Here is a 57,183-nt window from a genome sequence, read left to right as displayed (position 1 = left end):
ATTTCGTTCTCGGACAATAAGTGCTCTTATTTAGACAATAAGTCATCGGTTTAGACAATAACATCTTACTTTTGGACAAATAAGTGTACAAAATACTAAATTTATTGTCCGACACAGGCCATTTATTGTCCGATGGAATAGATTTATTGTCGGAAATCCACTGTTTATTGTCCAAATGCCATGAAAATAGCACCACACTAGAGAAGTTTGATCCTATTTTTTGCTTCTATTTTTTTATTTTTTTACAGGCGAAAATGGATTCTTGAAAATAAGAACTTTCTTAACTGAAAGGGCACTACTTTGCCTATATTGGCAAGAGGAGTTTAATCCCGAAAGCAAACAAAATAAAACCTCCTAGAGCCTCACTGTATGTTCCGAGCCACTCTTGCATTTTTCTCCCGACAAGCAGGCCTGACCATGTTAAAATCATGCTCATCAAACCAAACATCATAATGGTGACAAATGTCCGCGCACCAAAAATGCCGAGACTTAAACCGACGGAAAAACTATCAAGACTGGCACTCATCGCGAAAACAAATAATCCTACGCCAACCGGTTGAACAAAAGGCTGCCCTCCTGATTGAAAAGAGGAGCGAATCATCTGGATCCCGAGCAGAAGCAGCAAGAAGCCGCCGATCATTGCAGCTATTCCGCCAAAATGTTCCGAGATTTGCCTTCCTAACGTTAATCCGACAAGCGGCATCGCCATATGGAAAATACCAATCGTTATTCCTATTTTTAAAATTTGACGAAGGCGGAGTTCTAGCATCCCCATCCCCAGTCCTATGGAAAAGGCATCCATTCCAAGAGCAAATGACATAAAAAAAAGTGTTAACCATTCCCCGATTGTACTGATATTCATGCGGTCCCCCCTCCTCCATTACTTCAATCTATGCATGTCCAGAGGGGAATAGAATGAGGATATGTCTAAACGAGGTTTTCGAACATTCGCAACTTTACGTTAATTTAAAAAATAGAAGGTAATTCATGACTTTTGACGTATTTTTATTATAACAAGATACGGGTCAAAAGGAGGACGCTTAGAATGAAGAACACCGAAACAACTTATGTGACCAGCAACGGTCCTCAAACGTGCCTAATGGAAGCGACGACAAAACAAGCTAGTCTGTTTTTTAAGTTGAAAAAAATAGGCAGAACGTTTATTTGTACCGAAGCAGATGGAGAATTATTTAAACAATTTGGCTGTGGCCCTGAACATATGAAAGGAAAGAAACTGGAAGAAATAGTACCAGAACATTTGCTTGAGTTTAAAATCGAAAGTTATAACAAAGTTTGGAACGGCGAAAGTTTATCTTATGAAGGAAACTATGCAGGCATTCCATATTTAACAGCCATTAGCCCCATACGGCAGGACGGGAAGGTAATTGAAATTATCGGGTTTTGCCTGGACATAACGGAAAAAAAGCAGAAAGAGAAAGAACTTATTGCGACAAAAGAATATTTGGAAGCGCTTTTTACGAATTCAGCTGACGCCATTACCATTACAAATTTTGAAGACAACTCCGTCCGTGTCAATCCCGCGTTTGAAAAAATCTATGGATGGAAACAGGAAGATTTGTCGAATCGCAAAAGCCCGATCATGCCCATTGTTCCCGAGTGGGACCTGGAAGACGCCCTTCGGTTAACAACCCTTGTTGCTCAAGGAGTCCAAATTAAAAATTATGAAGCCGTGCGAATCCATAAAAATGGTACACCCATCAATTCAAGCTTAACTTTATCCCCGATTTTTAATGAGGAAGGCCAGATTACCGCTTTCTCCGTCATTTCGCGGGACATTACCAAAAGTAAACAGAGAGAAGAAGCATTAAAAGAAAGTGAAGAAAAATACCGGATTATCGCTGAAAATACAACAGATTTAATTTGTGTCATCGATGTCTACGGCAAAATTAACTACGCCTCTCCATCGATCAAAACGATTCTAGGGTATGAGGCAAACGAGCAAATTGGAAAACAATCCTTCGACTTTTTCCATCCTGATGATATCGACCAATTGACATCATTACTTGGAAATCTAATGCATACAAAAAAACCCGTTAAATTAGAAGTGAGATGCAAGCATGCAGACGGCAAATGGGTATTTCTTGAAGCGAGCGTTACCCCCGTTGTCGGAGAGGATTGTCGAATTAACAGCATTGTAGTCGTCGCACGCGATATCACGGATCGCAAAAAGACGGAAGAAATGTTAAGAAAGTCGGATAAATTATCCGTTTTAGGCCAGCTTGCAGCCGGAGTCGCACACGAAATTCGAAATCCATTAACTTCAATCAAAGGATTCCTGCAGCTACTTCAGTCGACGGCAACTGAAAACAGGGACTATTTTGAAATCATGTTATCAGAAATTGATCGGATTAACGGCATTGTCAGTGAATTTATGCTGCTTTCAAAGCCCCAGGTCTTGAATTTTACGTTAACCAATATAAGTACACTAATTGAGCATGTCATTTCATTAATAAAAACTCAGGCCATTTTAATGAATGTGCAAATCTATTATCATTACCAGAGTGATTTGCCATCCATTCTTTGTGTCGAAGACCAGATGAAGCAAGTATTTATCAACCTTTTGAAAAATGCCATTGAAGCGATGCCTGACGGCGGAAACGTATATATTAACGTGAAACAAGCCGATAACGAATTGGTCATCTCGTTTAAGGATGAAGGTTGCGGCATTCCTCCGAACCGGCTAAAAACACTCGGAGAACCATTTTACACAACGAAAGAAAAAGGAACCGGCTTAGGACTGATGATTTGTTTTAAGATCATCGAAAACCATGGAGGGAAAATCCACATTTCTAGTGAAATTGGAAAAGGAAGCATCTTTTCCATACATCTTCCGATTAAAGGGCAGAGTTCCTGAGGTTATGTTCAACGACGAAGAACCACCTCCAACATTCAAGCGGAGGTGGTTCGACTTTCATTCAATTACTGGTTTTAAAGTATGGCGGTTTAGCGCCTTTCTTTCGGGTCAACAATCGAACGACCGTCTGGAGAAGAGAGGCCGTCCGGCGTCTTCCCGGTGATACCCATTCGTTCCCGTATCTCTCTTAGTTCGGCCACCCGGCTCGTAGATAGCTGTCTTTCGGCCCCTAGCTGTTTGACATAAAACGAAATCGTTGCTGTAAACTCCAGGCTTTCCATAAGAAAATAAGCAGACATCAAATCTTTCGCCCATGTGAGAGCGCCGTGGCTCTCCAGCAATAATCCGTTATGATCCTTGACATACTTTGCCACTGAGTCAGGAATCTCTTCCGTACCCGGTGTTCCGTATTCGGCAATTGGAATCGTCCCAAGAGTAACGACTGCCTCTGGCAATATTGCTTTATCGAGCGGTATGCCGGCAATCGCAAATGCAGTAGCATGCGGCGGATGCGCGTGAACGACAGCCTGAACGTCCGGCCGTTCCTTATAGACGCGAAGGTGCATTTTCAACTCGGAAGACGGTCTCAACTGGCCATCGATCACTTCTCCATCCAGATTGACCGTTACCATCATCTCAGGTGTCATCATCCCTTTACTGACGCCGGTCGGAGTCGTGATCACTCGATCTTCGGCCACTTTAACGGAAATATTCCCATCATTCGCCGCAACGAAGCCTTTGTCATAAATGAGCTTCCCGACACGGCAAATTTCTTCTTTTACATCATGATGATTCATTCCATCCAACCCATTTCTAAGCAAGCGTAAAAAGCTTTTTCAAATTCTCTTTGTAGTCTGGTTTTACTATCCCTTTTTCCGTAATAAAAGCGGTAATGTATTCATTCGGCGTGACATCGAACGCTGGATTCATCACCTTCACGCCATACGGTGCGGTTCGCCGGCCGAATCCTTCCGTTACTTCTTCAGCAAGCCGCTCTTCAATTTCGATCTCGTCTCCGCACGCCGTTCCTGGATCGATCGTTGATAGAGGAGCAGCAACGTAAAACGGAATGTTGTGCTCTCTTGCAAGAACAGCCACCCCGTACGTTCCAATTTTATTGGCCGTATCCCCATTTGCCGCGACGCGGTCACAGCCAACAATCACCGCATCAATGAATCCTTTTTTCATCACATATGCGGCCATATTATCCGTAATCAGCGTTACATCAATGCCGGCTTGCTGCAGCTCCCATGCAGTAAGTCTCGCCCCTTGCAATAGCGGGCGCGTTTCATCCGCATATACCTTCAGCTTCATGCCTGCCTCATGCGCCAAATAGATCGGCGACAGAGCGGTGCCGTAACGTGCCGTAGCAATGCCGCCCGCGTTGCAATGGGTTAAAATGCCCATTCCTTCTTTCAAAAGTGGGAGCCCGTGTTCGCCAATCGCGCGGCATACTTCCTCGTCCTCTTCATGAATACGGATGGCTTCCGTTAATATCAGCTCTTTCAATTGTGCCGGCGATTCGTTTCGATTGTTTTGCACGAGTTTGTCCAGGCGGTTTAACACCCAGAAAAGATTGACCGCCGTTGGCCGGGAGGAAGCAAGATATTCCTTTTTCTCCTGAAACTTGTTGTAAAATGCTGCGAAGCTTTCTTCCGGTGCCTCTTTCACCCCGAGATAAAGCCCATATCCGGCTGCCACACCAATGGCAGGCGCGCCGCGAACCTTTAGCTTTTTGATCGCGTCCCAAACTTCTTCAATTGTACCGACTTCAAGGAATCTCGTCTCAAGCGGCAATACCGTCTGATCGAGCAAATATAAATGATCATCCTTCCACTCAATGGAGCGAATTTCTTTTACTTTTGTCATCCTTCGATGTCTCCTTTACCTTTCGCGAACACTTAAGCTTTCACCGCTGTTTGATTCGCAACGAATTCTACTAAATTACGAATGCTACCGATCTCTTTTCGTTTCATAATCAATTTCTCGCCCAATTGAAGAGAGGCCCTTTCCGCCAGCGCGCGCCGTGTGGGATCTTGAATGCTTTCCTGGTCAGCCACATGGGCCAGCCCGATGGTCCGGCGGATTAATTCAAGCCCCGCTACCCCGATCGTATCCTCGAAAACTTCTTTCATATAACGATCCTGGTAATCTTTTAATAGCCGCTCATTAAAGAACCCGTCCTCTTTCTCATGATACCAGTAGTTTCGAAACTCATGTTCAAACGTTTCCCATATATCAACAACCGACTGAGCGAGATAGTCGCGCGTTGCCTTTTTCTCTTCTTCCGTTCGGTCAAGGCCTTCCTGGGCATTGTAGTTTAAGAGGAAATTAGCGATCAATGCCCCGACATCATATCCCATCGGCCCGTAATAGGCAAACTCCGGATCGATTACTTTCGTCTTTTCTTTCGTGACGAAGATGCTCCCCGTATGAAGATCACCGTGCAGAAGCGCTTCTGCTTTCGTCATAAAAATCTTCTTCAGTTCGGCCACTTCAAGCTTTAATTCGTTGTTCCCCCATAACGCCTTTACATCCTCTTCCAGTTCAGGATTATAAGCATTCGTTTCAGCGTTATAAAACGGGTCTGTATACACGAGGTCTTCCGTAATTTTGCAAAGCTCTGGATTGGTAAACTTTTGCACATTTTTCTTCTTTTCAAACGGATCCATCGCAAGGTCTGACGTGTAAAAGAGGGTTTTGGCGAGAAAATGCCCGATTTGTTTTGGAAATTCCGGATATTGTTCATGCTGAATGAGCCCTTTACGCATAATCGTGTAATCCGATAAGTCTTCCATCACAATTAAGGCTAACTCTTGATTAAAATGGTAAACTTTCGGAACGAGGTCCGGACAAAGATCATATTCCGCCCTTAACGCTTCACATTCGATTCGGCTCCGGTCGATTGTCAGCGGCTATGACTCCCCGACGACTTTCGCATACGGAAGAGCCTGTTTACAAATGACACTTTTACCGCTTACCGCATCTTTCACATGGAAAACGTAGTTTAAGTTCCCATCGCCGATTTCTTTGCTCGTTAACTGTGCATCTTTGTCAAAGAAATCGACATTCTCTTGTAAATAGAAAATGACATCTTGCTCCGTTAATGTACGATAGCCCATTGTATCTCCTCCCACCTAATCGAAACGATTGCAGCATTTCTATCTTTGATCTTAGAATAGGGTGAAAGTTGTGTCAATGAGCAATATTCAGCCAGGCCGCTCCCTATAATACGCCGGAGAAAGGCCGGGCAAACGACTCTTTCGTTCATTCGATCAGCCCTCTTTTATAACATTCGACCGCCCGGATGCGATGGCACTCTTTCATTATACGGTGTGGCGAAGAAAGAGGCTTGCCGCCATCAGCAAACCTCTTTCTCGTCTTTTTTTATGTTTAATTTTCCATGCAATGTGGTACTGTTAGACAATATACCACGTTTTGAATACAGCAAAGGCTAGTGCTCACAAACGATACTCATCGCACTTTGACATCTTCTCTATCAAAAAGGAGGAGAACGATATGGTTAATCTAGTTAGAGCGTTCAAGCTTCGTTCCGCTCTAAATAAGTTTATGAAATACCGGGATATCCGGATCTTCGGCATTCCCGGGCTGCAACAACAAATCAAAGGGGCGATCAAGCAGAACTTAATTAGCACATTTCATTATCGCCTCATTGTCTGGCAGCCGATCATGAAAAATTTATGTCTTGAAATGGAACAGTTGTACACTCCCGCTTCCTGTACGCTATTACTCTTTCACAAACAATCCGGGAAGTTTTACTTTGGCGCCTCCCCGTCCATCCCAACTTCCTGTGCCATTCAATTGAATGGCCTTTCGGTGCCATCCATTTTAACCTCTTTGCGCAAGCAGGAACATCTGGCATCTGCCACAAGTAACTCGATACAGAAAAAGTTAACAGGCCATCCAGAATGCCAGCCTTGCCATTCATTATGGTCCGTGCCATTTTATCATATCCAAACCAATGATTTAGTCGGGCTATTCGTCTTTCATTGGCCTGAGCAAGTCAAATTAACACCGAAAGAAAAACAAACATTAAACAATCGGATTCGACTGTTAAACATGGAACTTTACGATATGGAAAAATCGGTTTCATGAACGGCCTTTTCACTTGAGGGAGCTGTTTCTATTTTTTAAAACCAATATTTTTTAAAGCTTCCTTTAATGAACTTTTGATCGAGATGCCGTGGAAGTCAAGTCCTAATTGAACTGCCGTCTGGGCAATTTCCGGCCGGATTCCGGAGAGGGTGACTTGTACTCCTAGAAGTTTTAACGTATCGATAATTTGAAAAATTTGATGGGCAACCATCGTATCAACGATAGCCACTCCGGATAAATCGATAAATAGATGGGATAGACGGAGATGTAGCGCCTGATCCATCGTCGATTCTAAAATCCATTTTGCCCGCCCTGTATCAATTTCCCCGATAATCGGCAATACGCCAATCTCTTCTGCAATCGGGATAATCGGGGAACTTAGTTCATTAATCATTGCTTGTTGGGCATTCAGGCGGGTTCTCATAATCTCTTGATATTCCTGGATGAATTTCTCCGTAATTTTATCGAACGTTGTGTGGAAAACGTGAGACCATTCTAACGCTTCTCTCATTGATATCGTTAAAGACGTTTGCTCTATAAAAGTCAGGATTTGTCTCCAAAAAATATTGCGAAACAGCTGAAAGTTTTGAATGACATCGAGAATCGGAGTGTCGGTTCTTGCCCGATCAGCTGCAATTTCAAACGCCCAGTCCGTAGCATTTTTCAATGTATCTTCTTTCGTTTGTGTAAACGCTTCTGCTAACGTATGAATTAACCGAATGTTTTGTTCGATGAGCCTTTCCGTCACTTCTTCCGCTGCACTCAATGAATAAATGGAATTGATATTCAGCTCTCTTGAATGTAGCCACTCGTTCGACATTTCCTCTGACTTTTCAAGTAAATAATCATAAAGTGCTTGATTGTTCCACACATTTATTCCCCCTATAATTTTGGAAGACTCTTACCTTTCATTATAGTAAAAAATAGTAAAAGAATAAACTTTTAAAAAGGCTTGCCGGATAAGGCAAACCTTTTTCGTGCTATCGATTGATGAATGGATAATCGCCTACAAGGACGGTGAGATGTGCCGGGAGAACGGAGATGCGTGAAGGAGTGCAGAAATTTCTTTCCCCATCACAATCAATCTCCTGCACAGGTGAAGCTTCGATTTCCAGCTTTTCTGCATGAAAATAAACGAGGCCGTCGTTTTCTCCATCCGGAAATTGGTTATGCACTTTCGATTGAAACCATGTCCAGACATGTTGCAAAGAAGCCTCTTTGACAATCAAGACGTCGAGCAACCCATCCTGGATATCGCTTTCGGGAAAGAAGGCCCGAAAGCCTCCTAAGAACGCTCCATTTCCAATGAGCAGCATGACAGCATCATCATCGTAAGAAACCGAATCGCTTTTTACCTTTAAATGAAAAGACTTGCTTTGAAACACGGTTTTCCCTGCACTTATGTAATAAGAGAGCTTTCCTAATCGCTGTTTATTGTCCGTCTCAATATTGGCTGAAACTTCCGAGATAAGCCCAATTCCCCAGAAATTTAAGAAATACTGTTTATCGCATTTCCCGACATCGACTTGCTCTGTTTTCTTCTTGAGAATTTGTTCCACGGCGATTAATGGATCTTGATTCATCCCAATCGTTCTGGAAAAGTCGTTGCACGTTCCACCGGGAATAATCGCAAATGCCGGCCTTTTTTTAAGCGGACATAGCGCATTTACTATTTCATAAATCGTTCCGTCTCCTCCAGCCCCAATCAGAAGATCAACTTCTTCCGCCAGTAACGAAACGATTTTCGCCCCATCCCCTTTTTCCTTCGTTTCATGAATAGCTACCTGATCAAAACCTTCAAGCAGCCGTTCTTTTATGACATCGATGGAGTTAGCCAACTTGCGGTTTCCAGCTGTTGGATTAAGGATAATCGCCGCTTTCTTCATTCTAGTTCTCCTCTCCTATTGATCGACCTTATTCCTCATGTTTTGGTCTAATAGTTACCCGCGCCTCGTTGGTGACGATCTTTGCATCCGAATACATATTGGAACGGAGCCGAATGAATTGATAAAGATGTGTAACAATCACTTTTAAGATGGCATACCCTGGAACCGCCAAAATAATGCCGATGATGCCAAAAAGGTTCCCTGCCGTTAAGATCACGAAAATAACGGTAATCGGATGAATATGCAACGTTTTCCCCATAATTTGCGGAGAAATTAGTTTTCCTTCAAGCAATTGGACGATGACCCATACAATTGCTAATTTTAAAAGCATAAAAGGCGAGCTAATAAACGCAATAATAATGGCCGGCGAAATGGCGATAATCGGTCCTAAATACGGGACAACGTTTGTCACCATCGCGATAATCGCCAGGAGCAGGGCATAGTCTAACCCGATAATTAAATAGCCGATAAAAAGCAAAATGCCAATACATAAAGCGACAAATACTTGTCCACGAATGTAAGAACTTAACGCATGGTTCATATCGCTTAAAATTTGTTTCGCTTCCGGACGCGTTTGGTTCGGCAAAAACTTCACAATGTATGCCGGCAATTTCTTCCCATCCTTCAATAAATAAAAGAGGATAAATGGCAATACGGCTATGGATAATACAATTTCAGTGACAGTGCCAACAAATGAGAGCACGCCTTGCGAAAAACCGGCCACAAATTTACTCAAGTAGCCTGACACATTTTTTGATATTTTTTCGATATCTGTGTTGATAGATTGCATGCCTTTTTCAACGTATTTATTATGAGAGACTTTTCTTACCGTCTCCTGAATATCATGGCTGAATTGAGGAATATTATCGATCAAACTTTGAATTTGGGCCGTTAATGGCGGTATCACGGATGAGATAATGACCGCTATGACGCCAATTATGACGATGTACAAGATCAAAATCGAGATCATTCTTTTAACCCCGATTTTCTCTAAAAAATCGATTAACGGATTAAATAAATAAAAGCAAATACCGGCTAAAATAATCGGCAAAAAAATCGTCTTTACAAAAATCGCAAACGGGATTAACACAAATCCAATTTTCGATAAGGCAAAGATCGTTATGCTTACGATGCATACAATGATCGTATAAACTACAAATTTGCTGTTTAAAATCTTTTCTTTAAAAACTGTTCCTTTAGGATTCTTATGTTCCAAAGTCCCCACTCCTTGTCGTAAAAATCAAGTTCGTGCCCCTCTGATTCGTTTATTTTCGCCATTGATTTTATCAACTCTTATCTTACACTGAAATACACATTTATTTATAAAATTTCCTCACGATCAATGACACTTTATTTTTTAAGACCCTCCATTATCATACCCATGAATAAGGATATTTCTCAACGTCTGGCCTCATAATGATGAACAAAAACGACCTGTCGTTTACGCAAACGGCAGGTCACAATTCGTTATGGTTTTTTAATTATAAATTGATCTTCAAGCAACGTCCAATTTTGCGGAAACGGCTCTCCAAGAACCCAATACGCCGTGCCAAGCAAATGGTATTGCTTTACAAGATTGAACTTCGCCTGGGCGCTCTGTTCATTTTCAAACCAGACTACATGTTTTTTACTATTCTTGTCCGTATAATAAAAGTAAGGAGCCTGTGATGTGTTGTCAAACTGTACTTTGGCGCGTTCCTTTATCGCCATGTCCATCGCTTCTTGTGGGGCGATTCTTTTAGCAAAAGGCCCTCCCTTTTTGTAAGGCAAGGTCCAATCATAGCCATAAAGCGGGGCTCCTATGATTATTTTCTCACGCGGGATAACGGATACCGCATAATCAATCACCTTGCGTACTTGCGGAATAGGCGCCACCGCCATCGGAGGGCCGCCTGACCAGCCCCATTCATATGTCATAAGGACAACGAAATCAGCCAGTTCCCCATGCCTTTTATAGTCGTGGGCACCGTGCCACGGCCCTGTTTGTTCAGCGCTTGTTTTCGGAGCCAATGCGGTTGAGACCTTGAACCCCGCTTTATGAACCTCAGGTATGATCGTTTCAAGAAAACCGTTGTACAACTGGCGGTCTTTTGGCCGGATATGTTCAAAGTCGATGTTTAACGCCTTGTACCCTTTTGCCTTCATCGTTTTAATCACATTTTGAATCAATTGGTTGGAAGCTTTTTTGTCAGTAAAAATGGCATGGGCGATAGCCGGGGAAAAGTTTCCCTCAGAAAAGTTGGTGACGACCATCATCGGGGTTGCACCGGACTTCCGTGTAGCAGAAAGCGCCATCTTATCGTTAAGCGGGATAAAACTTCCGTCTGGCTTTACCCGATAGCTGAAAAACGCTACATACGAAAGATGTTTTCCTACGCTAGCGACATCCGAAACGGCTTTTTTAGCATCTGTCGGTTCCAAAAATCCAATGGTATCGATCGGGCTTTTCCCGTGCCTCGTTTCTAATGGTGTTATTTCTTTCGGTTTTTTTAAATTGGTTTGGATTTGCTGGACGCGGGGATGAGGATTTATTTTTTCTTTTGTGTTGGAAGAAGCCCCACGCTTCTGCTCATTTCCTCCGCACCCAACAAGAGCTAAAGTAAGGGCAAGAATGACTGGCACTAGCTTTTGCATGTAAACACTCCTTATGTTTCTTCCTATTTTCCCAACTTCTCTTGCGAATTATTCGGAAGCTCTGGAGCGGAACGCCATTTGAGCAGTCTTTGTTCGACGGCCTTTTGGAGAGAAACATTTACATTAACCATCTGGGCAATTTACGAAACTTCGGCCATAACATTCTTCTTAAAGAATCGAATAGGAATTTTCCAAAAGAACTTTTATAATACTAGTAAAAACATCCATTCCAAGGAGGACATTCTTTTGGCTAGTGTTAAAGTAGGAGATCTCATTGAAGTTATCGCAGGGGAAGAACATATCGGAAAAACGGGAAAAGTTGTAACAATCGCCAACGGACAAGTTGAAGCGATTGAAATTGGAACCGGCGAGCCGTTTACTGTTGAAGAAATTAACTGTAGCCCTGCAGATTCTGAAGATTAAGTTTAATGAAAAAAGGCTAAAAACCTCTAAGGTTTCTAGCCTTTTTTACTTACGTTAACCGCTTGATGGCCTTTTTTAATGGCGGCAAATCAACTTTTCTTTCCTGGAAGAATTTTTTCAAGACATGTTTGCTGTAGCCCGCCGCCTGCCCGTACGTAATTTTCCCGGGAAGAGGCGGTTCATCTTCAATAACGACATCAACGATAACCGGCTTTTCGGCCAGCGCCGCCTTTTTTAACGCCGGCACCAATTCCTCATAACGTTCAACCCGGTAGCCTTCCCCTCCGCAAACTTCAGCAAACTTTGCAAAATGAAAAGGGGCTAGATCGACTTCATATTCTAAGTGGCCGGCAACCTGCTGCTCATATTTAATCATTCCAAGCCTTTCGTTATTTAAAATGACAACAATCATCGGCAGTTTATAGCGAACAGCCGTTACGAAATCGTGCATGACCATCGAAAATCCCCCATCGCCGCAAACGGCAACCGCCTGCCGCTCAGGATAGGCTAGTTTCGCGGCAATAGCCCCCGGCAATCCACAGCCCATTGTTGCCAGCCAGCTTGATATGATCATTTTTTGTTCCGTTATGCGGAAATGACGGGCCATCCAAACCGTCACATTGCCAACATCAACAGAGAGGACGGCATCTTTTTCGACAATTGATTGCAAGTGGTGAATCACCTGTTGAGGCTTGATCGGAGTCGATTGTTCTACTTCATCTTTATGAATATGCTCCCGCCAATTTTCCATCGCTTCCTGGCAGGCTTCCAAAAAGACACGATCTTCCTTTCTCGCCAAATGTTCATTCAACCATTGAAGCGTCGCCTTCGAATCCCCGACTAAACCGACGTCGACCGGGTATCGTTTCGCAATTTGTGTCGGATCACAATCAATTTGAATGCCTGGCGCATCTTCCGGCAAATAATCGCGATATGGAAAGGAAGTGCCAATCATAATAAGCAAGTCGGTTTCTTCCATCGCCTCATATGCAGGTTTTGTTCCAATTTGCCCTAAATTACCGAGGTTATAAGGATGATCGCACGGAATCACTCCTTTTCCCGGGAGGCTGACAACGATTGGCGCTGCAATTTTTTCCGCAAATTGTTCTAATTCTTCACGAGCATGTCCAGCACCTTTGCCCGCTAAAATGACTGGTCTTTCCGCCTTGTTAATAAGCGTTATCGCCTGTTCTAAATCATCCTGTTTAGGAAAGAGGTCCGATTTTGCCCGAATCGCCGATTTACGTGTCCATTTTCCTTTTACCCTTTTCGTTGGAATGTCATCAGGAATGGTTAAGACGGCGACACCTTTCTCCGCGTAAGCTGTCCGGATCGCTTGATTTACCAGGTCTGGCAATTGTTCCTCATTCGTAATTTGCTTGTTATAGACGGCCACATCATCGAACATTTTCTCAAGATTCAGTTCCTGGAAATCATCCGTTCCTAGATGTTCAGAGTTAACCTGACCGCTTAATACAAGTACCGGCGCCCCGTCCGCTTTTGCATCATATAACCCGTTTAATAGGTGAACCGCACCTGGCCCCGCAATCGACAAGCAGACTCCGATCTTTCCAGTTAACTTCGCATAAGAGGCCGCAGCCAGCGCGCCCACTTCCTCATGGCGGACTTGAATAAACTTAATTTTATCTTCCACTTTGCGCAATTCTTCGATCACATGATTAATGGAATCCCCTGGAACACCGTAAATATGGTCAACCTCCCATTCCAATAGCAAATCGATTAACACTTCACCTGCCCGTTTGTTAAACATTCAATCCCTCCTCATCATTTATGTACCGTGGTATCCCCATTCCCGTTCTACACGCCCATCCAAACATCAACTTTTTTAAAATAATTGTTTACATCATTTTTCAAAACTCTCACTTTCTAAGCAAAAGCCTACACAATACGTCAACCTGTCTTTAGAAATCATGACGGTTGCCGTTGAATTTTCAACGATTTTGTAAAAAAGTTTTTAACACAAAAATGTTTGTTTCAAAAGCAATGCGGCAATGTAAACAAGTAATAAGACGTCGAACATAAAAGGAAGGGAGGACGGTTCAAAATGATGTATAAAGCGAAAGACTGGCTCCGCTTGACTCCCCGTGAACGATATCTCCTATTAGTAGCGGTTGCCGCACTCCAAAAAAAGCAGCGTATTCGCTAATCTCCTTATGAAAATGGTGCTGAGCAATCGGCCGATCTTACGTTTATCAGTCAATTCTTCCGCGTTATCGATCATTCTGGAATTCGTATCAATCAATTGTGCGGTGTTATCGCTCAATTTTTCGTTTATCGGTCAATTCTTCCGCGTTATCGGTCATTCTGGAATTCTTATCGATCAATTGTGCGGTGTTATCGCTCAATTTTTCGTTTATCGGTCAATTTTTGCGCGTTGTCGGTCATTCTGGGATTCTTATCGATCAATTGTGCGGTGTTATCGCTCAATTTTTCGTTTATCAGTCAATGTCTGCGTGTTGTCAATCATTCTGGGATTCTTATCAATCAATTGTGCGGTGTTATCGCTCAATTTTACGTTTTTTCAACTGAGCAGCGCATGCTAAAAAAATCCCCTTTTATAGGGGATTTTTTTAATTCTCTGTTATTACTTTTCCGCCGGCTGACTTCTCGAGCCGGTTCATGATCGCTACTCCGACTCCTTTTTTAGGAAACGCTTCTCCGTAGATGATGTCGACATCTGTTTCATTAAACGCTCTTAGCGCGTCATACAAAGAATGGGCAACACTTTTTAAATCAGAACGATACCCGCATGGGATAACGACATCGGCGTGATAAACATCTTTTCGTTCCCCGGTTGTTAGTATTCCAACCTTTTTACCGCAGGCTTTATCTTTATCCACAAGTTTTTGCAAAAATTCCGGATCACTATCCACAAGAATAAAAGGCGCATTTGGAGCATAATGGGTATACTTCATACCAGGTGACTTCGGGGCTTCTTTATGATCATGAAGAGCAGGGTCAAACTGAACGTTACCAACGACCGCTTCAAGCTCCTCCTTCGTCACCCCCCCTGGCCGAAGAATAGTTATCACGTCAGTCGTACAATCGACAACCGTTGATTCCACGCCTACGCCTGTCGAACCGCCATCTATAATTCCGGGAATGCGCCCTTTTAAATCGCTATACACATGCCCGGCGGTTGTCGGCGACGGTTTTCCGGACAAATTCGCACTCGGGGCGGCAATGGGCAGCCCGCTCTTTTGGATCAACGCCAGAGCGATGGGATGGCTCGGCATTCGTACACCTACTGACAAAAGACCGGCAGTAACCTTACTTGCAACATGTTCCCCTTTTGGCAGGATGAGCGTTAATGGCCCCGGCCAGAAAGCTTCCATCAGCTTTTTCGCCTGTTCGGGTACATGTGAAACAAGGCCATTTAACTGCGTTTCATCGGCAATATGGACAATTAACGGGTTATCGCCCGGCCTTCCCTTTGCGGCAAAAATTCGCTCAACAGCCTCATTTGACAAAGCATTGCCGCCCAATCCGTATACCGTCTCCGTCGGAAAGGCGACAACTTCATTCTTTTTTATCCACAAAGAGGCTTCTTCAATTTGTGGACAATCCATTATTTTTCCGTCGATTTTATCCACAGTCCAGATTTTCGTATCATGTATTTCCATTCATAAAATTCCCTTCCAACCTTGCAAGAGCTAAACCGTATACATATCAACAGTTTTATCCACATCGTAGTGTATAATGTGGATAACATTCAAAATTTCCGTATTTTGTCTGATGCAAGTAACCGATTTAAAATTGGTAGCTCAAAAGCACGACCTCTTCCTTCGCAAGGTTTTGATAGTGCAGCGTATTTTCGATATGTTCGGGAGTTTGCTCTGTTGGCACTTGCTCGAACGACAACGCTTCAAATAAATAAGGCGCCCTCGTTAATAAATAAAGCGTGTGTACTTCTTTTTCTTTAGAGTATAGCAAAATTTCCCGGATTAAGCGTAGAAATAAAGTCTCATTCGAATATTCCTGCTTTAAAACGAAAGAACGAAGCAGGCCATCGTTTTTTACTTTTTCGAGGCCTACCGTTCCTATCATCTCTCTATGTTCATTTTCGACAATAAGATAATTTTCAATCCATCCTTTTATACCGCTTGATGGAAGACCGGCTTGATCGACGAATTGCAATAGTTTTTCCGTATCATTCACAGTTGCCGTTCTTAGCGTCACCGTCATGTTCTCTCACCTCATCCAATGCGTTTCTATTAGTCTATGAAAGGTGTAAGAGAAAATATGCATGAAGTTAAGAGAAAAGACTGCCGATCGCGTGAAACAAATCAGAAAGCCATTCTACAAGGAAAAACTTTACATGAACTTCTTCCTTTTCTGGCTGTGCGTTTACTTGTTGCGCTGCATTCGATTTCGTTTTGCCGTCCGCTTTTACCGCATCTCCATTTTCAAAATCAAGGAAGCATAATGGAGGGAATAATACACACCACCAATTAGCGCCTTTTCCTTTCCCTAACGTAATTAAAACCGCATCGTATTTCCCGGCTGGATATACGTAATCCCCATACATTTTCGTTGGAAACGGCACTTTGCCAAATTGAACAGTGAATGTTTCATCGGCGCCAAGCTCATGAAGTTTTGCCCGGACGATTTTTTTAATTTCAGGTAGATGACTGCGGATAACAACATGTGCCTGTTTAAACGACGTTAAATCAGCAACCCACGTATTGATTTGTTGATTGACCTCATCCCGGACTTTTTGTTTAATAGCCTGGTCTTTGTCTGAATCACTGTTTGCTAAAATGCGCAGGCGAATCGCTTCATTTGGAATTTTCACAGAGCTGTTCATCGTTGCGGACGCTGTCTTTGACTGTGTTTCGTACATTATAACCATCGCTAAAAGCGAGAATAGTAAAACCATCATTACATGCTTTTTCTTCATTTTCTTTTCCCCTCTCCTTATCCACAGTTGCGGGTGCCCCTGTGCATCCGTTTTCCCTTCTATCCACATTGTGGACAAAGATACGGGGGTTCATACTATGAAACTGCAAATCTTTTATTTATGGTACATTAGTTAAAAATAAGCATAAATAATCATTCAATTGATCATTTTTAATCGAATGTGATTATTTATGATTGATTTTGCGCATTTTATCATTTACTATACATATAAAGGAGAGAAAGTTTATGTTAACACCGGAAAGGCATCGTTTCATTCTTTCACTATTGCAGGAACAAAAGGTCGCTACCGTTCAAGAGTTGTCTGCGGCGACCGAAACGTCCGAATCAACCATACGCCGTGATTTAGTCCAGCTTGAACAAGAAGGAAAGCTGACGCGATTTCACGGGGGAGCCCAGTGGCGTGAACCATCCGTCAAGTCGGAGGAAACGACCATCGCACAAAGGCTAAGCCAGCATGAAGCCGAAAAGCGGGCAATTGCGAGATTCGCCGCTTCCCTTGTAAAAAGCGGGGATTGCCTCTTCCTGGATGCAGGAACTACAACATTTTATATGATCGATGATCTTCCGCCAGGCGCCATTGTTGTCACAAACGGCTTGACCCATATTGAGCGATTGCTTGAGCGCAACATTAAAACGTATTTAATTGGTGGTTCAGTCAAAGGAATGACAAAAGCGTTAATCGGAAAGGGAGCCGTCGAATCATTAAAAAACTATCGGTTTGACAAATGCTTTCTTGGAATCAATGGCGTTCATCTTGAACACGGTTTGTCGACACCCGATCCTGAAGAAGCATTTGTGAAGCAGACGGCTGCGAACGCTTCCACGGAGGTGTTTGTATTGGCCGACCACTCAAAGCTCGGGAAGACGACATTTAGCTTTGTTTGTGAGATGGAAGACGTCACTTTAATTACGAACGATGTCAACGATCAACAGCAGCTTGATCCTTATAAGAAAAAAACAAAAGTAGAAGTGGTGACACCATGATATATACCGTTACATTAAATCCGTCATTGGATTATTTTGTAGAGCTTGACCAATTTGAAAAAGGAATGCTGAACCGTGCGGCCCGCCAGCAATATTTGCCCGGGGGCAAAGGGATTAACGTTTCGCGTGTTTTAAGGCAGCTCGGGATCGAAAGCAAAGCATTGGGGTTCGCCGGCGGATTTACAGGCGATTTTATCCGTCAGGCGCTTGAATCCGAACAAATTGAAGCAGATTTCACCCGGACGGAAGCTCCAACGAGAATTAACGTTAAAATTCACCATGGAAGCGAGACGGAGATTAATGGCAAGGCCCCGGACATAACCGAAGAGCAAGTCGATCATTTTTATACGAAATTGGAAACGCTTCAAGCGGGAGACATTCTTGTTTTATCTGGAAGCGTTCCGTCAAGCGTTCCGGTTACCGTTTATCAGACGCTTGCCGAAATCGCCCAGGGAAAAGGAGCCCGTGTCATCATTGATACGAGCGGTAGCGCATTGAAAGAGTCTTTGAAAAGCAAGCCATTTCTCATCAAGCCGAATCAACACGAACTGGAGGAATTGACCGGAGCATCGGTTCAAACTTTGCAAGATGCCTGTCTCCATGCAAGATCCATTATTGGAAAAGGAATTGAAGTGGTCATCGTCTCGATGGGAGGCCAGGGAGCCGCTTTACTCACGAAAGAGCAGTCCTGGATTGCCGAGCCTCCAACGGGCCAGGTCGTCAATTCCGTTGGGGCTGGCGATTCGCTAGTTGCCGGTTTTATTGCAAAATTTACGGAAACAGGCGACTTGATCAGCGCCTTTCAATACGGGATCGCCTGTGGCAGTGCGACAGCTTTCCATGTCGATCTTTGCACAAAAGAAATGGCGGACGAACTTGTAAAACTCGTGAACGTCCATTTATTTAAAGAATAAATTGGTGGTGAAATTAATGAAAATCACAGACTTATTATCGGTTTCATCCGTTGTGCTTGACCTTACAGCACAAACAAAAGAAGAAGTCATTCATGAGCTCTCTCAAGTATTAGAAGAAGCAGGGAAGCTCAATGATCTTAAAGGATATCGCGATGCCTTATTTAAACGGGAAGAAGAGTCGACTACCGGGATTGGAGAAGGAATCGCCATCCCCCATGCAAAAACGAGTGCGGTTAAAACACCTGCCATCGCTTTTGGACGCTCAAAAGCCGGCGTAGACTATCAATCCCTTGACGGCCAGCCCGCCCACCTTGTATTCATGATTGCTGCAAGTGAAGGCGCCAACAATGAACACCTTGAGACGCTCTCAAAACTATCAACCTATTTAATGAAAGCAGATTTCCGCGAAAAACTGATGAGCGCAAAGACAAAAGAAGACATTATCGAGTTATTCAAAGGCGAAGAAGAAACCGAACAAGAACTTTCTGAACCCGGACTTGCCGCGAAAGGAAAGATTGTCGCTGTCACCGGCTGCCCGACTGGCATCGCTCATACGTACATGGCCGCTGATTCTTTAAAAGAAAAAGCGAAAGAGATGGGCTATGACATTAAAGTACAAACAAATGGGTCAACCGGCGTGAAAAATGCCCTTACAGAAGAAGATATTAAAGAGGCGATCGGTGTTATTATTGCTGCCGATACAAAAGTTGATCTTTCGCCGTTTGTAGGCAAACATGTTGTCCAGGTGCCTGTAGCAGCAGGGATTCGCCGACCCGAACAATTGATTAATGAGGCCGTCTCGGGCGAGGCACCGATCTATAAAGGCGATGGAAAATCTGCTGCATCAGAAGAAACGCAACACGCCAAAGGAAAGCAGCCGGCTTTTTACCGCCACCTGATGAACGGCGTATCGTTCATGCTTCCATTTGTCGTCGGCGGCGGGATATTAATTGCCATTTCCTTTATCTTTGGCATTCATTCTGCCGACCCTAATTCGCCGCAATATAACGCTTTTGCGGCTGCGTTAAATGATATCGGCGGCAAGCATGCCATGGCGCTCATGGTTCCTATTCTGGCGGGTTATATCGCTTACAGTATTGCTGAACGCCCAGGCCTTGCTCCCGGTGTCGTCGGCGGATTTATGGCTGCGACAAGCGGAGCCGGTTTTCTTGGGGGATTGATCGCAGGTTTTCTAGCGGGTTACAGCGTTGTTCTTTTAAAACGGGTATTCGGATCGCTGCCACAATCCCTGGAAGGTTTAAAGCCTGTTTTGCTCTATCCTGTTTTCGGCATGTTGATTACGGGAATGATCATGACCATTATCGATAAGCCAATCGGCAACATCATGAAGGCGCTGACACATTGGCTCGATAGCCTTGGTACATCCAATCTCGTATTACTCGGTATTATTTTAGGCGGAATGATGGCCATCGACATGGGCGGTCCGATCAATAAAGCCGCTTATACATTTGGCCTGGCGATGATCGATGCCGGGAATTTCTTCCCTCAAGCCGCAACGATGGCTGGCGGTATGGTTCCGCCACTCGGCATGGCGATCGCGACCACACTATTTGCGCGCAAGTTTACAACGACCGAACGAAACGCAGGGAAAACCGCCTATGTGCTCGGAGCATCCTTCATTACCGAAGGCGTCATTCCATTTGCGGCTGCTGACCCGGTTCGCGTTATTATTTCAAGCGTAATCGGTTCCGCTATCGCAGGCGGGCTCGCCATGTTTTTCCATATTGGCCTGCGCGCCCCTCATGGCGGAATATTCGTCATCCCATTTGTCAACGGCAGCGCATGGCTCTATATTTTAGCCGTCCTCATCGGCGCCATCATTACCGGCGTCATATACGGGTTGTGGAAAAAGCCGCAACACTAAGCAAATAAAAAACGAAGTCAGGATGGCTTCGTTTTTTTTTATAAATATTTAGGAGCTAAGTAATTCATTCATGGAACCCAATACTCGTTCTACCACTTGTTCCCCAGCTAATACCCACCTGCTCTTTTCTCTTATTAATCCGTCTTTATCCAAAGGTTCCTGGAATTGATTAAGTCCTGTGGTCGTAGTTAATAATGAGTTTTCATCATAGTCTAACCCAACATGCACTACATGCTTAATAACATAAGGTGTCCCAAATTCAATATAGGCTTTAGAATGATCCAATTCTCCTTCCAGAACTTTAAAAGGGATTCTTAAATAAATAGTTTCCCCACCTTCCCCCCATAAAACGCTATCAAATTTTCCGTGATGATATTCAAAATTACTGCAGAAACTACAGCCATGTGATTCAAATACTTCTCTAGCAATACCAAAATAAGTCCTTTTTCCTGTAATAACTGAGTTTAGCTTAAGCATTATTAGTCACCTCTAATAGGGATTTTTACTACTATTGTTTCCAAAAATTTAAAAACGCATCAAGAATACTCGAAAACTCATGTCGATCATAACGGTGTACCATCTAGTCTAAATTGTGAATGAAAGAGAAAACTAATAAATTTAGATCTCATTATCAATTTAACCCCGTATGGATAAATGGGTGGCAATGAACGTTACTAACTTTTTCTAAATAAAATTCTCAAAATTGGTTTAAACTACAAAAGCAAGTTTCTTACTTACTTAATTTTATAAAAATAAGGTGATGAAAGTGGAATTACATAACGAAAATCAAACGTATCAACCCGGAGATATTGTTTATGTTTTTTATCGAAATCCGCATACTCAGGATGTTGCAAACATACAGGCTGCAGCAGTTGTAAAAAATCCAGAAAATTCTGCCGGTATGGCTTTGTTTTTATACGAATCATATTATCCATTATCAAGTGATATAGCTATTTATGCTACAGAGGAAGAAGCCCGCCAGGCTTACAATTACTATTACGGAAATTTTTTCATAGGAGATGTTGAATAATTAAGCCATTTATACCTAAACTCGTCTATTTTGAACCTGATTCTTTGAATTATCCATTAGGAAAACAGCTTATGGAGAAATTTAAAAAAATGGATTTGGAAATCCGGTATACTACCTCACATAATCAAATACGGAACCTACCCGGTGAAAACAGTTTTCAGAAATATCGGGTGGCTAAGTCTACATTGGTGGTTGGAATCAGAAAAACTCTTAAATTTGATACCTCAAAACCATCTGCAGAATATGCAATTCCATTGGCAACAGGTTGTATGGGTCATTGTCATTACTGCTATTTGCAAACAACTATGGGGAGTAAGCCTTATATCCGTACTTATGTAAATGTAGACGAAATCCTGGAAGCGGCAGACAAATATATAGAAGAACGAGCTCCCAAACTAACCAGATTTGAAGCATCTTGTACATCCGATATTGTTGGGATTGATCATCTCACTCATACATTAAAACGGGCGATTGAACATTTTGGAGAGTCGAAGCATGGGAATTTGAGATTTGTTACTAAGTTTCATCATGTAGATCACTTACTGGATGCAAAACATAACGGAAAAACAAGATTTCGTTTTAGTGTTAATGCTGATTATGTTATTAAGTACTTTGAACCCGGGACTTCTTCTTTAGAGAAAAGAATTGAGGCTGCAGGGAAAGTCGCAAGGGCTGGGTATCCACTTGGATTTATAGTAGCTCCAATCTATCTTCATGAAGGGTGGGAAAAAGGATACTACCATATGTTTGAACTTTTGGATGCGGAATTGCCGCTAGAAGCGAGAAAAGATTTAACTTTTGAATTTATACAACATCGCTTTACAAAGCCTGCAAAGAAAGTAATCCAAAAAAACTACCCCATGACAAAACTAGAGTTAGAAGAAGACAAAAGACGGTACAAATGGGGAAAATACGGAATTGGAAAATACATTTACCAGAAGAATGAAGAAGAAGATATAAAACAACACCTTCAAAACTATATGAATAAATTTTTCCCGAATGCAAAATTAGAATATTTCACTTAGGTTTGAATTAAAAATGCAATTTGGGTCAACTTTAGTATTTAAAAGAGACTGTTCAGAAGTCATTGAAAAATGATTTTCTGGACAATCTCTATTTTACAAACTAAAAACCAATCTCGGCAAACACCATACGTTCTTTTCCGTTGATGTCTTTTTCAATGGTCACTTTTGCTTCGGCAAAGGTGTCTTTAAGCATTTTTGCGACCGTCTGAGCCTGTCCGTCTCCGACTTCAAAGCCGACAATGGCCTCGCCCTTTAAAACAAGCGGGAGCTCTTCCATAAATCTGCGGTAGAATACAAAACCGTCTTCGCCGCCAGAGAGTGCCCGGTACGGCTCCTGGTCTTTCACGATCGTCTCGAGTTCCATAATGTCTTTATCGGGAATATATGGCGGATTGGAAATAACGACATCGACTTTTTCTCCTGCCTGAATGAAAGGCTGAAGAAGATCGCCATGGATAAACGTAACCTTCGCCCCGAGCCTTTTGGCATTTTCTTTCGCGACTTCAATGGATTCAGAAGCAATATCCACGGTATATACATCAAGCCGTTTGTTTTCAAGGGCAAGGGTAACCGAAATGGCGCCGCTGCCCGTTCCGACGTCGACAGCCTTGATTAATTTTTTATCGGAAAACCTTTTCTCAATTCGGCTGAGCGTTTGTTGCACGAGCTCTTCCGTCTCCGGCCGTGGAATAAGCACTTCTTTATTTACTTTGAACGATCTTCCGTAAAAGGATTCCTCACCTGTAATATATTGAACGGGAATGCCATCCGCATGCTTTTGAACCGCATCGTCAAAACGCTTCTCTTCATCCGGCTTTAGGACGTCATTCATTTTGAGAAGCATTTCCGTCCGCGAGATCCCGCCTAATATATGGCGCAATAAAATTTCCGCGGCAAACCCTTCTCTGCCGCACGCGGTTAAAAAAGAAGAAGCCCCGTTCAGGGCCTCGAACACTTTTTTCTCCATTATTCTTCCGCCTGCGCCTTCATTTTGCTCGTTTGATCTTCCGTAATCAATGCTTCGATAATTTCATCGATTTTCCCGAGCAAAATTTGATCCAATTTTTGAATCGTCAAGCCGATGCGATGGTCCGTCACGCGGTTTTGCGGAAAGTTATATGTGCGGATCCGCTCCGAACGGTCCCCGGTTCCAACCGCCGACTTGCGGTTTTCATCGTACTCTTTTTGCTTTTCTTGCTGGAACTTGTCATATACGCGGGCGCGGAGAACTTTCATCGCCTTTTCTTTGTTCTTAATTTGCGATTTTTCATCCTGGCACGATACGACAATCCCTGTTGGCAAGTGCGTCAAACGAACGGCTGACTGCGTCGTATTAACCGATTGCCCGCCAGGTCCGCTCGATGTAAACGTATCAACGCGGATATCTTTTTCATGGATTTCCACTTCGACTTCTTCCGCTTCCGGCAAAACTGCGACCGTTGCCGTAGACGTATGAATGCGGCCGCCGGACTCCGTTGCAGGAACACGTTGGACGCGGTGAGCGCCATTTTCATATTTTAACCTGGAATAAGCGCCATTCCCGTTAATCATAAAAATAATCTCTTTATAGCCGCCGAGTTCCGTATAATTCGCTTCGATGACTTCCGTTTTCCAGCCTTGCATTTCCGCGTAGCGGCTGTACATTTTATAAAGGTCACCGGCAAATAGAGCTGCTTCGTCACCGCCGGCAGCCCCACGAATTTCAACGATAACGTTCTTTTCATCATTCGGATCTTTTGGCAATAATAACACTTTCAGCTTTTGCGTCAAATCTTCAAGCTTGCTTTCAAGATCGGCAATCTCTTCTTTCACCATTGCCGTCATTTCCGGGTCAAGCTTTTCTTCGAGCATCATTTTCGCCTCATCAAGCTGCTCTTTCGCTTCTTTATACTCACGATAGGCGGCAACCGTCTCCTGCAAAGAAGATTGCTCTTTCGAATATTCACGTAATTTATTGGCATCGTTAATGACTTCCGGGTCACTTAACAGTTCATTTAACTTATCATAACGAGCTTCGATTGTTTCCAAACGTTCAAACACGCTCTTCACCTCATTTTAATGGCATAACAGTATAATTATAATAGTTTTTAGAAATGCCGTCAAAATGAGATTTATGTAAATGAATTCGTCCGGTTTTTCAGCGCTGCATAATCGGCCCGCTCCTGGTTCATCCGAATCGCTTTTGTCAAACGTTCGATTACTACTTTTTCATCAGTAATAATGTTAAAGACGAATGGAATCGTGGCAAAATGGCCGATAAACTGCTTGCATCCACTGTAACGGCGGTCGTTTTGAGTGACGGTTACCGGATTTACATTAATGATGAAATTGCCAATCGATTCATAAATCGGGTCAAGCGGCTTTTGTTCAAGCTTTTTATACAATACCGTTAGCGGATTCGGCGGATCGTTCCAATCGGCCCCATTTGATTTGATTTCAAGCATGATTTGTTCCCACCTCTCTCTATGAATGTTCGAAAGAGAGAGTCAGTTCTTGGTCGTCATAAAAGGGTTACTTCTTGTTTTTTACAGGGTATACTAACGTATGAACATCCTCTTCCTTCCACTTATTGTATGAGGAAAGGGGACTCTCATCAAAACGAGGGGGAAATGAAATGAATTACTGCATTATTGGCGGTGATGCTGCCGGAATGAGCGCTGCGATGCAAATTGTCAGACATGACGAAAAAGCCAATGTCATTACTCTTGAAAAAGGAACGATTTATTCTTATGGTCAATGCGGCCTCCCTTATGTCGTCGGCGGATTAATTCCATCGACCGAGCGGCTCATTGCCCGGGATGTCGCTACCTTTCGAAAAAAGTATGGGATTGATGCACGGGTAGAGCATGAAGTGCAAAAAATCGATCCAAACGAACAAAAAGTAATGGGTATACATACAGCGACCGGAAAACCATTTACAATTTCTTACGACAAGTTATTGATTGCAACAGGTGTCCATCCGCTCATGCCGGACTGGAAAGGAAACAATCTTCAAGGAATACACGTGATCAAAACGATTCCTGATGTCGAAAACTTGCTGCCGGATCTTGAACAATCACGTGATATTACGATTATTGGCGGAGGCTATATCGGACTCGAAATGGCGGAAAACTTGATCCGTTTAGGTAAAAAAGTTCGAATCATTCAACGTGGTTCTCAATTAGCCAACATTTTTGACGAAGATATGGCGGCTTTGATCCATGACGAGGCGAAAAAGCATCACATCGATGTCTGCTTAAACGAAGAAGTTCAAGGTTTCAAAGGAAATGGACGAGTTCAGTTTATTGAAACGAATAAAAACTCATATGCAACCGATCTCGTCATCGTTTCCGTTGGCGTTCAACCAAATACAGACTTTCTTGAGGGAACCGGAATTCAATTAAACCGAAAAAAAGCGATCATCGTAAATCCTTACATGGAAACGAATGTTGAAAATATATATGCTGCCGGCGATTGCGCGACCCATTATCACCGAATAAAAGAAATCAATGACCATATTCCGCTCGGGACGACAGCGAATAAACAGGGCCGGATTGCCGGATTAAATATGGCTGGAATTCGCCGTACATTTAAAGGGATTGTCGGCTCATCGATCATTCAATTTATGGACCTTTCTCTCGGCAAAACCGGGCTTTCATTTAAAGAAGCAGAACAGCTTCATTTCAACGCTGATTCCATTCAATTTAAAGGAAAAGACATTGCAGGGTACTATCCCGGGGCGGAAAGCCAACACATTAAATTAGTTTATGACGTTACCAGCCAACGTTTATTAGGCGGCCAAATCATCGGAAAACAGGGTGTAGACAAGCGCATCGACGTTCTTTCAGTCGCCTTATATAATGGGATGACACTGCATGACTTAGAAGATTTGGATCTCTCTTACGCTCCTCCATTTAACGGTGTGTGGGATCCGCTACAACAAGCGGCAAGACGTGTGAAATAAAACCTTCAAACTTGAGAACAAGTTTGAATGCTTTTTTTATTTTTTAAGCCAAATTTAGTGATTTATTTTCCAAAATCTAAATTTTATTTTCTAAAATGCCCATTTTATTTTCCAAAACCCGCTTTTTATTTGCCGAAGAGCTCCGGCAAAACAAGACCCGTCTCTTGAAAGAAGAAGCGGGTCTTGCCTTTAATGATTGCTATCTATTTTGACCGAAAATTTATAGCGCGGAATCGCTCGCCCAAATGCTTCCATAAGCTTTCGGTGAAGATTTGCCTTCTCTTTTTTGGACATATTAGAAGGAACATTAATATGAACATGTGCATAATGCCCGTTAATCGTAACCATCTGTGGATTGATACCAGTTTCATCTTTGACGATCTGGCGGATTTTATCCTGATCATCGGAAATGTTAAAACGTTGTTGATTTAAACTTCGATAATCGTGTGGATTCATATTCGTATCCTGACTGTAGTTAAACTTCGGATTCGTTTTCGTTATTCCATAATGAATAGGACCATGGCCCGCTAGATGATCACGAACATTATTTTTATATGCAGATGGTTCATATTTGTCAGTTGCTTTCGGCGGGTTTAATGGTGAACATGCACTAAGAAGCATCACGAGAACGAGAGCGCCTCCCACCTTTTTCACAGAGCAAACACCTCCTTGCCATTAGCTTCTCCAGTCACCATTCTTTTATGAAAAAAAGAGACACCTGACAAAGTAGTGTCAGGTGTTCTTTTCCGCGATCTTCATGCTATTTTCTGTTGGGCTATACTCATCTTTACCCGGAACTTCATGGCAATGTCTGCATCGTGCTTCATACGATTCCGAAGCCCCTACTAAAATAATCGGATCATCGTAACAGGCTGGTTTACCGTTAATTAAACGTTGCGTTCGGCTGGCAGGAGAACCGCAAACAAGACAGATGGCCTGAAGCTTTGTCACATATTCTGCAAGCGCCATTAATTCAGGCATCGGGCCAAACGGTTCACCGCGAAAATCCAGGTCAAGGCCGGCTGCAATCACACGGATCCCTTTGTTTGCCAATTTTTGAACGACCGAAATGATGCCGTGATCAAAAAATTGCACTTCGTCAATCGCTACAACGTCTGCATCAGGAGACACAGCTGTTAAAATAGCTGCCGAATGCTCAACGGGCTTTGCAATAATAGCTGAACCCGTATGAGAAACAACGGATACTTCACTATAACGGTTATCAATAACCGGTTTATATACTTCCACATTTTGTTTCGCGTATTTAGCGCGTCGCACCCGGCGAATCAATTCTTCCGATTTTCCGGAAAACATGCTGCCGCAAATGACTTCAAGCCAGCCGTTCTGTTTAATTTCATACATAAAGCGCCCCTCCTCAAGCGTTTAACAATGGGTCGATTCATTTATGTAAACGTTAAAAAGTTGTCTAAAAAACATAAGCGCCTCCTTCACCTCTAAATCATACACGGCATTTCAATGTACTTTTTTGAGGACGGGCGCCGGTTAAAAACAGTAAAAAAGAGAGCAAGAAGTTTTCCTGCCCTCTTCCAACTTGCAATTTACTTAAGGTTGTATTTTTTCTTAAAGCGATCCACACGTCCACCTGCGTCAGCAAATTTTTGACGTCCAGTATAGAACGGGTGACACTCAGAACAAACCTCAACAGTAATATTTTGCTTTACAGAACCAGTTTCAAACTCGTTACCGCAAGCACAACGAACTGTCACTTTATTGTAGTTTGGATGAATTCCAGCTTTCATTCGTTCTCAACTCCTTCTGCCCTGAATCCTGTGGAAACAGAGTTTAAATAAACACATAGCATCAGTATAGCAGGGTTCGACTATTTTTTCAACCACTCAACAACCGTTTTAGTTCGACACGGTTTTTACACGTTTGCCTAACCCCATTTTTTCCGCTTCAAACAATTCAAAGAACTCTTCGTTGTTCGCTGTTTTCTTCAACCGTTTTAAGAATGATTCAACAAAATCAAACGAATCATCCATCGTTTTGCGAATAGCCCATAATGATTCCAAATGATCTTTTTGAATGAGCATTTCTTCTTTACGAGTTCCTGAACGGCGAATATCGATCGCAGGGAAAATGCGGCGTTCAGCCAGTTTACGGTCAAGGTGAAGCTCCATATTGCCTGTCCCTTTAAATTCTTCATAGATGACATCATCCATTCGTGAACCAGTTTCAATAAGGGCTGTCGCTAAAATCGTTAAACTGCCGCCTTCTTCAATATTCCTTGCCGCCCCGAAAAACCGTTTTGGACGGTGGAACGCTGCCGGGTCAATCCCTCCGGATAGCGTACGGCCGCTCGGCGGAATGACTAAGTTATAGGCACGGGCCAGACGAGTAATACTATCTAAAAGAATAACAACATCTTTCTTATGCTCAACAAGACGCATCGCACGCTCTAACACAAGCTCTGCGACTTTAATATGGTTTTCAGGCACTTCATCAAAGGTGGAACTAACGACTTCCCCCTTAACTGAGCGCTCAATATCGGTTACTTCTTCCGGGCGTTCGTCAATTAATAAAACAATTAGCTCCGATTCCGGATGATTCGTTGAAATGCTATGCGCAATTTCCTTTAAAAGGCTTGTCTTACCAGCTTTCGGAGGAGCGACAATCAATCCACGCTGGCCAAAACCAACAGGAGAGATCATGTCAATGATTCTTGTTGACAAGTTCGATCCTTCCGTTTCAAGGACCATTTTTTTCTCCGGGTAAAGAGCGGTTAATGCAGGGAAGTGAACCCGTTCTTTTGCCGTTTCCGGATCTTCGCCGTTAACCGCTTCCACTTGCAGCAAGCCGTAATAACGTTCGTTTTCTTTTGGCGGACGGACTTTTCCTGATACTTTGTCACCATTACGTAAATCAAATCTGCGAATTTGAGAGGCGGAAATATATATATCCTGTGAACTTGGTGAATAATTGATCGGCCGCAAAAAACCGAAACCTTCTGACGGGATAATTTCCAAAATTCCTTCCATAAAAGAAAAACCGTCTTTTTCTGCCTGCGCTTTTAAAATAGAAAACATGAGTTCACGTTTTGTTAATTTCCCATAATAAGCAACTTTATATTCTCTTGCCAATTCATACAATTCTTTTAATTTTTTCGTTTCTAATTCGGCTAATAATAAACCCATTATGACACCACACTTTATCATCTTTATGTTTCCTGTTATTCACGCTGATGCAACACAGGGAAAAATTAATCATTATAGGAAGGAGTTTCTGATGAAGTTAGATCAGAAGTGGAATAATATATTTGTATAAAAAATAAATAGCACTTCTTATTTTAACCGAATTCTATCATTTTAATCAAGTAGAAAGAAAAACCTAAGTGTTGATCCACTTAGGTCTTTCCTGACTTTATTCAGGTTTAATGACGAGATCTGGCTTTTTCTTTAAGCTGTGCCGACCGTCGATAAAACGAACCGTTCCGGATTTGGCACGCATAACGACGGAATGAGTCGTTCCAATGGACCCTTTGAAGCGAACGCCTTTTAGCAATTCACCATCGGTTACACCCGTGGCAGCAAAAATCGCATCATTTCCTTTCACAAGATCCTCCATCCGAAGGACTCGATTAACATCGGTAATGCCCATTTTTTTGCATCGTTCAAGTTCGGCATCGTCTTGCGGCAATAATTTTCCTTGAAGCTCCCCGCCTAAACATTTTAGTGCCACTGCTGAAAGAACGCCTTCTGGAGCGCCACCGGATCCGAATAAAATATCGACTCCAGTATCCTCAAACGCCGTATTAATAGCTGCCGCAACATCCCCGTCAGAGATAAGCTTAATACGGGCTCCAGCTTCGCGGATTTCTTCAATAATTTTTTGGTGGCGCGGACGATTGAGAATAACCGCAACCAAATCTTCAATGTCTTTATTTTTCGCTTTTGCCACCGCTTTCAAATTGTCGATCGTCGGAGCATCAATATCAACTTGTCCTACCGCTTCAGGACCAACCGCAATTTTCTGCATATACATATCAGGGGCATGAAGCAAGTTCCCATGGTCGGCAACTGCGATAACCGCCAGAGCATTCCACGTCCCGGATGCCAATATGTTCGTCCCTTCTAACGGATCAACAGCAACATCGACACGTGGTCCATATCCGGTTCCTAATTTTTCCCCGATATAAAGCATTGGCGCTTCATCCATTTCACCTTCCCCAATGACAACGGTCCCCTTCATTGGTACGGTATCAAATACATCCCGCATCGCGGAAGTTGCAGCATCATCCGCCTCTTCCTTTTTCCCGCGGCCCATCCAGCGCGCAGAAGCAAGAGCGGCAGCTTCGGTTACACGCACAAGCTCCATTGATAAACTTCTTTCCATGGCTTCTTCTTCTCCTTCCTTTAAAAAGCCGGATACACCATCCGACAGTACAGGAATTTCGCTGTATTTTTCTAAGATGACTTTCTATGAATTTCTGATTTCTTCCATTTCTTCAACATCCATATTTTCACGCCATATTTTGGCGCCCAGCCCCATTAATTTATCAACCAAAGATTCATACCCACGGTCAATATGCTCCAGCCCGGTAATCTCCGTAATGCCATCGGCCATTAATCCGGCAACAACAAGCGCCGCACCAGCCCGTAAATCCGATGCTTTAACTTTTGCCCCTTCAAGCTTTGCTGGACCGTTTACAATGGCAGAACGCCCTTCTACTTTAATGTTCGCACCCATCCGGCGCAATTCATCAATATGTTTAAATCGGGCACTATATATCGTGTCCGTTACAATGCTAGTACCCTCTGATTTCACAAGCAGTGAAGTAAACGGCTGTTGAAGATCCGTAGGGAAACCAGGGTAAACCAATGTTTTAATGTCAACGCCTTTTAACGGTTTTTGATTGCCGCATATAATAATTTGGTCGTCTTTCGATTCGATGTAGACGCCCATTTCCCGCAGTTTTGCAATAAGAGACTCTAAATGAAGCGGAATCACATTGTCAATGACCACTTGTTGTCCCATTGCAGCCGCTAAAATCATATACGTTCCCGCTTCAATTCGATCAGGAATAATCGAATGGCGGCATCCATGCAAATGCTCCACTCCATCGATACGGATAATATCCGTTCCAGCGCCTTTAATTTTCGCTCCCATGCTTGTTAATAGTGTAGCGACATCAATAATTTCAGGTTCTTTCGCTGCGTTTTCAATGATCGTTTGTCCTTTGGCGCGGACAGCTGCAAGCATAATATTAATCGTTGCGCCAACACTGACCACATCAAGATAAATGCGTGCCCCGACCAATTCATCCGCACGTAGATAGATGGCTCCTTGCTCATTGGTAACCTTCGCTCCAAGCGCCTCAAAACCTTTTATATGTTGATCGATCGGACGCGGGCCAAGATTGCATCCACCCGGAAGACCAATAACTGCCTTTTTAAAGCGGCCGAGCATTGCACCCATTAAATAATAAGATGCCCGAAGTTTTTTTACTTTTCCGTTCGGAAGCGGCATCGCAATCATTTTTTCTGGATGGACCGTTAATGTATTCTCTTCAAGCGTAGCCACGCCACCGATTTCTTCAAGCAAATCGCGAAGCAAGTGGACATCAGATATATCTGGTAATTGATCAATGGTAACTGTTGACTCCGCTAAAATCGTAGCCGGGATTAAGGCGACCGCACTATTTTTCGCGCCGCTTATATGAACAGTACCTTCAAGAGGATATCCTCCCTTGATCATTAGCTTTTGTTCCATGGTTAACTCCCTTCTGCATCATGAGCTATTAGAAAACCTGGCTTTGGCCAAGCCTAAAGCAAAGGTCAAAGTCAAATTGCACTTATGCCTTGAGTAACAAAGTATACATTTCCCTGGTCAAAAGAAAGATGGCATACTCTTCATGTGTAGTATTCACAAAAACAGGAATTACATGCCATTTTTATGGGTAAAAATGGCATGTTGAAGAAATGATCAGTAAGGAAGCACCACGAAAAGGTGGTGCTTTCTATTTTATTTATTTGCAGCATTCCAATCTGCTAGAAACTTCTCGATTCCTTGATCGGTTAACGGATGTTTCATTAAGTCCATTATCACTTTGTACGGAATCGTCGCAATATGCGCTCCTCTTAAAGCAGCCTCTGTTACATGAACAGGGTGACGGATCGAAGCGGCGATAATTTCTGTCTTAATTTCATGAATCGCAAAAATGTCAGCAATTTGTGAAATAAGTGATAAGCCGTCATGCCCGATATCATCTAACCGCCCAAGGAAAGGAGAAACATATGTAGCTCCTGCGCGCGCCGCCAAAAGTGCCTGATTGGCAGAAAAAATTAACGTGACATTCGTTTTAATATTCATGTCACTGAAAGCTTTTACGGCTTTCAGGCCATCTTTTGTCATCGGAACTTTAATGGTGATGTTTGGAGCAATCGCCGCCAATTCTTTTCCTTCAGCCATCATCTCTTCATAGGTAGTGCCAATGACTTCCGCACTGACAGAACCTTCTGTCACGAGGGACGTAATTTCACGAAGGCGATCATGAAAATTTACTTTTTCCTTTGCGACAAGAGAAGGATTTGTCGTCACACCCGATAAAATCCCAAGGTCATTCGCTTCGCGGATTTCATCAATGTTCGCCGTATCTATAAAAAATTTCATCCAATCACTCCTTTATAAGAGGCTATCCGCTCAATTTTTTCAAATTAGGCTTTATTAGAAGAGCCGAATTCGCGAATTTTTCCTTTAACTGTTTCTTTAATCGTTTCGCGGGCCGCTCCAAGATATTTACGAGGATCGTACTTATCCGGATTTGCTGCAATATATTCGCGTACTGTATTGAAAGAAGCGATTTGGTTTTCTGTATTCACATTAATCTTCGCGGTTCCTAATGAAATCGCTTTTTGAATGTCTTTTGTCGGGATTCCTGTTCCGCCATGAAGGACAAGTGGAACACCCGTTAATTCCATCACTTCTTTCATACGGTCAAATCCAAGATTTGGCTCTCCTTTATACGGACCGTGGACAGAACCAAGCGCCGGCGCAAAGCAATCTACACCCGTTTCACGAACAAGCTGGTCACATTCGGAAGGAATTGCATACATTGCCTCAGCATCTTCTACAACTAAATCGTCTTCTTGTCCGCCGATTCGTCCAAGTTCAGCCTCCACGGACACACCAAGTGTATGGGCAACATCAACGACACGTTTCGTTAATGCAATATTTTCTTCGAGCGGATAATGGGATCCATCGATCATGACGGATGTAAAGCCTGCATACATCGCCTCTACACATTTTTCAAAAGATGAACCGTGATCGAGATGAATGGCTACAGGAACCGTCACCTTATATTCTTCCATGAGAGCCTTCACCATGCCCACAACGAGCTTGAATCCGCCCATATAACGAGCGGCCCCTTCTGAAACCCCTAAAATGACAGGTGCGTTTTCTTCTTGTGCAGCTTGCAAAATCGCCTGGGTGAACTCTAAGTTATTAATGTTAAATTGACCTACTGCATACCCTTCGGCTTTTGCTTTTTCTAGCATTTCTTTCATAGAAACTAAAGGCATGTTACAACATCCTCCCTTTACGATACACATAAAATGAAAAAGTTTAATCTCATCTCTTATCATTTGCTATTTTTATGTAATCAAACATCAAGCTGTTTGAATGAGAGAGATTAACCGCTTTTTATTTTCTATCAAACTAATTATAACATACCTGGGTGTGATGAAAACCGCAATCTATCAGCTTTTAGCCGATGCAACCGCTATCATTGCTGGCAATTCTGGAATTAATTATTTTATTGTTTTTTTCGACAATTCGCTTCTTACGGCCGAACGGATTTCATCAATATCGAAAGGTTTCGCAAAATGAGTGATCGCACCTAGTTTCATCGCCTCATGGATCATATCCAATTCCCCATAAGCCGTCATGATGATCACTTGAATTTCTTCATTTAATTTCTTTATCCTGCGCAATATTTCAAGCCCGTCCATTCCAGGAATTTTCATATCTAAAATGACAAGATCCGGTGTTTCTTCTTCCACAATGGCCAATGCTTGCACGCCGTTTCCAGCTTGATATGTTTCATAACCTTCCTTTTGAAAAATTTCGTTCAACAACACACGAATTCCATATTGATCATCGACAATTAAAATTTTCTCACCCATATTTTCTCACCCCATCTAGTTTTTCATTTCGTACAAAACATCTAACATGTATAATTCTTTCCTATCAATAAATTTCCTGCATCGATTATGAAATCAAACATTAATTTAAGTATACTAATTATGCAGGACAAGCGGTAAAAAAATTTAAGTGAAGGGATTTTTCATCATGTTAAAAATTTTTTCGACACAGCTCGTCGGGTTAATGAACAAAATCCAAAAAGATGAAGAAGCGATTGAAGATGCGGCAAGGTTATTGGCGCAGACGGTACTATCGGAAGGGGCCATTTATTTTAGCGGAACGAATGAAATGAAGGCTGTTTGTTACGAAGGGGTGTTTGGCCAGGAGGCTTTTTCTTCGTCCCGGCTCCTTGAGCTTGAAAAATTCAATGAATTAACTTCTATTGACACGGTTATCGTAGCCTCGAGATTTAATGATGACCAGGAGATGATTAAACAACTGGCCGCGATTAAAAAAGAGACGCCGGCACGAGTAATCGCTATTTCGGCAGTAAAAAAAGAGACGGGTGAGGCACAGGATTTACGAACACTTGCCGATTTTCATCTTGATACACAATTAGCAAGAGAACTCGTTCCATTAGAGGACGGTTCCCGGATCGGCTTTCCGTCAGCTCTTATGGCACTTTATGTTTACCACGCTCTTGTTTTAACAACAAAGGATATTTTATTAGAGTTCGAAGAATAAAAAACGCCTCAAAAATGAGGCGTTTTTATCTTACTTCTTTAATTCAATGGCAGCGCGGATAAATTCGCGGAACAAGCTTTGCGGTCTTGTTGGACGTGAGACAAACTCCGGATGGAATTGGCATGCGACAAACCACGGATGATTTGCCAATTCAATAATTTCCACTAATCGGCCGTCAGGGCTTGTACCAGAGAAAACAAATCCGTTCTTCTCCATTTGGGCGCGATACTCATTGTTAAATTCATAACGATGGCGATGGCGTTCATAAATCACTTTCTCATTGTACGCGTCATATGCTTTTGTTCCTTCAACGAGCTTACATGGATAAAGCCCGAGTCGAAGCGTACCGCCAAGATCTTCAACATCCTTTTGTTCCGGGAGAAGATCGATGATAGCGTGCGGCGTTGCCGGATCAAGCTCGCTTGAATGAGCCCCTTCAAGCCCCAACACATTACGGGCGAACTCAACAGAAGCTAATTGCATGCCTAAGCAAATGCCAAGGAAAGGAACGTTGTTTTCACGCGCATATTGCGTGGCGATGATTTTGCCTTCCACACCGCGGTCACCAAATCCACCTGGAACGAGAATTCCATCTACATCCCCAAGTAATTCGGCCACATTTTCTTTACTGACATCTTCAGAATTAATCCATTTCACTTCAATGTCGGTATCAAAATAATAGCCGGCGTGGCGCAATGATTCGACGACGGAAATATACGCATCTTGCAATGCTACATATTTACCGACAAGGGCGATTTTCGCCTTGCCTGACAAGTTTAATACTTTTTCAATTAACGCCTTCCATTCCGTCATATCCGCAGGCTTGCAATCCAGCTTTAAATGATCGCAAACAATTTGATCCATGTTTTGTTCTTGAAGATCAATTGGTACTTGATAAAGCGTATCCGCATCTCTCGCTTCAATAACTGCTTTCGGATTAATATCACAGAACAGGGCAATTTTCTCTTTCATGTCTTGAGAAACAGGCATCTCTGTTCGAACAACGATAATATTTGGCTGAATTCCAAGACTGCGGAGTTCTTTCACACTATGTTGGGTCGGTTTTGTTTTTAACTCACCGGCTGCTTTAATGTACGGAATTAGCGTACAATGGATGTACATGACATTTTCTGAGCCGACATCACTTTTAATTTGCCGGATTGCTTCAAGAAATGGCAAGCTTTCGATGTCCCCAACGGTTCCTCCGATTTCCGTAATGACGATATCCGCATTGGTTTCACGCCCGGCGCGAAAAACACGTTCTTTAATTTCATTTGTGACGTGTGGAATAACTTGAACCGTTCCGCCAAGGTATTCCCCGCGTCTTTCTTTGCGGAGGACAGTAGAATAAATTTTACCCGTTGTCACCGAGCTGTATTTATTTAAGTTGATGTCGATAAACCGTTCATAATGTCCTAAATCGAGGTCGGTTTCCGCACCATCATCCGTAACGAAAACTTCACCGTGTTGATAAGGGCTCATCGTTCCAGGGTCAACGTTAATATATGGGTCAAACTTTTGCGTCGTTACTTGGAGTCCGCGGTTTTTCAATAATCGGCCGAGTGATGCAGCCGTAATTCCTTTTCCAAGTGATGATACAACACCGCCTGTTACGAAAATGTATTTAGTCATGAATTTTCCCCCTCTGGATTATCAAATTTAAGTATGCTCTCATATGCCCCGTTTCATAAGTGCCTATGGAATCTTAACTTCAAGCGAAAAGTTTAGAAAAAACAAAAAAACAAAAGTGACCTATCCCCGGGATACGGGGGCACTTTTGTTATCATTTATCAATTATTTAATTCGTTTATGTTTAGCCCAAAAATGATTTTATCTACTTTTGCATAAGAAGTCAAGAACAAAAGTTGCCAAAGCAACTTTTTAGGCTGCCGTGTTTTTCACATGCAGCTTAAAGCTCCGGTAGGCCGGAGCTTTATTCTTCCTTCTCATCATCATATAAATCGTCATCTTCGAGGTCGTCATCTTCTAAATCTTCTTCGTCTAAATCCTCTTCGTCCAGATCGTCAAAATCATCATCAAGGTCGTCCGTTTCGTCTTCATCGTGATCCAGCTCATCATCAAGTTCAAGATTATCATAATCTACATCTTCAAAGTCTTCATCATACACATCGAAGTCGTCGTCTTTTACTTTTTTGCGTTTCGGTTTGTTGGTTGTACTTAATTCTTCTTCACTGCTTTCAACCGGATACCATGCTTTTAATCCCCATTTGTTATCGCCAAGGCAGACAAAACGGCCATCAATGTTCATATCCGTATAGAAAGGAGCGATACGGGCTTCAACGGCTTCATCGGACATTTCCTTCATCTCAGCAATACGCTTTAACATTTCATAAAAAGGGATCGGTTGTTTTTCTTCTTTTAAAATCTCGAAAGCAATTTCTACCATGGACATTTCCAAGATTTCGTCTTTAGTGTAAGCATTCATTAAACTCAAAGAACGGCACTTCCTTTCATTCTCTACAATCTATGGCATACTATGGGCATTTTCATTTTAATCATACTCTTCATTATAAACAAATCTAAGTAGTATATGCTATAGTTTTTAAAAAAAATAGAAAAAGAGGGGAGTCCGACCCTCTTTTTCTACCATTTTAGCCTCTCACTTCCCGCCTTTCATCTCTAGCATCACATATTTCGGCGATATTTTCCTCCTACTTCATAAAGAGCGCCCGTGATTTGCCCGAGACTTGCCACTTTTACGGTTTCCATCAGTTCTTCAAAAATATTGCCGCCATTTAATGCCGTTTCTTTCAATTTTTTAAGAGCAGCTGGCGCCTCTTTTTCATGTCGCTTTTTAAAGGCGTTTAAGTTCTGGATTTGCTGTTCCTTTTCTTCCTTAGTTGCCCTGGCAAGCTGCATGTCAAATTCTTCATCGGACGGCGGGTTCGGGTTTAAATATGTGTTGACGCCGATAATCGGAAGCTCGCCATTATGTTTTTTCATTTCATAATACATCGACTCTTCCTGAATTTTGCCGCGCTGATATTGTGTTTCCATCGAGCCGAGCACACCGCCCCTTGCGTTTAACCGTTCAAATTCCTGAAGGACGGCTTCTTCGACAAGATCGGTTAATTCTTCAATGATGAATGAACCTTGCAATGAGTTTTCATTTTTGGCGAGGCCGAGCTCTTTCGTAATAATCAACTGAATGGCCATCGCGCGTCTTACGGACTCTTCCGTCGGTGTCGTAATCGCTTCATCATATGAGTTTGTATGCAACGAATTGCAGTTATCATATAACGCCATTAACGCCTGCAAAGTCGTGCGGATATCGTTAAAATCGATTTCCTGGGCGTGCAAGGAACGGCCCGATGTTTGAATATGATATTTCAGCTTCTGGCTTCGTTCGTTCGCCCCGTATTTGTTCCTCATGACTGTTGCCCAGATGCGCCTTGCCACACGGCCGATGACCGAATATTCCGGATCAAGCCCATTGCTGAAAAAGAATGACAAGTTCGGGGCAAAATCATCGATATGCATGCCGCGGCTTAAATAATATTCAACATAGGTCAAACCGTTTGCCAGCGTAAACGCAAGCTGTGTAATCGGATTTGCGCCTGCTTCGGCAATATGATAACCCGAGATCGACACGGAATAGTAATTGCGCACGTTGTGGTCGATAAAATATTGCTGAATGTCCCCCATCATCCTGAGGGCAAATTCGGTCGAGAAAATGCATGTGTTTTGCCCCTGGTCTTCTTTTAAAATATCCGCTTGAACCGTTCCACGGACAGAAGACAATGTAAACGCTTTAATTTCATCTAACTCTTCGCGATTCGGCTTCCGCCCATGTTTTTCCTCGAATTTTTGAACTTGCTGGTCAATCGCGGTATTCATAAACATCGCCAGAATGATCGGGGCCGGTCCATTGATCGTCATTGAAACCGACGTGCTTGGGGCGATTAAGTCAAATCCGGCATACAGCTTTTTCATGTCGTCCAATGTGCACACACTGACACCGCTCTCGCCCACTTTTCCGTAAATGTCCGGACGGTAATCGGGATCCTCTCCGTAGAGCGTCACCGAGTCAAATGCCGTACTTAACCGCTTTGCCTCATCGTCCTTGGAAAGGTAATGAAAGCGGCGGTTCGTCCGTTCCGGGGTTCCTTCTCCGGCGAACTGGCGCTTCGGGTCCTCCCCTTTCCGTTTAAACGGAAATACGCCAGCTGTGTAAGGAAAAGAACCGGGAACATTTTCTTTCATGATCCATTTTAAAATTTCCCCCCAGTCTTCATATTTCGGAAGAGCGACTTTCGGGATATCGAGCCCGGAGAGGCTTTTCGTCGTTAATTCCGTTACGATTTCTTTATCGCGCACTTTCGTGACGAATTCTTTGCCGCTATATTTTTCTTTGAGCTTCGGCCAATTTTCAAGCGCTTTTTTCGCTTCCGGAAGCAGCTTTTCCTCCATTTGTTCCTTCGCTTTTTGAAGGTTCTCCATCGTTATTTCTGTCGGATCTCCCAGCTCTTTTAAAGTTTCCAATGCGCCGTTTAGCTGATAGCTTTTTCTGGCAAGCTTCACTTGTTCATCAATCGTTTTATGATAGTTTCTCACGGTATCGACAATTTCATTTAAATATTGGACACGGTTTCCGGGAATGATGACATTTTTCTTCGCAACATACTCTTTTGCTTCGCTTCCAGCACCCCAATTTGTGCCGCATTTCTTTTCAATCGTTTCGATTAACGCATGGAAAAGTATGTTCGTCCCTGCATCGTTGAACTGGCTTGCGATCGTGCCATATACCGGCATTTCGTCTAAATCTTTGTCGAACCACCCGCGCGACCGCTGATATTGCTTTTTCACGTCTCTTAAAGCGTCTTCGGAACCTTTCCGTTCAAATTTATTAATCGCGATAAGGTCTGCGTAATCAATCATGTCGATTTTTTCAAGCTGTGACGGCGCCCCAAACTCGCTCGTCATGACATACATCGTTACATCAGAAACATCGACGATGCTTGCATCGCCCTGGCCAATGCCGCTCGTTTCAACGATGACAAGGTCAAAGCCAGCCGCCTTGACAACCGCAATCGCTTCTTTAATGGAAGAAGAAAGCTCAGATCTTGAGCCGCGGGTTGCTAAGCTTCTCATGTACACTCTCTTGTTGTATATGGCATTCATCCGGATCCGGTCGCCAAGCAATGCGCCGCCTGTTTTTTGTTTTGTCGGATCGATCGAAAGGATGGCAACGGTTTTGTCTTCAAATTCATTGACAAACCGGCGGACGAGCTCATCGGTAAGCGAGCTTTTTCCCGCACCGCCTGTTCCTGTAATCCCCAACACCGGGACCTGCTGCTCAAGGCTTCTCACTTCTTCTAAAACGGTTTCAGCTGTTGCCGCAATTTCTTTCTCCGCAAGTACCTTGTTCTCAGCTACGGTAATCAATCGCGCGACCGCCTGCGAATCACGGGACGGCAATCTCTCCACTTCATCCGTCAGCTTCGTCACTGTCGGAAAATCGCACAATTCAAGCATCTTGTTGATCATGCCTTGAAGCCCCATTTTCCGTCCGTCTTCCGGTGAAAAAATCCATGAAACACCATATTCATGCAGCTCTTTAATTTCCGGCGGAATAATGACACCGCCGCCCCCGCCAAATACTTTAATATGACCGGCTCCACGTTCTTTTAAAAGATCAATCATGTATTTAAAATATTCGACGTGTCCGCCCTGGTAAGAAGAAATCGCAATTCCCTGGACATCTTCTTGTATGGCGGCGTTAACGACTTCATCGACCGACCGGTTATGGCCGAGATGAATGACTTCTGCTCCACTTGATTGAAGAATTCGCCTCATAATATTGATCGATGCATCATGTCCATCGAATAGGCTTGAAGCTGTGACAAACCGGACAGGATATTTTGGGCGGTACACTTCTTGTTGACTCATCTTGAAACCTCCTCTTTCATAAGGTTGTTATCGATTGTTCAAAGCACACCTTTCAGCAACAAATCCGTTTGCTTTTTCGTATATTCCTCTAACGTGTACATTTTTTGCAAGATCCAGCGGCGGAACGTCCACATTTGGCCATGAATTAAAATGTTATGGGCAACGAGCGGAATTTCATCCGGGGCCAGGTTCAGTTCTCCCCCTCTGGCCGCCTGCATTAACAGGTCTTCGAAAATGCCTGTCATTTCTAATTCTTTCTTCAACACGTAGGGAAGGGCTTCTTTCGACAATGACTTTGCCTCCTGATACATGACAAGCACTTCATCCTGCATATCATCAACAACTTTAAAGTAAGCGGCGATCGCCCGCTTGATGCCGACCAAACCGCCTTCTTCGCCGCGCAGGCTTTCCTGAAGGCGCTCGCGGACTCCGTCATAAATGCTGTCACAGACTAAATATAAAATATCTTCTTTTGTCCGAATATACTCGTAAAGTGTTCCGATGCTGAATCCAGAAGCTTTCGCTATTTCCCGCGTTGTTGTCCGGTGATAGCCGTTTTTCTTAAAAAGTGTGACAGCTGCTTTCACCATTTCTTCGCGGCGCTTCTGGATAAGTTTTTCATCTTTAACGAGCGACGGAACTTCCTTTCTCCCCAACGTTATCCCTCTTTTCCTATCAGGTTTTTACGCCATCTGTTCAGTATCGTTTGAGCCGCCGTATATGGATCCATTTCTCCCGCCTGCACTTCTCTAAGCCACGGGAAACCATTTCGCTCTTCCTGTTCCCACACTTCTTTCATCAGTTCATGATGAACAACTTCGATCACTTCATGCTCAAGGGAACGAAGCCGGCGTGACTCGCCTTCCCCGCTCCTTTCGAGATAATGCCGATGCTCCTTTAATCGATCCCACAGTTCATCCAGCCCTTTATTTTGAACGGATATCGTTTTTACAATCGGCGGACGGTAGGGAGCGTCATGTTTCACCAAATCGAGCATCGAGTGAAGTTCCCCCATCAATTTCGGAACACCCGGCAAATCCGCTTTATTAATGACGAACAAATCAGCAATTTCCATAATTCCCGCTTTAAAAACCTGGACGACGTCACCGCTGCCCGGATTCAGAACAACCGCTATCGTATCGGCGATTTTCATAATATCGAGCTCGGACTGCCCGACGCCAACCGTCTCGATCAAAATGACGTCAAAACCGTACGCATCCATTAAGCGAACCGTCTCTTTCGTTGTCCGGGCTAAACCGCCTAGGCTCCCTCTCGTTCCCATGCTTCGAATAAAGACTCCTGAATCGGTAAAATGCCCGCTCATTCGTACACGATCCCCCAATATCGCCCCGCCGCTAAACGGACTTGTCGGGTCAACGGCGACGACGCCAACTGTAAGCTGTTGTTTCCGCAAATGGGTAATCAAACGATTGACGAGTGAACTTTTGCCCGCACCCGGCGAACCGGTTAAGCCAATAAAGTGGGCCTTTTTTTGCAATGAATGGATATCCGTAAGCAGTTTTAGCTTATCGGGATGGTCATTTTCGACATAAGAAATGGCGCGTGCCAGTGCACGTTCGTCTTTATAATGAATGCGCTCGGCGAGTTCGTGCATAACGTCCTCCTGTCAATGTTATTACAACCAGCTGTTAATCTTTCAATAACATTTTTGAAATGACAAGCCGCTGGATTTCCTGTGTTCCTTCGTAAATTTGCGTAATTTTTGCATCGCGCATGTAGCGTTCAACCGGATAATCTTTCGTATAGCCATAGCCGCCGAACACTTGAACCGCATCTGTTGTCACTTCCATTGCGATATCTCCGGCATACAGCTTCGACATTGCCGACTCTTTTCCGTAAGGGAGGCCTTCTGATTCCCTCCAGGCCGCTTGATAGGTTAAGAGTCTTGCGGCTTCGACTTTTGTCGCCATGTCCGCGATCTTAAAGGCAATTCCTTGATTCGCCCCGATCGGTTTGCCGAATTGCTTCCGCTCTTTCGCGTAGCCGACTGCAGCATCAAGCGCCCCTTGAGCGATCCCGACCGCCTGGGCAGCAATTCCGTTCCGTCCGCCATCGAGCGTCATCATCGCGATTTTGAACCCTTCTCCTTCTTTTCCTAGAAGATTTTCAGCCGGAATCTTGCAATCTTCAAAAATAATTTCAAGTGTTAGTGAAGAACGGATGCCGAGCTTTTTCTCCTTTTTGCCGAATGAAAACCCTGGCGTTCCTTTTTCAACGATAAAGGCAGATACCCCGCGATGGCCGGCTTCAATATCCGTCCTTGCAAAAACGACGTAAATTTCCGCATCTCCAGCGTTAGTAATGAATATTTTCGAGCCATTTAAAATATAATGGTCGCCTTCTTTTCTTGCCGTCGTTTTCATATTGGAAGCGTCAGATCCTGAGCCCGGTTCCGTCAAGCCGTAAGCGCCGAGCTTCTTTCCTTCGGCCATCGGACGGAGAAATTTTTGCTTTTGTTCTTCCGTGCCAAATTTATAGATCGGCCAGCCAGCAAGTGATGTATGCGCGGATAACGTAACCCCTGTTGAAGCGCAGACGCGGGAAAGTTCTTCTACTGCGATAACGTACATTAAGTAATCCCCGCCGATGCCGCCATACTCCTCTGGCCACGGAATGCCCGCAAGACCGAGCTCTCCCATCTTGTCGAAAAGCGAGCGGTCAAATCGTTCCTCTTCATCCCTCTCCGCCGCTGTCGGTTCGACTTCATTTTTTGCGAAATCACGGACCATTTTTCGGATCATTTCATGTTCATCTGATAATTGAAATTGCATGGTTTTCTCTCCTTTATTCGCCTAATAGTTGCTTGCTAATGACGATTCTTTGAATCTCGCTTGTGCCTTCATAGATTTCACAAACTTTCGCATCGCGGAAGAGCCTCTCTACCGGATAATCTTTCGTATACCCGTACCCTCCATGAACTTGAATGGCATCCGTCGCGACTTCCATTGCCGCCTTTGAGGCAAACAGCTTTGCCATCGACGCTTCTTTCTTGCACGGCAAATGGAGTGCGCGAAGGTTGGCCGCACGGTATGTTAATAGTTTTGCCGCTTCGACCTTTGTCGCCATATCCGCGAGTTTAAACGCAATTCCTTGCTGGGCACCGATCGGTTTTCCGAATTGCTTGCGGTCTTTTGCATAATTACGCGAATACTCAAGGCCCGCTTCAGCAATGCCGAGCGACTGTGCCGCAATCCCAATCCTTCCCACATCGAGGTTGCTCATCGCGATTTTAAAGCCGCATCCTTCATTCCCGAGCAAATTCTCCGCCGGCACTTCAGCATTGTCAAAAATCAACTCGCTCGTATTGGAGCCGTTCAGCCCCATTTTCTTCTCCTTTTTGCCGACGGAAAAACCCGGCGTATCCTTTTCAACGATGAATGCGGAAATCCCGCGGCTGCCGGCATCCGGGTCGGTGGAAGCAAAAACGATGTACGTGTCGGCTTCTCCCGCGTTTGTGATGAAAATTTTTGATCCGTTTATAAGATAGCGGTCTCCTTTTTTAACGGCCTTCATTTTTAAACTTGCGGCATCAGAACCCGATCCCGGTTCGGTCAATCCGAATGCGCCAAGAAACTCGCCGCTTGCAAGCTTCGGAATGTATTTTTGTTTTTGTTCTTCCGTTCCAAAATAAAGAATCGGGTTTGTTCCGACACTCGTATGAACGGATAAAATGACGCCAATCGTCGCACTTACTTTCGACAATTCATGGATGGCAATAATGTAAGAAATAAAGTCCATTCCCGCTCCACCATACTCTTCAGGAATCGGAATTCCAAGCAAGCCAAGATCCGCCATTTTATCAATGATCTCACGCGGAAACTGGTCGGTTTCATCCATTTTTTCTACATACGGCGCAATTTCTTTTTGCGCAAAATCCCGCACCATTTTCTGCATCATCAACTGCTCTTCGGTAAAGGTGAGGTTCATCGCTCATCAATCTCCTTTGTACTGGTGCCCCTCCAGGGAAATGGTTTTAAACACAGCAGCAGGCCTATTCGTTTTGAAGGAAAGCCAGATCAGGAAAAACGTCTGGAACCGTTCAAATTATCTGGTCCTCGGACAATAAACTTTAATTTTCGGATAATAACTCCTTGATTTTGGACAATAAATTTTGCCTTTCGGACAATAAAGATACAAAACGTCTAAATATTACTTGTTTTATTAGCCGATTGAAGCCACTTATTGTCGGATTTCAACATTTTATTGTCTGAAGTCATCGTTTTATTATCGAAAATGATAGAATCAGTGCCAATTGCGAGAAGTTTGGCTCGTTTTTTTAAAAGGCACTAGTTGTAGCTGTAAAACCCTCTTCCGGATTTCCTTCCGAGCCAACCGGCTTTTACATATTTGCGCAAGAGTGGGCATGGGCGGTATTTATCGTCACCGAACCCTTCGTGAAGCACTTCCATAATGTACAGACATGTATCCAAACCAATGAAGTCGGCGAGCGTAAGAGGCCCCATCGGATGATTCATTCCGAGCTTCATGATTTCATCGATCGCTTCAGGCGTCGCCACCCCTTCATAGACGGCATAAATAGCCTCGTTGATCATCGGCATTAAAATGCGATTAGAGATAAAGCCAGGGAAATCGTTCACTTCGACCGGCACTTTGCTTAATTTCTTTGAAACGGCTTCGATTGTTTCATAGACTTCATCGCTCGTCTGAAGGCCGCGGATAATTTCAACGAGCTTCATGACAGGAACAGGATTCATGAAGTGCATCCCAATTACTTTTTCCGGACGTTTCGTCACCGCGGCAATTTCCGTAATCGGCAAGGACGACGTATTGCTTGCCAGAATGGTGTGCTCCGGCGCAAGTTCGTCGAGCATTTTAAACAATTGCGATTTGGCGTCCATATTTTCTACAACCGCCTCGATGACAAGATCAGCTTTTTCAGCGTTTGAAAGTTCAGTCGACCGCTCGATCCGATTTAAAATTTCAGCTTTTTCGCGATCCGTCATTCGCCCTTTTTCTACCTGGCGTGAAAGATTTTTCGTGATCGTTTGCATGCCTTTTTCAACGAACTCGTCTTTTAAATCATGTAAAATGACGCTGTAGTTGGCCATGGCGCAAACCTGGGCAATGCCCGATCCCATTTGTCCGCTACCAGCGACCATAATCGTTTTAATGTTCATGTTTTTCTCCCCCAGATATTCGTTTTTTATTTGACTTCAATCAAAATGGCATCGCCCTGGCCTCCGCCGCTGCAAATGGACGCAATGCCAAGCCCTCCGCCGCGCCGTTTCAATTCATGAATGAGTGTGACGAGAATGCGGGCGCCGCTTGCGCCAATCGGGTGTCCTAATGCCACCGCGCCGCCGTTGACGTTCACTTTTTCTAAATCAAGCCCGGCAAGTTCAGCGCTTGTTAAAGCGACGGCCGCAAACGCTTCATTAATTTCAAATCGATCAATTTCATCTAACGATTTCCCGGTTTTCTCTAGCAGCTTATGAATGACAAGTCCAGGCGTTTTCGGGAAATCTTTCGCCTCCATAGCAATCGCCGCATGCCCTACAATGGTGGCAAGCACTTCTTTTCCTTCTTTTTCCGCCCGCTCTTCGCTCATTAACACGAGGGCGGCTGCACCGTCATTCACGCCCGGTGCATTGCCTGCCGTGATCGTTCCGGTTGGTGAAAAGACAGGTTTGAGCCCCGCCAGTTTTTCGAAAGACGTATCTTTTCTCGGACCTTCATCCTTAGAGACGATGATCGGGTCACCTTTCCGTTGCGGCACTTCCACGGGAACAATTTCCCCGGCAAATGTTCCATCTTCCATGGCGGCGATCGCCCGCATGTGGCTTCTTAATGCCCATTCATCCTGTTTTTCGCGGGAAATTCCCAGTTCTTTCGCAACATCGTTGCCGTAAATGCCCATATGCACACCGGTAAATGAACATGTAAGGCCGTCATGAATCATTAAGTCTTTCACCTGGCCATCTCCCATGCGAAGCCCCCAGCGTGCTTTCGGCAAAAGATACGGCGCGTTGGACATCGATTCCATTCCCCCGGTGACGATCACTTCTTCATCTCCTGCACGGATGATCTGGTCGGCTAGAGTGACGCTGCGTAAGCCCGATGCACACACTTTGTTAATCGTTTCCGTTTTCACTTCCCATGGCAGCCCGGCTTTTCTTGCGGCCTGGCGGGACGGGATTTGCCCCTGGCCTCCTTGAAGGACAGTGCCCATAATGACTTCACCGACTTCCTCCGGAGCAACATTCGCCCGATTTAACGCCTCTTTAATCGCAATTCCCCCGAGGTCAGACGCCGTTAAACTACTTAAGGTTCCTCCCAGCTTTCCAATCGGCGTACGCACTCCGCTGACAATAACCGTTTTCCCCATTTTCATTTCCTCCTCTATTTTCATTCTCGTAACCGTTTTCAAACTTGGTCGAACGAACGCTCAGTCACCCTTACTACAGCGGAAAGTCCTGCTGTCATGGTTGGTTTTTCAGCAGGATCCTATCCGCTATTTTTGCTGTATGAGTGATTTGAGGTGAACCGGAATCAAGCCATTTGCCGATTCCTGAAGTACAACATTTAATGAACAAGTTCTTTCTCCGGCTTAAACAACGATCGTTCCAGTATTTCAACGACATCCAATGTTTGCACTTGATCTTCCACTTCTTTCGCTTTTGTTCCATCGCTTAGCATCGTCAGGCAGTATGGACAGCCACTTCCGATCATCGTCGGATGAACTGCAAGTGCCTGCTCGGTGCGGGCAACGTTCACCCGCTGTCCTGTTTTCTCCTCCATCCACATCATGCCTCCACCGGCGCCGCAGCACATTCCGTTTTGGCGGTTGCGGTCCATTTCTACAAGCTTGACGCCCGGAATCGCTTTTAAAATTTCCCTTGGCGGCTCATACACTTCGTTGTAGCGGCCGAGGTAGCATGAATCGTGATACGTAATCGTTTCATTCACTTCATGCTTCGGCTTGATGCGTCCTTCTTTTATCCATTTGGCAAGCAGCTCAGTATGGTGGTACACTTCGGCCTCGAGGCCAAATTCCGGATATTCATTTTTAAACGTGTTATACGCATGCGGATCGATCGTCACGATCTTTTTCACATTATGCTTCTGGAACAATTCAATGTTTTTATTGCAAATTTCCTGGAATAAAAACTCGTTTCCGATTCGTCTTGGCGTATCTCCCGAGTTCTTTTCTTTGTTTCCGAGAATGGCGAACTTAATGCCCGCTTCGTTCATGATTTTCGCAAAAGCGAGGGCGATCTTCTGGCTCCGATTATCGTAAGCGCCCATCGAGCTGACCCAGAAGAGATACTCAAACTCCTCACCCGCTTTTTCCATTTCTTTTATGGTTGGAACAACAACATCGTCACGAAGTTCACGCCAGTTTTCACGTTCTTTGCGGGAGAGCCCCCATGGGTTCCCCTGTTTTTCAATGCTTTGAATCGCCCGTTTCGCCTCAGTGTCCATCTTTCCTTCCGTTAAAACGAGGTAACGGCGCATATCGATGATTTTGTCCACATGCTCATTCATGACCGGACACTGGTCTTCACAGTTGCGGCACGTCGTACATGCCCAGATCTCTTCTTCTGTAATCACCTCGCCGATTAATTCGATGTTGTACTCGAATTTGAAAGCAGAGCTGCCATCAGTTGTTGCAGCTGTTTCCTTTGCCCCTTTTCCGGCAGCCTGGAAAGCGATCTGATTGCCTTTCGTATTGGTAAAGGCAAATGCCGGCATCCATGGGGTTCGTGAAGTGACCGCCGCCCCTTTTTCCGTTAAATGATCACGAAGCTTAAGAATAAGGTCCATCGGCGAGAGCATTTTTCCTGTTCCGCTGGCCGGGCACATGCTCGTGCAGCGCCCGCACTCGACACATGCATAAAGGTCAACCAACTGCTTCTGGTTGAAATCTTCAATTTTGCCGACGCCAAACACTTCCTGTGATTCATCTTCAAAATCAATCGAAGAAAGCTTTCCTACTTTATCTTTCCGGCCGAGCCAGACGTTTGCCGGACCCGCAATCAAGTGAGCGTGCTTCGACTGCGGCACATAAACAAGGAATGTTAACAAGAATAAAAGGTGCGCCCACCAGGCAATGTAAAATAAAACGATGGTTGGGGTTTCTCCCATCCAATGAAACAAATAGGCGATCCCTGACGCAATCGGCATCGTCCAACTCATTTCAAGATGATGCCAATTGATCTCCATTCCATTCCCGAGTAAAACAGAAAGCATCAACCCGCCAATAAATAAAAGGACAAGGCCGGATTTAAACCCGCGCTTTAAGCGGACAAGCTTTTCAATATAACGGCGGTAAAACGCCCAGACAACGGCCACTAAAATGACGAATGTCACAATTTCTTGAAAAAATGTAAAGCCTGGATACAATGGCCCGAGCGGAAGATGCGACCCCGGTGCAAGTCCTTTCCAAATAAAATCAATGGCGCCAAATTGCACGAGGATGAAGCCGTAGAAAAACATGACATGGATCGCGCCGCTTTTTTTATCTTTCAACAGTTTCTTTTGGCCAAAGACATTAATAAGAACTGCTTTTATTCGTTCTTTTACGGTATGGTCAAATTCCACTTTTTTCCCCATTTTAATGAAGGTGTAACGCGTTTTTACGACATAAGCAAATAAATAAATGGCGTAAACGGTTACAAGAAGAAACAAAATCCAATTCAACATTTGCAAGCCATTCATCCGTAATGCTCCTTTCAAATGAGATGCAGCCATTTTACAGCGTGTAGGCTAATAATTCTAAAGCAATCGAATTTTCTGAAACCATTATACCATAAATAATTATGAATGAGCATTCAGTCGCCATAAAAATTTTAAAAATTTTTTCAGTGCATTTAGGGTATACTAATTAATCATTTGGTGGAAAGGAGGACGACGGGGTTTGGCCGCGATGATTTTGTTGATTGTCCTTTTTATTTTTGTATTTCTCGTGTGGCTTGATTTTTACCTGGGGAAAAAGAAATATCGAATAAGCCCTCCGATTACACGTTTACATAATGGTGATGGCCACTTTTTGCCGACCGGGCATCAATTTTTTGACGCATTGTTTCAAGATATCGAAAAAGCGGTTCATCATATCCACATTCAATTTTATATTTTTCGCGAAGACCATATTGGCAAGAAAATGACTTCCCTGTTAATGCAAAAAGCGGCAGAAGGTGTATCCATCAAACTATTGGTCGATTATATCGGCAGCTTCTCGATCGATAAAAAAACGATCCAACGCTTTAAAAAGGCGAGGATTGATTTTGCCTTCAGCAACAAACCGGGGTTCCCTTTCTTTCTTTATCGCCTCAACCAGCGGAACCATCGAAAGTTAACGATTATTGACGGGAAGATCGGCTATCTTGGCGGATTTAATGTTGGGGATGAATATTTAGGGCGCGACCCTGACCTTGGCGACTGGCGCGACTATCATATGCGGCTGGAAGGGGAAGTCGTGCATGCGCTGCAAAAGCAGTTTCTCGTCGACTGGAGGAGGGCGACGAAAGAATTGCTCCATATGGAGGCTTATTATCCTAAGGCGGAAAAAAAGGAGAAGCAATTTTTGATCCAACCGTCTGACGGGAACGGGGTTTATTCTTTTTTTCTCCGCCATATTCAAAAAGCCGAGAAGTCGATCGTGATCGGCTCGCCTTATTTTATTCCGGGAAAAGAGATTCACCGGGCACTTTTGGATGCGGTGTCCCGCGGGGTCCAAATTACCATTTTAGTTCCTAAAAAACCTGATCATCCGCTCGTTCAAGAAGCTTCTTATCCTTATTTTAAAGATTTGTTAAAAGCAGGCTGTTCCATTTACCAGTTCAAACAAGGATTTTTCCATGCCAAAGCCTTTCTTGTGGATGATGAATTATGCGATATCGGCACAGCCAATTTCGATTTGCGAAGTTTTTTTACTAACGGGGAAATCAACTGCATTTTTAAAGATCACGAGTTGATTCAAACGGTCAAACAAGTGCTCGAGACGGATTTCAGCCATTCTGACAGGCTAACGTTGGAACACTACAACGAGCGAACGTTCTGGTTTAAAGTCAAAGAATGTATCGCAACGGCCATTGCTCCATTTTTATAATACGAAAACAGCCATCCGAAGAGGGATGGCTGTTACACATTTAGACCAAAAAGCGGCTAAGGTTTTTGGTTTTTTGTCGTTGTGCCTGACCAAATCGCAAGAATAAGAATAATGGCACCAAATACGATATTATTCCACAATGCCCCGTTGTTTCCATCAAACTTGTAAATCCATGGTGAAATGATGAGCCAAATACCAATAAGTCCAGACAGCCATGTTTGCCACATAATCCTATCCTCCTCTAAGCTGATTTCTCCATTCCGGCGGTGGATGGTAGTTGGATTTGGGCGAGCGACCATAGCAAAATCCGTTATTGGGATGATAGTAAAGGATATGAGGTACGATGATTTTTTATTCCTGATAAATAAAAAATCATTCTTTGCCAAGAAAACCAACGTTTCCTATCGGTTTAAGTTTCTTAAGCAGCCGTTTAGGATGATCACGTTGGGTGAAAATATAAGCTATAGGTTTACGTTAGATTGGATTAAGCCTTTCCTGCGGTACACGCTTAATATAGCTCCAATTACAATTGAAAAAGTAAAGACCGGTGTAAATCCATAACTAATAAACGGCAGTGAAAATCCTGCAATGGGTAGCAAGCCAATTGTCATCAATATATTATAAACAAGCGGCACAGCATAAATGGTAAGTCCTCCAATGATAATTTGCTGGCCAAACGGATCATGTATCTTCTTACATATTTGAACAATTCTGAAGAGAAAACCGGCCAGGATTACTACTAATGCAATTGAAAAAAGCCAGCCATACACATAGGTCAACGTTACAAAAACGAGATCAGTATATGGTTCAATAACAATTGGATCTTTTTTAGGCAAAGCATGTCCAAACCACCCTGCCTGTGACATAATTTTTTCTATTTGTAAGTTTAAGTACCCCGCTGCTTCCCGATATTTATGGGGATTTAAAAAACCTAAGAAGCGGGCTTTTTGGGCAGAGTTTGTCAATACAATTAAAAAACCAACCATTGATAGACCCATTGCAACCATACCGGTAAATAAAAGGACTTTCTTTTCTTTCCTTACTTTCCATATAAACATTATGAACACCATCAAACTATACATTACTATAAACGAGAGAGTGCTTACTTGAACTAGCAAGGCAAAAGATATGAAAAACTGTATGGCCAGCATCCATAGCTTGATTTTCTCGTTTTGAAAAAAACATGCCCATGCAATATAAAAGAATGGTAGAGTGATTGACGTATTTAAAAGAAACGGTCCTAATACAAAATACGGCCACCCATTAATAGTCGTACCGAAAACGTTTAGAGAAACCATTCCGGCCAGAATGAGAATCAAGCAACCAATTCCATAAAAAATCCATCCGTATGATTTCACTTTTCTATAATCGAACAACATGAATAAAATAACGATAACCGCTCCAACTGTAATGACTTTAATTTTATTATAAAAAAAGCTATAACCTGAGCTATAACCTGTATGCTGCGCAATAACCGCAGGTAAAAAGCCTAAGCCGATCGCTAAAGCAAAAAGCAATAAAAGATTCCAATCTATTTTTGGACGATGAAGTTTATTTAGCTTCATTCCTAATGTATCTGGATTACCCATTTGCTTAACGGCACGCTTTTCCGCCTCTTCTTCTGACAGGCCTTTTTCCCTCCAATCTTTTATCGCCTCTTCCATATGATAATCAAGTTCCATTGCCACTAATTTCTTTGCCTCTTTTGAACGGATATGGCTCATTACTTGTTGCAAGAAAGACTTTCTTTCATTCATATAACAAATCTCCTTCCAATAAATCTTTCAGACATGACGAAAGTGCCTTTTGTTGTCTTTCTGCCTTTTTTAAAACCTTTTTCCCTTTATAGCTTAAAGCATATTGTTTGATGTTATTTTCGTCCCAGTATGTTATGATGTATTCTTTTTGTACCAGATGATGCAGTAAGGTATAGATGGAGCCTTCATCATTTTCAAATCGCTTAATTCCCCGGCTACGTAAATTCTTAATTATTTCAAAGCCTGTTTTTGGGTTGGCCAGCAGTTGTAAAACTGCCATTACTACATCATGATCATTTTCTTTCTCCTTTTGAATCGTCCTATAGATGTTTTGACGATGTTCTTCTGTAAACTGCAACTCATTAAAAACATTTCTTTTTCTCAAATTCTTCAAGTTTTTTAACCGGTCTTCCATAGTACTCACCCCTCTAACACATTTTTCAGAAGTTCTTTTGCCCGCCGCAGCCTTGTTTTAATCGTATTTTGATTAATATCCGTTAAAACTTCAATTTCTTTTAACGAGAGGTCTTCAAAATAATAGAGATAAATGGCTTCGCGATATTTAAGAGGCAGTTGTAAAATGGCTTCAACTAATTCCGATTTATCATCTTTTTGAACAATGACTTGTTCTACCTGTTTATCTAGAGATTCCCGATGAATAACACCTATTTCGGTTAGGTGAACTTTTCTGAAATACCAACTCTTTAGGTAATCTTTACAATGGTTAATCGCTATTCGGTAAAGCCACGTTCTTATTTTTGATTTTCGTTCAAACTTATGAAGTGAACGATAACATTTCACAAATATTTCCTGGGTTAAATCCTCAGCAATAGTTTTATTTCGCACATAAGAATAAACTAGCTGTAATATGTCTTGTCCATAATTGGTCATAATTTGATCAAATAGTACATCAGTATTTTCTGCTTCAATAGACTCCACGTCAAAAACAGACTCTTCCAAATCCATTCCCTCCCCTCTTACTCTATCTATTAGACGGAGTTCAATAGGTTTTTGTTTTATTTTCATTGAAAAAATATAAAAGATTGCCGAAACGGTCGACAACCTGGTATTAGTGGCTGCATTATATTGCTTGGAGCCCACTCAAAAACTCCGCCAACTTTTTATTAAAATAATCATGCTTTCGAATAGGGATTTGATGGAGGGATTTGGGGACGATGACGGCGTGCAAAAGGTGCGCCGGAACGTGCTTTTTGTAGATATGGTAATACGGATGCATGTAAAATGAACGGTCCCCGTAAAAGAGCAATGTCGGTACCTGGATCGCTTTTAATTGTTCCGTGCAGTTATAGTGATAGGAGGCATCATAATACATCCGCCACGCAATTCTGTTGCATTTCATGTCATAGGCATAAAGCGTTTCCCGGTCGTTTTGATTGTTTTTATGCGTCCAGCTGAGCAGCTTGCCGAGGACGTTCGGGCATTTTTCAGCCATGATCATCCCCAGTTGAAATTGCTTTGACAAAATGGTGGTGTTCACCTCAGGAAACCCGCCGGAGAGCACGAGCGCTTCCGTTCGTTCCGGGTAACTTAATGCAAACTCCTGGGCGATCGATCCTCCAGCGGAATACCCGCAAATGACGGCCCGGTTGATCGTTAAATGATCTAATAGCGCGAGCAAGTCGGAAGCGAGCATCGGGATGGATAATGAGGCGCTGTCTTCCCAGGAAGACCCACCGTGCCCCCTGATGTCGTACGTTATGACCCGAAACTCCTGCGCTAGCGAACGCTGGTATTTAAACACGACATGGCTCATGCCGGGAGGATGAATGAATACGATTGGCAGACCAATTCCCCTATCTTCATAATAGACGCTTAGTCCGTTTGGTAGGGTTACATTTCCCATATACTTTACCGCCTTATCCCATCGAATAAAAGTCTCTTACATCATGCCCAATTTTGCATAAAAAAACTCCTTTCCGATTTCAGAAAGGAGTAAAAGACTTACATCCGCTCAGGTGCCGTAACACCGATGATCTTCAAGGCATTTTCGATGGTGATTTGCGTTGCTTTCATTAATGCATAGCGGGCCGTTGATTTTTCTTTGTTGCTTTCATCCAGTACGCGTTCAGCGTTGTAAAAGCTGTGCAGGGCGGACGCCACTTCAAAGACATAGTTCGTAATGCGGTGAGTCAACAGCTTCTCCGCCGCTTCATTGATGACCGCTGGGAATTCCCCGAGCTTCTTTAACAACTCAAACTCTTTTTCTGTTGAAATGTGGGATAAATCCAGTTCCCCATCATAAGAAAGGCCCATTTCCTGTCCCTGGCGAAGCATGCTGCACACCCGCGCATGCGCATACTGCACGTAGAAGACCGGGTTTTCATTGGATTTGGATACAGCTAAGTCCATGTCAAAATCAAGATGCGTGTCGGAGCTTCTCATTGCAAAGAAGTAACGGGTTGCATCTATTCCGACTTCCTCCATCAAGTCTTTTAACGTTACCGCCTTACCTGTACGTTTGCTCATCTTCACTTTTTCGCCATTTTGGAATAGAGAAACGAATTGGATAATCACTACTTCAAGCTGCTCGCGGTCATGGCCAAGCGCTTCAATCGCCGCTTTCATCCGCGGAATATAGCCGTGGTGATCCGCACCCCAGACGTTGATCAACTTTTCAAAGCCGCGCTCCAGTTTATCTTTATGGTAGGCGATATCCGGTGTCAAATACGTATACGAACCATCATTTTTAATCAATACACGGTCTTTGTCATCCCCAAAATCGGTTGTGCGGAACCAGGTTGCCCCGTCTTTTTCGTAAATGACACCTTTTTCTTTCAATTTTTCAAGAGCGGTATCAATTTTTCCTGTTTCATAGAGAGATCTTTCAGAGTACCAGACATCAAATGGAACTCTAAATTCATCCAAAACTTTCTTGATCTTTTCAAGTTCCCGTTTTAGCCCGTATTCACGGAAAAACTCAAACCGTTCCTTTTCATCCTTTCTGGTAAGCTTATCGCCGTATTCGGCAGCGAGCTCTTTTCCGAACTCGATAATATCCTCGCCGTAATAACCGTCTGCCGGCATTTCTTTTTCCATTCCGAGCGCCTGAAGATAGCGTGCTTCAATTGAGTACGCCAAATTGTTGATTTGATTTCCGGCATCATTAATGTAATATTCCCGGGAAACGTCAAAGCCCGCTTTATTAAGGATGTTAGAAAGCGTATCGCCGACTGCCGCCCCGCGGGCATGGCCGAGGTGTAAGTTTCCTGTCGGATTGGCCGATACGAACTCGACTTGCACCTTTTTGCCCTGTCCAAGGTTCGTTTCGCCATAATGTTCGCCCGCTTTTAAAATGGTCGGGATCAAATCCGTCAAATACGAATTGTCCATATAAAAATTAATGAAACCTGGTCCGGCAATTTCAATTTTCCCAATCGACGCCTTTGTTTTATCAAAATGCTTTACAATCTCATCAGCGATCATTCTCGGCGCCTTTTTTGCAATGCGGGCAAGCTGCATCGCCATATTTGTCGCATAATCTCCATGTGCTTTATCCTTCGGCACTTCTAACACAACTTCCGGAAGCTGCTCTCTTTCGGCAAGCCCGGCCTTTAAAACAGCCTCTTCAATTTCTTTTTTTAACTGGACTTTCATTTGATCTACGATGTTCATGTTTCATCAACCTCCCTCTATAAATGTTGATATATCAACGGTTTAACCCGTTGGTGGGGTGTCAAAAAAATAATTTTCGACACGCATACTAACAATATTTTTATATTATGTGAAACTATTCCATCCTATGGGTACGCTACGCGGCCACTACTGGGTAATAATGGTAAGTAGTGCTAGAGAATGATGTGATGCACAATGGATCTCTGCGTAACTTATGATGACGTACCCTCCCATGTCTCTTGGCATCTGTGTGCCTACATTCCTTCGTTCGGTCTAGTCATAAGGCAGAGGCT

General features: G+C 43.4%; 51 protein-coding genes and 1 pseudogene. 11 read left to right on the top strand and 41 right to left on the bottom strand.

Going from position 1 to position 57,183, the window contains the following annotated elements; genetic code table 11:
• Positions 1-304 precede the first annotated feature (304 nt).
• On the bottom strand, positions 305-862 hold the full coding sequence (locus H538_RS0108675; protein WP_026677277.1) for a manganese efflux pump MntP: 558 nt from the start codon (positions 860-862) through the stop codon (positions 305-307).
• Positions 863-1,045: 183 nt separating this feature from the next.
• Here H538_RS0108675 and H538_RS23425 point away from each other — a divergent pair, with 183 nt between their 5' ends.
• Positions 1,046-2,875, top strand: coding sequence for a PAS domain S-box protein (locus tag H538_RS23425; RefSeq protein WP_051291400.1), 1,830 nt, complete (start codon positions 1,046-1,048; stop codon positions 2,873-2,875).
• A gap of 89 nt (positions 2,876-2,964) precedes the next feature.
• Here H538_RS23425 and H538_RS23420 read toward each other — a convergent pair whose 3' ends face one another.
• The 3 genes and pseudogenes from H538_RS23420 to mtnK form a co-directional block, all read right to left on the bottom strand.
• Entirely contained in the window at positions 2,965-3,672 is a 708-nt protein-coding gene (locus H538_RS23420; RefSeq protein ID WP_051291399.1) for a class II aldolase/adducin family protein, read from the bottom strand.
• Positions 3,673-3,688: 16 nt separating this feature from the next.
• Complete coding sequence (mtnA, locus tag H538_RS0108660; protein WP_026677276.1) at positions 3,689-4,744, bottom strand: S-methyl-5-thioribose-1-phosphate isomerase; 1,056 nt, start codon at positions 4,742-4,744, stop codon at positions 3,689-3,691.
• A gap of 32 nt (positions 4,745-4,776) precedes the next feature.
• Positions 4,777-5,997, bottom strand: a pseudogene (gene mtnK / locus H538_RS23415) (S-methyl-5-thioribose kinase).
• Positions 5,998-6,394: 397 nt separating this feature from the next.
• Here mtnK and H538_RS0108650 point away from each other — a divergent pair.
• A complete protein-coding gene (locus H538_RS0108650) occupies positions 6,395-6,991 on the top strand; it encodes a hypothetical protein (protein ID WP_026677275.1) in 597 nt (198 codons plus the stop codon).
• Between the two features lie 28 nt (positions 6,992-7,019).
• Here the strand turns inward: H538_RS0108650 and H538_RS0108645 are convergent, their stop codons facing one another.
• The 4 genes from H538_RS0108645 to H538_RS0108630 all read right to left on the bottom strand — a co-directional run bounded on the left by H538_RS0108645 (position 7,020) and on the right by H538_RS0108630 (position 11,511).
• Entirely contained in the window at positions 7,020-7,862 is an 843-nt protein-coding gene (locus tag H538_RS0108645) for an STAS domain-containing protein (protein WP_081412613.1), read from the bottom strand.
• A 109-nt stretch (positions 7,863-7,971) separates the two neighbouring features.
• On the bottom strand, positions 7,972-8,877 hold the full coding sequence (locus H538_RS0108640) for a diacylglycerol/lipid kinase family protein (RefSeq protein ID WP_026677273.1): 906 nt from the start codon (positions 8,875-8,877) through the stop codon (positions 7,972-7,974).
• Positions 8,878-8,905: 28 nt separating this feature from the next.
• Entirely contained in the window at positions 8,906-10,093 is a 1,188-nt protein-coding gene (locus tag H538_RS0108635; RefSeq protein ID WP_026677272.1) for an AI-2E family transporter, read from the bottom strand.
• Positions 10,094-10,344: 251 nt separating this feature from the next.
• Entirely contained in the window at positions 10,345-11,511 is a 1,167-nt protein-coding gene (locus H538_RS0108630; protein WP_026677271.1) for a glycosyl hydrolase family 18 protein, read from the bottom strand.
• Positions 11,512-11,757: 246 nt separating this feature from the next.
• Between H538_RS0108630 and H538_RS26060 the strand changes: the two genes are divergently transcribed.
• The gene (locus H538_RS26060; RefSeq protein WP_154657935.1) at positions 11,758-11,934 is read left to right on the top strand and encodes a hypothetical protein; all 177 of its coding nucleotides are present in this window, start codon (positions 11,758-11,760) and stop codon (positions 11,932-11,934) included.
• A gap of 49 nt (positions 11,935-11,983) precedes the next feature.
• Here the strand turns inward: H538_RS26060 and H538_RS0108620 are convergent, their stop codons facing one another.
• From H538_RS0108620 to spoIIR, 4 genes are all read right to left on the bottom strand, one after another.
• A complete protein-coding gene (locus H538_RS0108620) occupies positions 11,984-13,705 on the bottom strand; it encodes a pyruvate oxidase (protein ID WP_026677270.1) in 1,722 nt (573 codons plus the stop codon).
• Positions 13,706-14,525: 820 nt separating this feature from the next.
• Positions 14,526-15,578: an L-threonylcarbamoyladenylate synthase gene (locus H538_RS0108610; RefSeq protein ID WP_035350447.1), complete on the bottom strand. Its 1,053-nt coding sequence runs from the start codon at positions 15,576-15,578 to the stop codon at positions 14,526-14,528.
• 127 nt (positions 15,579-15,705) lie between these two features.
• The gene (locus tag H538_RS23410; RefSeq protein WP_051291398.1) at positions 15,706-16,140 is read right to left on the bottom strand and encodes a GNAT family N-acetyltransferase; all 435 of its coding nucleotides are present in this window, start codon (positions 16,138-16,140) and stop codon (positions 15,706-15,708) included.
• Between the two features lie 67 nt (positions 16,141-16,207).
• Complete coding sequence (gene spoIIR / locus H538_RS0108600) at positions 16,208-16,855, bottom strand: stage II sporulation protein R (RefSeq protein ID WP_026677268.1); 648 nt, start codon at positions 16,853-16,855, stop codon at positions 16,208-16,210.
• A 245-nt stretch (positions 16,856-17,100) separates the two neighbouring features.
• Here spoIIR and H538_RS0108595 point away from each other — a divergent pair, with 245 nt between their 5' ends.
• The 3 genes from H538_RS0108595 to H538_RS0108585 are packed head-to-tail and all read left to right on the top strand — an operon-like array spanning position 17,101 to position 20,658.
• On the top strand, positions 17,101-17,859 hold the full coding sequence (locus tag H538_RS0108595; protein ID WP_026677267.1) for a DeoR/GlpR family DNA-binding transcription regulator: 759 nt from the start codon (positions 17,101-17,103) through the stop codon (positions 17,857-17,859).
• On the top strand, positions 17,856-18,773 hold the full coding sequence (gene pfkB / locus H538_RS0108590) for a 1-phosphofructokinase (protein WP_026677266.1): 918 nt from the start codon (positions 17,856-17,858) through the stop codon (positions 18,771-18,773). Before H538_RS0108595 ends, pfkB begins: the two co-directional genes overlap by 4 nt.
• 16 nt (positions 18,774-18,789) lie before the next feature.
• Positions 18,790-20,658, top strand: coding sequence for a PTS fructose transporter subunit IIABC (locus tag H538_RS0108585; RefSeq protein WP_026677265.1), 1,869 nt, complete (start codon positions 18,790-18,792; stop codon positions 20,656-20,658).
• 48 nt (positions 20,659-20,706) lie between these two features.
• Here H538_RS0108585 and H538_RS0108580 read toward each other — a convergent pair whose 3' ends face one another.
• The gene (locus tag H538_RS0108580; protein WP_026677264.1) at positions 20,707-21,135 is read right to left on the bottom strand and encodes a YugN family protein; all 429 of its coding nucleotides are present in this window, start codon (positions 21,133-21,135) and stop codon (positions 20,707-20,709) included.
• Positions 21,136-21,424: 289 nt separating this feature from the next.
• On the opposite strand from H538_RS0108580, the gene H538_RS0108575 reads away from it, so the two are divergent.
• Together H538_RS0108575 and splB are read left to right on the top strand one after the other, a co-directional pair.
• Positions 21,425-21,688 carry a transcriptional regulator SplA domain-containing protein gene (locus tag H538_RS0108575; RefSeq protein ID WP_026677263.1) on the top strand — a complete coding sequence of 88 codons (264 nt, stop codon included), beginning with the start codon at positions 21,425-21,427 and terminating at the stop codon, positions 21,686-21,688.
• A complete protein-coding gene (splB, locus tag H538_RS0108570; protein ID WP_026677262.1) occupies positions 21,685-22,713 on the top strand; it encodes a spore photoproduct lyase in 1,029 nt (342 codons plus the stop codon). The genes H538_RS0108575 and splB overlap by 4 nt, the downstream gene beginning before the upstream one ends.
• A 100-nt stretch (positions 22,714-22,813) precedes the next feature.
• On the opposite strand, the gene prmC is transcribed toward splB, so the two are convergent.
• The 3 genes from prmC to H538_RS0108555 form a co-directional block, all read right to left on the bottom strand.
• Positions 22,814-23,680 carry a peptide chain release factor N(5)-glutamine methyltransferase gene (gene prmC, locus H538_RS0108565; RefSeq protein WP_026677261.1) on the bottom strand — a complete coding sequence of 289 codons (867 nt, stop codon included), beginning with the start codon at positions 23,678-23,680 and terminating at the stop codon, positions 22,814-22,816.
• Complete coding sequence (prfA, locus tag H538_RS0108560; protein WP_026677260.1) at positions 23,680-24,753, bottom strand: peptide chain release factor 1; 1,074 nt, start codon at positions 24,751-24,753, stop codon at positions 23,680-23,682. The genes prmC and prfA overlap by 1 nt, the downstream gene beginning before the upstream one ends.
• A gap of 71 nt (positions 24,754-24,824) precedes the next feature.
• Positions 24,825-25,157, bottom strand: a complete 333-nt coding sequence (locus H538_RS0108555) for a hypothetical protein (RefSeq protein WP_026677259.1) — start codon at positions 25,155-25,157, stop codon at positions 24,825-24,827.
• Between the two features lie 170 nt (positions 25,158-25,327).
• On the opposite strand from H538_RS0108555, the gene H538_RS0108550 reads away from it, so the two are divergent.
• On the top strand, positions 25,328-26,656 hold the full coding sequence (locus H538_RS0108550; RefSeq protein ID WP_026677258.1) for an FAD-dependent oxidoreductase: 1,329 nt from the start codon (positions 25,328-25,330) through the stop codon (positions 26,654-26,656).
• 189 nt (positions 26,657-26,845) lie between these two features.
• Here H538_RS0108550 and H538_RS0108545 read toward each other — a convergent pair whose 3' ends face one another.
• From H538_RS0108545 to H538_RS0108505, 9 genes are all read right to left on the bottom strand, one after another.
• Positions 26,846-27,310: a hypothetical protein gene (locus H538_RS0108545; RefSeq protein WP_026677257.1), complete on the bottom strand. Its 465-nt coding sequence runs from the start codon at positions 27,308-27,310 to the stop codon at positions 26,846-26,848.
• A 78-nt stretch (positions 27,311-27,388) separates the two neighbouring features.
• Positions 27,389-28,018, bottom strand: coding sequence for a thymidine kinase (locus H538_RS0108540; RefSeq protein WP_026677256.1), 630 nt, complete (start codon positions 28,016-28,018; stop codon positions 27,389-27,391).
• A 197-nt stretch (positions 28,019-28,215) separates the two neighbouring features.
• Complete coding sequence (gene rpmE / locus H538_RS0108535; RefSeq protein ID WP_026677255.1) at positions 28,216-28,416, bottom strand: 50S ribosomal protein L31; 201 nt, start codon at positions 28,414-28,416, stop codon at positions 28,216-28,218.
• Between the two features lie 108 nt (positions 28,417-28,524).
• The gene (gene rho, locus H538_RS0108530) at positions 28,525-29,811 is read right to left on the bottom strand and encodes a transcription termination factor Rho (RefSeq protein WP_026677254.1); all 1,287 of its coding nucleotides are present in this window, start codon (positions 29,809-29,811) and stop codon (positions 28,525-28,527) included.
• A gap of 226 nt (positions 29,812-30,037) precedes the next feature.
• Positions 30,038-31,009 carry a class II fructose-bisphosphatase gene (glpX, locus tag H538_RS0108525; protein WP_026677253.1) on the bottom strand — a complete coding sequence of 324 codons (972 nt, stop codon included), beginning with the start codon at positions 31,007-31,009 and terminating at the stop codon, positions 30,038-30,040.
• Between the two features lie 84 nt (positions 31,010-31,093).
• On the bottom strand, positions 31,094-32,386 hold the full coding sequence (gene murA, locus H538_RS0108520; protein ID WP_026677252.1) for a UDP-N-acetylglucosamine 1-carboxyvinyltransferase: 1,293 nt from the start codon (positions 32,384-32,386) through the stop codon (positions 31,094-31,096).
• A 252-nt stretch (positions 32,387-32,638) separates the two neighbouring features.
• Complete coding sequence (gene fsa / locus H538_RS0108515; RefSeq protein ID WP_026677251.1) at positions 32,639-33,286, bottom strand: fructose-6-phosphate aldolase; 648 nt, start codon at positions 33,284-33,286, stop codon at positions 32,639-32,641.
• Between the two features lie 44 nt (positions 33,287-33,330).
• The gene (fba, locus tag H538_RS0108510) at positions 33,331-34,194 is read right to left on the bottom strand and encodes a class II fructose-1,6-bisphosphate aldolase (protein ID WP_026677250.1); all 864 of its coding nucleotides are present in this window, start codon (positions 34,192-34,194) and stop codon (positions 33,331-33,333) included.
• Between the two features lie 228 nt (positions 34,195-34,422).
• Positions 34,423-34,797, bottom strand: coding sequence for a response regulator (locus tag H538_RS0108505; protein ID WP_026677249.1), 375 nt, complete (start codon positions 34,795-34,797; stop codon positions 34,423-34,425).
• A 166-nt stretch (positions 34,798-34,963) separates the two neighbouring features.
• On the opposite strand from H538_RS0108505, the gene H538_RS0108500 reads away from it, so the two are divergent.
• Positions 34,964-35,500 (top strand): DUF2529 family protein, encoded by a 537-nt coding sequence (locus tag H538_RS0108500; RefSeq protein ID WP_026677248.1) that lies wholly within the window; start codon positions 34,964-34,966, stop codon positions 35,498-35,500.
• A gap of 30 nt (positions 35,501-35,530) precedes the next feature.
• Here the strand turns inward: H538_RS0108500 and pyrG are convergent, their stop codons facing one another.
• From pyrG to H538_RS0108450, 10 genes are all read right to left on the bottom strand, one after another.
• Positions 35,531-37,132, bottom strand: coding sequence for a CTP synthase (gene pyrG, locus H538_RS0108495; RefSeq protein ID WP_026677247.1), 1,602 nt, complete (start codon positions 37,130-37,132; stop codon positions 35,531-35,533).
• 301 nt (positions 37,133-37,433) lie between these two features.
• Positions 37,434-37,946, bottom strand: a complete 513-nt coding sequence (gene rpoE / locus H538_RS0108490; protein WP_026677246.1) for a DNA-directed RNA polymerase subunit delta — start codon at positions 37,944-37,946, stop codon at positions 37,434-37,436.
• Positions 37,947-38,146: 200 nt separating this feature from the next.
• The gene (gene icmF, locus H538_RS0108485; RefSeq protein WP_026677245.1) at positions 38,147-41,410 is read right to left on the bottom strand and encodes a fused isobutyryl-CoA mutase/GTPase IcmF; all 3,264 of its coding nucleotides are present in this window, start codon (positions 41,408-41,410) and stop codon (positions 38,147-38,149) included.
• A 38-nt stretch (positions 41,411-41,448) separates the two neighbouring features.
• Positions 41,449-42,066 carry a TetR/AcrR family transcriptional regulator gene (locus H538_RS0108480; protein WP_026677244.1) on the bottom strand — a complete coding sequence of 206 codons (618 nt, stop codon included), beginning with the start codon at positions 42,064-42,066 and terminating at the stop codon, positions 41,449-41,451.
• Between the two features lie 2 nt (positions 42,067-42,068).
• Positions 42,069-43,025 carry a methylmalonyl Co-A mutase-associated GTPase MeaB gene (gene meaB, locus H538_RS0108475; protein WP_026677243.1) on the bottom strand — a complete coding sequence of 319 codons (957 nt, stop codon included), beginning with the start codon at positions 43,023-43,025 and terminating at the stop codon, positions 42,069-42,071.
• 34 nt (positions 43,026-43,059) lie between these two features.
• A complete protein-coding gene (locus tag H538_RS0108470) occupies positions 43,060-44,202 on the bottom strand; it encodes an acyl-CoA dehydrogenase (RefSeq protein ID WP_026677242.1) in 1,143 nt (380 codons plus the stop codon).
• A 13-nt stretch (positions 44,203-44,215) separates the two neighbouring features.
• Positions 44,216-45,358, bottom strand: a complete 1,143-nt coding sequence (locus H538_RS0108465; protein WP_026677241.1) for an acyl-CoA dehydrogenase — start codon at positions 45,356-45,358, stop codon at positions 44,216-44,218.
• Between the two features lie 359 nt (positions 45,359-45,717).
• On the bottom strand, positions 45,718-46,569 hold the full coding sequence (locus H538_RS0108460; protein WP_026677240.1) for a 3-hydroxybutyryl-CoA dehydrogenase: 852 nt from the start codon (positions 46,567-46,569) through the stop codon (positions 45,718-45,720).
• 26 nt (positions 46,570-46,595) lie between these two features.
• The gene (locus tag H538_RS0108455) at positions 46,596-47,777 is read right to left on the bottom strand and encodes an acetyl-CoA C-acetyltransferase (protein ID WP_026677239.1); all 1,182 of its coding nucleotides are present in this window, start codon (positions 47,775-47,777) and stop codon (positions 46,596-46,598) included.
• 197 nt (positions 47,778-47,974) lie between these two features.
• Positions 47,975-50,110 (bottom strand): 4Fe-4S dicluster domain-containing protein, encoded by a 2,136-nt coding sequence (locus H538_RS0108450; RefSeq protein WP_026677238.1) that lies wholly within the window; start codon positions 50,108-50,110, stop codon positions 47,975-47,977.
• A gap of 208 nt (positions 50,111-50,318) precedes the next feature.
• On the opposite strand from H538_RS0108450, the gene cls reads away from it, so the two are divergent.
• A complete protein-coding gene (gene cls, locus H538_RS0108445) occupies positions 50,319-51,500 on the top strand; it encodes a cardiolipin synthase (protein ID WP_026677237.1) in 1,182 nt (393 codons plus the stop codon).
• A gap of 56 nt (positions 51,501-51,556) precedes the next feature.
• Here cls and H538_RS25475 read toward each other — a convergent pair whose 3' ends face one another.
• From H538_RS25475 to argS, 6 genes are all read right to left on the bottom strand, one after another.
• A complete protein-coding gene (locus tag H538_RS25475) occupies positions 51,557-51,727 on the bottom strand; it encodes an SPW repeat protein (protein ID WP_035350444.1) in 171 nt (56 codons plus the stop codon).
• A 234-nt stretch (positions 51,728-51,961) separates the two neighbouring features.
• On the bottom strand, positions 51,962-53,257 hold the full coding sequence (locus tag H538_RS0108435; protein ID WP_026677235.1) for an FtsW/RodA/SpoVE family cell cycle protein: 1,296 nt from the start codon (positions 53,255-53,257) through the stop codon (positions 51,962-51,964).
• A complete protein-coding gene (locus H538_RS0108430) occupies positions 53,250-53,672 on the bottom strand; it encodes a PadR family transcriptional regulator (RefSeq protein ID WP_026677234.1) in 423 nt (140 codons plus the stop codon). The genes H538_RS0108435 and H538_RS0108430 overlap by 8 nt, the downstream gene beginning before the upstream one ends.
• 5 nt (positions 53,673-53,677) lie before the next feature.
• Positions 53,678-54,223, bottom strand: coding sequence for a sigma-70 family RNA polymerase sigma factor (locus H538_RS0108425; protein WP_081412612.1), 546 nt, complete (start codon positions 54,221-54,223; stop codon positions 53,678-53,680).
• 115 nt (positions 54,224-54,338) lie between these two features.
• Complete coding sequence (locus tag H538_RS0108420) at positions 54,339-55,121, bottom strand: alpha/beta fold hydrolase (RefSeq protein WP_026677232.1); 783 nt, start codon at positions 55,119-55,121, stop codon at positions 54,339-54,341.
• A gap of 98 nt (positions 55,122-55,219) precedes the next feature.
• Positions 55,220-56,890 (bottom strand): arginine--tRNA ligase, encoded by a 1,671-nt coding sequence (gene argS / locus H538_RS0108415; protein ID WP_026677231.1) that lies wholly within the window; start codon positions 56,888-56,890, stop codon positions 55,220-55,222.
• Positions 56,891-57,183: the final 293 nt, after the last annotated feature.

The sequence above is a fragment of the Fictibacillus gelatini DSM 15865 genome, assembly GCF_000430745.1.
In the GTDB taxonomy this organism is placed as follows: Bacteria; Bacillota; Bacilli; order Bacillales; family Fictibacillaceae; genus Fictibacillus_A; species Fictibacillus_A gelatini.
This window is presented reverse-complemented; position numbering and strand designations above follow the sequence as displayed.

Bases quoted from the DNA above. Each gene is read 5' to 3' on its own strand.
- H538_RS0108675 (WP_026677277.1), bottom strand. From the start codon at position 862: ATGAATATCAGTACAATCGGGGAATGGTTAACACTTTTTTTTATGTCA.
- H538_RS23425 (WP_051291400.1), top strand. From the start codon at position 1,046: ATGAAGAACACCGAAACAACTTATGTGACCAGCAACGGTCCTCAAACG.
- H538_RS23420 (WP_051291399.1), bottom strand. From the start codon at position 3,672: ATGAATCATCATGATGTAAAAGAAGAAATTTGCCGTGTCGGGAAGCTC.
- mtnA (WP_026677276.1), bottom strand. From the start codon at position 4,744: ATGACAAAAGTAAAAGAAATTCGCTCCATTGAGTGGAAGGATGATCAT.
- H538_RS0108650 (WP_026677275.1), top strand. From the start codon at position 6,395: ATGGTTAATCTAGTTAGAGCGTTCAAGCTTCGTTCCGCTCTAAATAAG.
- H538_RS0108640 (WP_026677273.1), bottom strand. From the start codon at position 8,877: ATGAAGAAAGCGGCGATTATCCTTAATCCAACAGCTGGAAACCGCAAG.
- H538_RS0108630 (WP_026677271.1), bottom strand. From the start codon at position 11,511: ATGCAAAAGCTAGTGCCAGTCATTCTTGCCCTTACTTTAGCTCTTGTT.
- H538_RS0108620 (WP_026677270.1), bottom strand. From the start codon at position 13,705: ATGTTTAACAAACGGGCAGGTGAAGTGTTAATCGATTTGCTATTGGAA.
- H538_RS0108610 (WP_035350447.1), bottom strand. From the start codon at position 15,578: ATGGAAATACATGATACGAAAATCTGGACTGTGGATAAAATCGACGGA.
- H538_RS23410 (WP_051291398.1), bottom strand. From the start codon at position 16,140: ATGACGGTGACGCTAAGAACGGCAACTGTGAATGATACGGAAAAACTA.
- spoIIR (WP_026677268.1), bottom strand. From the start codon at position 16,855: ATGAAGAAAAAGCATGTAATGATGGTTTTACTATTCTCGCTTTTAGCG.
- H538_RS0108595 (WP_026677267.1), top strand. From the start codon at position 17,101: ATGTTAACACCGGAAAGGCATCGTTTCATTCTTTCACTATTGCAGGAA.
- pfkB (WP_026677266.1), top strand. From the start codon at position 17,856: ATGATATATACCGTTACATTAAATCCGTCATTGGATTATTTTGTAGAG.
- H538_RS0108585 (WP_026677265.1), top strand. From the start codon at position 18,790: ATGAAAATCACAGACTTATTATCGGTTTCATCCGTTGTGCTTGACCTT.
- H538_RS0108580 (WP_026677264.1), bottom strand. From the start codon at position 21,135: ATGCTTAAGCTAAACTCAGTTATTACAGGAAAAAGGACTTATTTTGGT.
- prmC (WP_026677261.1), bottom strand. From the start codon at position 23,680: ATGGAGAAAAAAGTGTTCGAGGCCCTGAACGGGGCTTCTTCTTTTTTA.
- H538_RS0108555 (WP_026677259.1), bottom strand. From the start codon at position 25,157: ATGCTTGAAATCAAATCAAATGGGGCCGATTGGAACGATCCGCCGAAT.
- H538_RS0108550 (WP_026677258.1), top strand. From the start codon at position 25,328: ATGAATTACTGCATTATTGGCGGTGATGCTGCCGGAATGAGCGCTGCG.
- H538_RS0108540 (WP_026677256.1), bottom strand. From the start codon at position 28,018: ATGTATGAAATTAAACAGAACGGCTGGCTTGAAGTCATTTGCGGCAGC.
- rpmE (WP_026677255.1), bottom strand. From the start codon at position 28,416: ATGAAAGCTGGAATTCATCCAAACTACAATAAAGTGACAGTTCGTTGT.
- rho (WP_026677254.1), bottom strand. From the start codon at position 29,811: ATGGGTTTATTATTAGCCGAATTAGAAACGAAAAAATTAAAAGAATTG.
- glpX (WP_026677253.1), bottom strand. From the start codon at position 31,009: ATGGAAAGAAGTTTATCAATGGAGCTTGTGCGTGTAACCGAAGCTGCC.
- murA (WP_026677252.1), bottom strand. From the start codon at position 32,386: ATGGAACAAAAGCTAATGATCAAGGGAGGATATCCTCTTGAAGGTACT.
- fsa (WP_026677251.1), bottom strand. From the start codon at position 33,286: ATGAAATTTTTTATAGATACGGCGAACATTGATGAAATCCGCGAAGCG.
- fba (WP_026677250.1), bottom strand. From the start codon at position 34,194: ATGCCTTTAGTTTCTATGAAAGAAATGCTAGAAAAAGCAAAAGCCGAA.
- H538_RS0108505 (WP_026677249.1), bottom strand. From the start codon at position 34,797: ATGGGTGAGAAAATTTTAATTGTCGATGATCAATATGGAATTCGTGTG.
- H538_RS0108500 (WP_026677248.1), top strand. From the start codon at position 34,964: ATGTTAAAAATTTTTTCGACACAGCTCGTCGGGTTAATGAACAAAATC.
- pyrG (WP_026677247.1), bottom strand. From the start codon at position 37,132: ATGACTAAATACATTTTCGTAACAGGCGGTGTTGTATCATCACTTGGA.
- rpoE (WP_026677246.1), bottom strand. From the start codon at position 37,946: ATGAATGCTTACACTAAAGACGAAATCTTGGAAATGTCCATGGTAGAA.
- icmF (WP_026677245.1), bottom strand. From the start codon at position 41,410: ATGAGTCAACAAGAAGTGTACCGCCCAAAATATCCTGTCCGGTTTGTC.
- meaB (WP_026677243.1), bottom strand. From the start codon at position 43,025: ATGCACGAACTCGCCGAGCGCATTCATTATAAAGACGAACGTGCACTG.
- H538_RS0108470 (WP_026677242.1), bottom strand. From the start codon at position 44,202: ATGCAATTTCAATTATCAGATGAACATGAAATGATCCGAAAAATGGTC.
- H538_RS0108465 (WP_026677241.1), bottom strand. From the start codon at position 45,358: ATGAACCTCACCTTTACCGAAGAGCAGTTGATGATGCAGAAAATGGTG.
- H538_RS0108460 (WP_026677240.1), bottom strand. From the start codon at position 46,569: ATGAACATTAAAACGATTATGGTCGCTGGTAGCGGACAAATGGGATCG.
- H538_RS0108455 (WP_026677239.1), bottom strand. From the start codon at position 47,777: ATGGGGAAAACGGTTATTGTCAGCGGAGTGCGTACGCCGATTGGAAAG.
- H538_RS0108450 (WP_026677238.1), bottom strand. From the start codon at position 50,110: ATGAATGGCTTGCAAATGTTGAATTGGATTTTGTTTCTTCTTGTAACC.
- cls (WP_026677237.1), top strand. From the start codon at position 50,319: ATGATTTTGTTGATTGTCCTTTTTATTTTTGTATTTCTCGTGTGGCTT.
- H538_RS25475 (WP_035350444.1), bottom strand. From the start codon at position 51,727: ATGTGGCAAACATGGCTGTCTGGACTTATTGGTATTTGGCTCATCATT.
- H538_RS0108435 (WP_026677235.1), bottom strand. From the start codon at position 53,257: ATGAATGAAAGAAAGTCTTTCTTGCAACAAGTAATGAGCCATATCCGT.
- H538_RS0108430 (WP_026677234.1), bottom strand. From the start codon at position 53,672: ATGGAAGACCGGTTAAAAAACTTGAAGAATTTGAGAAAAAGAAATGTT.
- H538_RS0108425 (WP_081412612.1), bottom strand. From the start codon at position 54,223: ATGGATTTGGAAGAGTCTGTTTTTGACGTGGAGTCTATTGAAGCAGAA.
- H538_RS0108420 (WP_026677232.1), bottom strand. From the start codon at position 55,121: ATGGGAAATGTAACCCTACCAAACGGACTAAGCGTCTATTATGAAGAT.
- argS (WP_026677231.1), bottom strand. From the start codon at position 56,890: ATGAACATCGTAGATCAAATGAAAGTCCAGTTAAAAAAAGAAATTGAA.